A 52,552-nucleotide genomic window follows, 5' to 3' on the forward strand; every position below is an offset into this window, starting at 1 on the left:
GTGCCCCCCACCCCTAAGCCGTATTGTGACTACGGCCGGTGGTACCGGGTCAAGGCGGGAAAGCGTGCCTTGACACGGCACCGCCGGCCGTGTTGGGGCTTCGGATCGGGGTTGCGGGGGGTGTGGGTCTTTCGGGTTCTGTTTCGAGGCTGCCGGGCGAGGATTGCCGTTCCGGCAATTCGGCACTGCCGTGCCGGGTTGCGCGGTTGATGTCGCGCCGTGAGGGGACGCCGCGCCGTTGGAATCGGGGCCGCGCCGCTGGCGCCGGGCTCGCTTCGCCAAGCCCGGCCCGCCGGGTTGGCCCGCTCTGCCGAGCTCGCCTGCCGTGCTGAGCCCGCCGGGTCGGCCCCGCCGAGCCAGCCCCGCCAGCCCCGCCGGGTCGGCCCTGCCAAGCCCGCCCCGCCAGCCCCATTCACCTGGACCGTGACCCCGCCCTCCACTGTGGACACCGCCGCGCTGAAGGTCGCGGTGGCCTACCGGCGAACGGATCGTGGGGGCCGTTCCGCCGGCCCCGCCTGCGGGGCAGGTGGCCGTCAGTGCGCTGCCGTTCCTCACCGCCACGCGGCCGGTGAGCCCGGGTGGCCGGGCTCAGGGCAGCACGAGGCGGACGGCGAGCGCGGTGATCACCGCGCTCGACACGAGCGCCGTCACCAGCCGGCCCCGCGGGCCGGTCAGGACCCGCCCGAGCAACGCCCCGCCGCCGGCCAGGGCGGCTTGCCAGCTCGCCGACGCGGCGAACGCCGCGAGCACGAACACCACCTGGTCGAGCACGGGGACGGTGTCGCCGGCGCGGTCGCCGACCACCAGGGCGGTGAAGTAGACGACCGTGGCCGGGTTGACCAGCGTGATGCCGAGCAGGCTCACGTAGGCGCGGCCCGGCGCGAGCGGTGTCACCGGCCGGGGGACCGGCGCGCGGTGGGAGCGCACCGCACGCAGGGCGCCGTGGGCGGCGAGGACGATCAGCACGGCGGCCGAGGCCCACCGCAGCGGACCGGCGACCGGCGTGATGACGCCCGCGATCGCGGCCCCGCCGAGCACGGCGACCAGCGCGTACACCCCGTCGGCGGTCGCGACGCCGAGCGCCGCGGCGAGGCCGGTCCGGAGCGACGTGCGGGCGCTGAGGGCCACCAGGTACGTCCCCACGGCGCCGACCGGGATCGCGATGCCGTAGCCGGCGACCAGGCCGGCGAGCAGCGCGGCGCTCACGGCGCCGGGGTGATCGACCCCCGCGGACGGCCCGGCTGCTGCTGGACCGGCGCGGTGGTCGCGGCGACGGTCGGCAGGAGCGGGGTGCGATACGTGGTCATGCGCAGATCGTGACCGCCGCCAGGGGGGAGGGCAACCGGATTTCCAGCCGGTGGGCTCCGGGGAGCTGTGCTTGAATCGGCCCCGGGGAGGCACGCGAGCGAGAGAGGGCTTTCACGATGCGGGTCGACCTGAGCGGGAAGACGGCACTCGTCACCGGCTCCACCCAGGGCATCGGCGCGGCGATCGCGGCGGGCCTCGCCGCGGCGGGCGCGCGGGTCGCGATCAACGGCCGCAGCGAGACCGGCGTCCACAAGGCCATCGCGCGGCTGCGCGAAGACCTGCCGGACGCGGACTTCCTGCCGGCTCCCGGCGACGTGTCCGAGGAGGCCGGCGCGGCCCAGGTGGTCGAGGAGGTGCCGGACACCGACATCCTGGTCAACAACCTCGGCATCTTCGGCGCCCAGGAGCCCCTCGAAATCACCGACGCCGACTGGCGGCACTACTTCGAGGTCAACGTCCTGGCCGCGGTCCGGCTCACCCGCGCGTACCTGCCGGGCATGACCGACCGGGGATGGGGCCGGATCCAGTACATCGCCAGCGATTCCGCGATCGTCATCCCGGCCGAGATGATCCACTATGGAGTGTCGAAGACCGCGCTGCTCGGCGTGTCCCGCGGGTTCGCCAAGCACGCGGCCGGCACCGGCGTCACGGTCAACGCCGTGATCGCCGGGCCGACCCACACCGGCGGCGTGGAGGACTTCGTCTACGAACTGGTGGACAAGGACCTGCCGTGGGAACAGGCCCAGCGCGAATTCATGAAGCAGCACCGCCCGCAATCGCTGCTGCAGCGCCTGATCGAGCCCGAGGAGATCGCCCACCTGGTGGTGTACCTGAGTTCGCCGTTCGCGTCGGCGACCACGGGTGCCGCCGTGCGGGTGGACGGCGGGTACGTCGACGCGATCGTGCCCTGAGCCGTCACGGCGTGACCGGGATGTTCGTCAATCCCGAGCGGGCGTTCGTCACCGTGTTCGACGCGGACACCACGTTCGGGTTGGCCGCGCACTTCGACACCGAGCTGATCTTGATCGCGTAGGCGCCCACGCCGCCGAGGTCGGACTTGTTGCCGCGCCACACGTTCCCGCAGCCGTTGTCGAACGACGGGCTCGTGCTCGTGTTGTGGTTCTCGTAGCCGTTGGCGAACGTACCGGGCGGGGCGAACGTGCCCGTGTTGCCTTCGATCGTGTAGCCGATGCCCTTGACGTCGATCCAGGAGTCCGCCGAGTTCTGGCCGGTGATGCCGCGGCCGTCGAAGGTGTTGCCGCGGATGACACCGTTGAAGGTGCCTTCCTTGACGTCGATCGGCTCGGCGGCGATGAACGGGCCGATGTGGTTGTCCAGCACCTGGATCCGGTCGCCGCGGTCGACGCCGCCGGTGTTGCCGTGGCAGCCCCAGTTGGAGTTCGCCGAGCCGAGGTAGACGCCTTCGCCATAGCCGGGTTGGACCAGGCCGGTGTAGGTGATCGTGGAGTTCTTCAGCACGCTGTCGGCCGAGGAACGGCGGAAGTGCACGGCCTCTTCGTCGATGTGGTGGACGGTGACGCCGTCGATGGTGGTGTGCGGCGAGTTGTCCGCGACGATGCCCTTCTTCGAGTCCTGCACGGTGAACCCGCGCAGGGTCCAGTAGGGCGCGTTCGCGAGCCAGAGGCCGTAGCCGGAGTCCCAGCCGGCGGTCGGTACCGGGCAGTCGGGGGCGTCGCCCGAGGGGCCGTCGTTGATCAGGACGGCGTTCGCCGGGCCGGACAGCGTGATCGGCCGGGCCGCGGTGCCGGCCTTCGTGGTGACGAAGGAGCCGCGGTAGGTGCCGGCGGCGAGCCGGATCGCCTGGCCCGGGACGGCGTTCGCCAGCGCGGCCTGGAGCTGGGCGGCCGTGGCGACGTCGACGGTGTCACCCGCGGGCGGGGCCGTGGTGGTGGTCGTCGACGTCGGTGTCGTCGTCGTGGCCGAGGTGGTGGGGGTCGTGGTCACCTGGCCGCCGCCGCAGGGCGTGCCGTTGACGGTGCAGCCGGTGGGGAGGCCGGCGCCGCTGACGTTGAAGCCGAAGTTCTCGGTGCCGCCGGGCGGGACTGTGCCGTTGAAGCCGGCGTTGGTGAACCGGTAGTGCTGCCCGGCTTGCGTGCGGACGCTGCTCCACGAGCTGCTGACGGCCGAGCCGGCGGGCAGGTCGAACTCGACGGTCCAGCCGGTGGCGGTGGTGTCGCCGCGGTTGGTGATCGTGTAGCCACCGCCGTAGCCCCCGGTCCAGACCGACGTCCGCGCGAAGGTGGCCGACAGTGCGGCGCCGGCGGCCCGGGCGGACGGCGGCCCGCCGAGCGCGACGGTGACGGCGAGGACGGTGGAAACACTGGCGGCGCCGAGGAAAACGGCGCGGCGCGACGAGGGGTGTGGGAACACCGATGGCCTCCGGAACAGCGGAACTTGCGGAGGTGTGCGGCGGACACCCGGACGTTCCCTTTATAGGTCACCGGCCCGAGCGCAGTCAACAGGATGAACGATGGTCACGTACGTGAACGCTGGCGCCGTAACACTTTCCGGTGACGCCGAGCTGAAGAGACGTTCGACGGGGCATTCTCCCCGGTGAACCCCTTGGCGCACAGGGGAAAGCTCGGCGGAAGGAGAGCACGATGAACACCCGGATCGCTTCTTGGGCCATGGCCGCTGCACTCACGGTTTCCGCGGTCGTCGCCGCGGCCACGCCGGCTTCGGCGGACCCGGTGCCGGGCAGCTCGACCCAGTTCTACGCGTACTGCTCGGTCGACCTGATGGGGGTGCCGGTCGCCTGCACGCAGACCGACCAGGCGCACGCGTCGCACGTCTGCCAGTACGTGGCGACCCCGCTCGGCCTGGGACTGGACTGCATCCAGCGTTCGACGGCCTGACCGCCGGGCCGAAGGGACCTTCCTCCCGTCGCGGGCGGGGAAGGTCCCTTCGGCTTTGGTACCGGATCGGGACATTCCTGGGTCACACCTGTCGAACATCCCCGACGAACCGGCGATCTTCCCCGGACAGAGTGAGCGGGGTGCGCACCCGGCGCACCCGGCACCCGGAGGAGACCGATGGCCCGCACCCGCATCCCGCCCCTGGCCGCGGGGATCGCCGCCGCCGTGGCCGTGGCACTCGCCGCCGCCTGCTGGGTCGTCTTCCCGCCCGAGACCGCCGGCCGGGCCTTCGCCGCCCGTCCGGACGTCGACCTCCCGCTGCCGTGGCCCGCCGGGGGCCAGGCGAGCGTCGAAGTCCAGAACCTGGGCTCGCTCGGCAGCCGGGGTGAGCAGCGGCCGGTGCCGATCGCCAGCGTCACCAAGGTGATGACCGCCTACGTCGTGCTCAAGGACCACCCGCTCGGCCCCGGCGAGGCCGGTCCGGAGATCACCGTCGACGAGCAGGCCGAAGCCGAGTCGGCCTCGGCCGAGGAATCGAGCGCGCCGGTCCGTGCGGGACGCCGGTTGAGCGAGCGGGACCTGCTCGCCCTGATGCTCGTGCCGTCCGGGAACAACGTCGCCCGGCTGCTCGCCCGGTGGGACGCCGGCAGCCAGGAGGCCTTCGTCGCGAAGATGAACCGCGAGGCCGCCGCGCTGGGCATGACCAGCACCACCTACACCGGCGCCAGCGGCGTCGAGGACTCGACCACGAGCACCGCGACCGACCAGCTGCGGCTGGCCCGCGAGGCGATGAAGAACCCGGTGATCCGGGCCATCGTCGCCACGCCCAGCCTGCGGATCGACGGCGTGCCGGGCGCGGTCGTCAACACGAACACCCTGCTCGGCCGCGACGGCGTGATCGGGCTGAAGACCGGCTCGTCCACCGCGGCCGGAGGGGCGCTGATGTGGGCCGCGCGGGCCGGCAACGGTGCGCTGATCCTCGGCGTCGTCCTGCACCAGAACCCGGGCGGGTCGCCGGCCGCCGGGCTGCGGGCCGCCCTGGAGAACAGCGCGACGCTCATCGCCGCGGTCCAGCGCGAGCTCCCGGCGGCCACCCGATGACCGCGACGGCCGATCGGCCCTCCGCCACCCGTGCGGCGACGTGGCGGCGGGGCCGGGTCACCGCCGCCTTCGCCGTCCTGACCGCGCTGTTGCTGGTCGCGCACCCGCTGGTGCCCAACTGGGTGGGCAACGCCGGCAGCCTGCTGGAGACGTTCCTGCCCTGGACCGGCCTGCTCGTCGTGCCGCTGCTGGTCGCGGCCCTGGTCCGGCGCGCCCCGCTCGCTCTGGTCGCCCTCCTGCTGCCGGTGCTGGCCTGGGGCGGGTCCTTCGGCGGCCGGCTGTTCGACAAGCGCACGCCGGGCGGGGACCTCACGGTCGTCTCGCACAACGTCAACGACGAGAACCCCGACCCGGTGGGCACCGCTCGCGCCCTGGCCGCGGCGGGCGCGCAGGTGATCGCGCTCGAGGAGCTGAAGAAGTCCGAGGTGCCGAAGTACGAGGACGCCCTCGCGGCGGGCTACCCGTACCACTCGGTCCAGGGCACGGTCGGGGTCTGGAGCACCTTCCCGCTGCGCGACACGCAGCCGGTGGCGATCATGCCGTGGACCCGCGCGCTGCGGACCACAGTGGACACTCCGAAGGGCCCGGTGGCACTCTTCGTGGCCCACCTGCCTTCGGTGCGGGTCCGGCTCGACGCCGGCTTCACCGCGAACGGCCGCGACGAGGCGATGGGCCTGCTGGCGGACGCCGTCGCCGCGGAATCCGCGCCGCGGACGGTGCTCGTCGGCGATTTCAACGGCACGGCGGACGACCGGGCGCTCGCGCCGATCACCGCCCGGATGCAGGCCGCGCAGGAAGAAGCGGGCGACGGGTTCGGCTTCACCTGGCCGGCCGGTCTGCCGCTGGCGCGGATCGACCAGGTCTTCGTGTCGGGGGTGCGCCCGGTCGCGGCCTGGACGTTGCCCGCGACCGGCAGCGATCACCTGCCCGTCGCCGCCACGGTGGCGTTCTGACCCCCGGGACCGGGAGTCGTCGAAGGCGTGTGGTAAGCGCCCCGCGGGAGGCGCGAACATGCCGTTGAACACCGGGCGGTGCTGACGGGCGGTGAATTTCAAACGACGCTCCGCGCAGGTCGCGCCGTCGAATTCGTCGGCGGGCCGAGGTGAAGGGCGCGTGACTAGACCGTTACGCGACCCGGGGTTGACCCCGTGGGTGTTATCGCTAACACTAACTCCTCGTCGTCACCGGAACAGGTGACGCAGACCATGTCGGAGCGGACGGAAGGGGACGCCGGTGGCCGAACGACCCCGCTCCGGCGGCCCCGTCCGGGCGACCGCCGCCGGGACGCGGCAGCCCAGCCTGACCGACGTCGCGGGCGTGGCGGGCGTGTCCCACATGACCGTGTCCCGGGTGATCAACGGGACCGGCCCGGTGCGCCCCGAGACCCGGGCCCGGGTGCTCGCGGCCATCGAGGAACTGGGCTACCGGCCCAATTCGGCGGCCCGGGCGCTGGTCACCGGGCGGACCGGCACGCTCGGCGTCGTCGCGCTCGAGTCCAATCTGTACGGTCCGGCCAGCACGCTGTACGGCATCGAGAACGCCGCCCGGGAAGCCGGGTACGCGATCACCATCTCGAGTGTCAGCCGGCCGGGCCGGTCGTCGATCGCTGACGCGGTGGAGAACCTGCGCCGCCAGGCGGTCGAGGGCGTCATCGTGATCGCCCCGCACGTCAGCGCGGGCCGGGCGCTGGAAGCCGCGCCCGCGGACTTCCCGGTCGTCGCGGTCGGCGGCGGGGAGGCGGCACCGGTGCCGGTCATCTCCGTCGACCAGCGCGACGGTGCCCGCCGGGCCACCGAACACCTCCTGGCGCTGGGCCACCGCACGGTGTGGCACATCGCCGGGCCGGAGGACTGGCTGGAGGCCCGTGACCGCGAACTCGGCTGGCGGGAAACCCTGGAACGCCACGGCGTCGGGGCCCCGCGGGTGATCCGCGGCGACTGGAGCTCGCGTTCCGGGTACGAGGCGGGGCGATCCCTCGCCAAGGAAAAGGATCTGGACGCCGTCTTCGCCGGCAACGACCAGATGGCACTGGGCTTGCTGCGCGCGTTCGCCGAAGCGGGCATCTCGGTGCCGCGGGACGTGCGCGTGGCGGGCTTCGACGACGTCCCCGAGGCGGCGTACTTCACGCCGCCGCTGACGACGGTGCGCCAGGACTTCATCGAAGTCGGACGGCGTACGTTCGGCCTGCTGGCCGGGCGGATGGACGGAGGCGACCGGCACGCGCGCGCCCTGGTCGTCCCCGAGTTGATCGTGCGCGAGAGCACCGGACCGCGGTAGCGCGGCGGCCGGCGGGGACCTGGTGGTTCCCGAGGGATTGTTAGCGCTAACACGCACCAGAGATCTCCACCCGAGTAGTCCCCACCCAGGTTTTCCCACTGATCATCGTCGATCGAGGAGTGAACGTGCTGAAGAAGCGATGGGCCGCCGCGGCGGCCGCGGCGGCCGGACTCGTGCTGCTCACCGCCTGCGGAAGTGGCGGTTCGTCCGGCGGTTCGTCCGGCGGGGCCGTCACGCTCGGCTTCGCCCAGGTGGGCGCCGAGAGCGGCTGGCGGACGGCGAACACGAAGTCGATCCAGGAGTCGGCCAAGACCGCCGGGATCGAGCTGAAGTTCTCCGACGCGCAGCAGAAGCAGGAGAACCAGATCTCCGCGATCCGCTCGTACATCCAGCAGAAGGTCAAGGTCATCGCCTTCTCGCCGGTCGTCGAGTCCGGCTGGGACACCGTCCTGAAGGAAGCCAAGACCGCCAACATCCCGGTCATCCTCACCGACCGCGCGATCGACTCGCCGGACAAGTCGCTCTACAAGACCTTCCTCGGCTCCGACTTCGTCGCCGAGGGCAAGAAGGCGGGGGAGTGGCTGACCAAGGAGTACGGCAGCGCCACCGGCCAGGTGAACATCGTCGAGCTGCAGGGCACCACCGGCTCGGCCCCGGCGAACGACCGCAAGAAGGGCTTCGCGGACGTCATCGCGGCCGACCCGAAGTACAAGATCGTCGCCTCGCAGACCGGTGAGTTCACCCGCGCCAAGGGCAAGGAGGTCATGGAGGCCTTCCTGAAGTCCCAGCCCAAGATCGACGTCCTCTACGCCCACAACGACGACATGGCCCTCGGCGCCATCGAGGCCATCGAAGCCGCGGGCAAGGTCCCGGGCAAGGACATCAAGATCGTCTCCGTGGACGCGGTCAAGGACGGCATGCAGGCGCTGGCCGACGGCAAGATCAACCACATCGTCGAGTGCAACCCGCTGCTCGGCCCGCAGCTGATGGACCTGGTCAAGAAGGTCGCCGCCGGCGAGCAGGTGCCCGCCCGCATCGAGACCCAGGAAACCGAGTTCGACCAGGCGTCGGCCAAGGCCGCGCTGCCGCAGCGCCAGTACTGACACTCGCCCGCCGGTCGTGAGTGGTAAGGCGGGTTAGAACCCGCCTTACCACTCACGACCGGTGGGTCACTTCAGGCCGGTGGCTTCCGCGGCGGCGGGGTCGGAGTCGGCGAGGAAGGTCTTGCAGCGCTCGTGCTCCTCGGTCTCGCCGATCTTGCCGGCGGCCTTGCCCAGGACGGCGAGGGCGCGGAGGAACCCCTGGTTGGGGCGGTGCGACCAGGGCACCGGGCCGAAGCCCTTCCAGCCCGCGCGGCGCAGCTGGTCGAGGCCCCGGTGGTAGCCGGTGCGGGCGTACGCGTACGCGGCGACGGTCTCGCCCGCGTCGAAGGCCTTCTCGGCCAGCGAAGCCCACGCCTCGCTGTAGTCGGGGTGTTCGGCCGCGACGGTGGCCGGGTCGCTCCCGGCGTCGAGCGCGGCCTGGGCGGCGGTGTGCTCGGGCAGCAGCGTCGGCTCGGGGCCGAGCAGGTTGTGCGTCATGGGGTCATTGTGCCCCTACAGGAAGAGGCTCCCGAGCACCCCGGCTCCGGCCAGCACCAGGGCGGCGACGAGCACGCCCGCGACAACTCGTTTCGGCATCATGGCGCGACACCCTGCCAAGCCGGGGCCGCTCCGGGCAAGTCTGTGACCCCTACGGGTGAACCCTGGGCGCGAAGCGCCTCCGTTGAGGGTGGTGGTGGGGAAGAAGGTCGGGGGAACCCCGATTTTCGCGTCGTTTGCCACGGTCTTGGCCCACTCGTGACCATGACCGGCCATGATGTCCGGCATGGCCAAGGCAGTCGACGTCCCGGTGGACGTGATCCCGCGCAGCCCCGTCGCCAAGACGCGGCTGTTCTTCACGCGGCACTGGCACCGCGGCGCCCCCGGGCAGCCGACCCCGGACTGGGTGCTCCGGTTCTGCTACGGGATGTGGCTGGCGGCGTTCGCGTTCAAGCTGGTCGGCTCGTCGTGGGACATGTCGTGGCACTTCAGGTGGCTGCGCGACGACCTGGCGCCCCCGCACCTGATCAACACCGTCGGCACGGTGATCATCGTGGTGCTGGTGGCGATCCACAGCTACACGGGCCTGGGCTGCGACAAGCGGTCGCTGCGGCTGATGCAGATCGGCCTGCTGACGTTCCTGGTCGCGGCCCCGCTGGACGTGATCAACCACCGCGTCAACGGCCTCGACCTGACCGCGTGGAGCCCGTCCCACATGATGTTGTACCTGGGCACGGGCATCATGCAGGCGGGCGTGCTCCTGGCCTGGCTGAAGTTCGCGCCGCCGGGCCGCTTCCGCACCGGCGTGCTGCTGGCGCTGTGGGCGTTCTTCCTGGAGAACACGTTCTTCCCGAACGGCCAGCAGGAGTACGGCATCCTGGGGCTGCGCGCGTGGGAGCGCGGGGAGCCGGAGGCGGAGAAGTCGCTGCTGGACTTCGCGGCCAACCAGATCGGCCACCCGGTCGACCGGACGGCGGTGCTGCACTTCACGATGCCGATCCCGTCGTGGGTGTACCCGCTGTGGGGCATCGGCGTGATGGCGTTGATCCTGGTCGTGGCGCGCCGGACGCTGGGCTTCCGCTGGGCGGCCACTTCGGTGGCGCTGGCGTACGTGGCTTACCGCTCGGTGATGTGGCCGCTGTTGCTCGGGCTGGGTTTCCCGGTGTCGACGGTGCCGTTCTACCTGCTGTTCGTGGGCCTGGCGGTGGACGTGGCGTTCGCCATCGGTTCCGGATTGGTCCAGGCCGGCGCGGGGGCGCTGCTGGTGACGGCGTTCGGGTACGGGGCGTTCTGGCTGCAGTCGCAGTTCCGGCCGTGGGTGCTGGGTGACGCGCACACGGAGTCGGCCCCGCCGGCGGCGTACTGGACGGCGCTGGTGGTGCTGGGCGGGGTGTTCGCCCTCTGGGCCGGCGCGGAACCGCTGACCCGGAAGTGGGCGGCGCGGCGCTCGGTCGCCGAATCGGTCTGAACACGACGAAGGGGCCGCCACGCAACCGTGGCGGCCCCTTCGCGGGTGACTACTTGAGCTTCGTCCCCGCCGAGCCCAGCGCCTGGCACGCCTCGACGACGCGAGCCGCCATGCCGGCCTCCGCGGCCTTCAGGTACGAGCGGGGGTCGTACACCTTCTTGTTCCCGACCTCGCCGTCGATCTTCAGAACCCCGTCGTAGTTCTTGAAGAAGTGGTCGACGATCGGGCGGGTGAACGCGTACTGCGTGTCCGTGTCGACGTTCATCTTCACGACGCCGTAGGACACCGCCTCGCGGATCTCCTCCGGCAGCGAACCCGAACCACCGTGGAAGACCAGCTCGAACGGCTTCGAACCCGCCTCCAGGCCGAGCTTCTTCGCCGCCGCCTCCTGGCCGCCCTTCAGGACGTCCGGGCGGAGCTTGACGTTGCCCGGCTTGTACACGCCGTGGACGTTGCCGAACGTCGCCGCCAGCAGGTAGCGGCCCCGGTCGCCCGCGCCCAGGGCGTCGATCGTCTTGAGGAAGTCGCCTTCGGCCGTGTACAGCTTCTCGTTGATCTCCGCCTCGACGCCGTCCTCTTCGCCGCCGACGACGCCGATCTCGACCTCGAGGATGATCTTGGCCGCCGCCGTCTTGGCCAGCAGTTCCTGGGCGATCTCGAGGTTCTCGTCGAGGTCGATCGCCGAGCCGTCCCACATGTGGGACTGGAACAGCGGGTTCTGGCCGTTCTTGACGCGCTCGGCCGAGATCTCGATCAGCGGGCGGACGAAGCCGTCCAGCTTGTCCTTCGGGCAGTGGTCGGTGTGCAGCGCGACGTTCACGTCGTACTTGGCCGCGACGACCTGCGCGAACTCCGCCAGCGCGGTCGCGCCGGTCACCATGTCCTTGACCTTCTGGCCGGACGCGAACTCCGCGCCGCCGGTGGAGAACTGGATGATCCCGTCGCTCTCCGCCTCGGCGAACCCGCGGATGGCGGCGTTCACGGTCTCGGACGAGGTCACGTTGATGGCCGGGTAGGCGAACTCGTTCGCCTTGGCCCGGTCGAGCATCTCCGCGTAGACCTCGGGGGTGGCGATGGGCATCGTTACTCCTCCTTGGCACAGGGTGGTCCCGACCGCATCGTACGAGGTGGACCGCCACCGCACACCGGTCCCCGGGAAGAATCCAAGACAGCGCAGCTCCGCTGCTCCGTTGAGGGTGGCGGCGGGGGCATGGATGGACTTCTCCGCACGTCGGATCGGTTCAGAAGGAGCGCGTCCGGCCGCCGGGGAACCGGCGGCCGGACGGGGATCACACCAGCTCGGCGGCCAGCGCGCGGTACGCCGGCCACGGGTCCTCGTTGAGCACCTGGACGATGACCTGGTCCGCTCCCGCCTCGAGGTGGCCCGCCAGGCCGCGGGCGATCGTCGCCGCGTCGCCGTGCAATGCCAGCGCGTCGACCAGCCGGTCGCTGCCCTCGCCCTCGAGGTCTTCGTCCGTGAAGCCGAGTTTCCGCAGGTTGGCGACGTAGTTCGACAGCCCGAGGTAGTACTTCACCGTCTGACGGCCGATCGCGCGGGCCTCGGCGGCGTCGGTCGACAGGACGACCTTGTGCTCCGGGGCCAGCAGCGGACCCGCACCGAGGATTTCGCGCGCCGAGCGGGTGTGCTCCGGCGTCGTCAGGTACGGGTGCGCACCCGCCGTGCGCGTACCCGACAGCTCCACCACCTTCGGCCCGAGCGCCGCCAGCGCGCGTCCGGAAGCCGGGACGCCGGCCGCGTCGAGGCCGTCCAGGTAGTCGACCAGCGCCGCGTACGGCTTCTTGTACTCCTTCGTCGCTTCGCGGTGGCCCGCGCCGATGCCGAGGAGGAAGCGGTCCGGGTACTTGCCCGCGAGCCGCTCGTACACCTTTGCGATCGACGCGGGCTCGTCCTGCCAGATGTTCACGATGCCGGTCGCGATGACCAGCGAGTCCGTTGCTCCCAGGAGGTCGTCGACGGAGTCCAGGTCGCCGGCGCCGGGCGAACCGCCCAGCCAGATCGCGCCGTAGCCGAGCTTCTCCGCCTCCGCGGCGAACTTCGCGTCGACACCTCCGTGGTACCGCCAGATCCCGAGCTTGCCCAGTTCGATAGCCATAGAACACCCCAACGCACGAAGTACCGGATTTCCTCCCGGTTCCCACGAGCCGGGAAGACTAACGTCGGGAGCATGACCAAGCTGGGCAACACCGACCTCGACGTCTACGGCCTCAACCTGGGCGGGAACGTCTTCGGCTGGACGGCCGACGAACCGCAGTCGCACGCCGTGCTCGACGCCTACGCCGCCGCCGGCGGCGACTTCGTGGACACCGCCGACCTCTACGGCGGTGGCGGCCGCTCCGAGGAGATCTTCGGCCGCTGGCTGGCCGCGGGCGGCCGGCGTGACGACTTCGTCGTCGCCACGAAGGTCGGCGGGTGGCAGGAGCGGCCCGGCCTGTCGGCGAAGAACATCCAGGCCGCGGCCGAGGACTCGCTGCGGCGCCTGCAGCTCGACCACATCGACCTCTACTACGCCCACATCGACGACCGGGACACGCCGCTCGAAGAGACGCTGAGCGCGTTCGACACCCTGGTCCGCGCGGGCAAGGTCCGCTACCTCGGCGCGTCCAACTACACCGCCGAACGGCTCGCCGAGGCACTGTCCATTTCGGACCAGAACGGCTTCGCGCGGTACGCCGTGCTGCAGCCGCACTACAACCTCGTCGAGCGGGACTACGAGCGCGACCTCGCCCCGATCGTCGCGCGCGAGGGCCTGGCCACGCTGCCGTACTTCGCCCTCGCGAAGGGCTTCCTCACCGGCAAGTACCGCACGAAGAACGAGACCGGCGACAGCCCGCGCGCCGCCCGCGCCGCGTCCTATTTGGACGCCGATGGCGAGCGCGTGCTCGCCGCGCTGGACGAAGTCGCGCAGGCACACGGCGTTTCGGTCGCCACGGTGGCGCTCGCCTGGCTGCGGCAGCAGCCGACGGTCGCCGCGCCGATCGCCAGTGCCCGGACGCCCGAGCAGCTGACCGACCTCGTCGCGTCGGTTTCCCTCGAGCTGACCGACGCCGAAGTCACCGCCTTGAGCGAGGCCTAAGACCCTACTTCTGGGTAGCTTACTGCGGGTAAGTTGAGGTACGGTGCCCTCAAGTGACGTCTAGGAGGGCACCGTGGCCAACCCGTTTTCGCTGCTGAGCGGCACCAAGAAGGTCGACGGCAAGGTCGTGCTGATCACCGGCGCCGCTCGCGGCATCGGCGCCGGGCTGGCCGAACGGCTGGCGGCGCGCGGCGCCAAGGTCGCCCTCGTCGGCCTCGAAGCCGAGGAGCAGCAGAAGGTCGCCGACCGGATCGGGCCGAACGCCCACGCGTGGGAAGCCGACGTCACCAGCTGGGACGCCCTCGAGCAGGCGACCAAGGGCGTCGTCGAGCACTTCGGCGGGATCGACATCGTCATCGCCAACGCCGGGATCGCGACCGCGGGCTTCGTCCGCTCGGTCGACCGGGCCGCGTTCGAGAAGGTCATCGAGGTCGACCTCCTCGGCGTCTGGCGCACCTTCCGCGTCACGCTCCCGCACGTCATCGAGCGCAAGGGCTACCTGCTGGCGATCTCCAGCCTCGCCGCGATCACGCATGCGCCCGGCATGGCGAACTACGCCGCCGCGAAGGCCGGCGTCGAAGCCTTCTCGAACAGCCTGCGCGCCGAGGTCGCCCACCTGGGCGTCAAGGTCGGCGTCGCGCACCCGACGTGGATCCGCACCGACCTGGTCGAGAGCGCCGACGCGCACCCGGTGTTCGGCAAGCTCCGCGCGTCGATGCCCGGTCTGATCGGCAAGACGTACCCGCTGGACGTGGCCCTGGACGACCTCGAAGCCGGCATTCTCAAGCGCGCCCGGACCATCCACGTGCCGCGCTGGGTCGGCGGGCTGAAGCTGCTGCGCGCCTTCCTCCCGCCGGTCATCGAGATCGGCTCGCGCAGCCGGGTACCGTCGGCGGACAAGGCCGCGCTGGCCGACATCGAGGCCCGCGGCGCGTTCGAGTCGGCGGTCACCGGCCACGGCGGGCGGGCCGCCACCAAGGGGTGAAGATGTCCCGTCGCGACCAGATCAGGATGACCGAGGACGAGGTGCGCGCGTACCTCGCGGAGCAGAAGGTCATCAACGTCGCCAGCATCGGCCCGAACGGCCGCCCGCACCTCGCGCCGCTCTGGTACTTCCCGCACGAGGACGGCGTCGCGACCTGGACGTACGGCACGTCGCAGAAGGCGAAGAACCTCCGCCGCCTGCCGGAGGCGACCGTGCTGGTCGAGGACGGCGACAGCTACGAGAAGCTCCGCGGCGTCTCGTTCGAGGCCGACGTCGAGCTCGTCGAGGACGTCGACGAGGTCACCCGGATGGGGACGGCGCTGATGCAGCGCTACTCGGGAGCCAAGCCGGGCGACCCCGCACCGGCCGAACTGCAGGCCTTCATCGCAGGTCAGGCCGCGAAACGCATCGGGCTGGTCTTCCGGCCGACCAAGGTCGTGAGCTGGAACCACGGCAAGCTCGGCGGGACGTACTGATCGGTAGGCAGTACTTCCAAGTAACTGTTACCTGAGGTAACGTCATCTGGGCAGGATCCCCGACGCAGCGGAGGCCGACAGATGACCGAGCGGTTCAAGGTCGTGATCGTGGGCACCGGGTTCTCCGGGCTCGGCCAGGCGATCCAGCTCGAGAAGGCCGGCATCCGGGACTACGTGATCCTGGAGAAGGCCACCGAGGTGGGCGGCACCTGGCGCGACAACTCCTACCCCGGGTGCGCGTGCGACGTGCAGTCGCACATGTACTCGTTCTCGTACGAGCAGAACCCGGGCTGGTCGCGGTCGTTCTCGCCGCAGCCGGAAATCTTCGACTACCTCAAGGGGGTCGCGGACAAGTACCGGCTGCGCGAGAAGATCCGCTTCGGCGTCGAGCTGACCGGCGCGCACTGGGACGAGGGCGAACGCCGCTGGACGGCGACCACGAAGGACGGCCGCGAGTTCGTCGCGCAGTTCCTCGTCTCCGGCGTCGGCGGCCTGCACATCCCGCAGCTCCCCGAGCTGCCCGGGATCGCGAACTTCCAGGGTCAGACCTGGCACTCCGCGCGCTGGAACCACGACTACGACCTGCGCGGCAAGAAGGTCGCCGTGGTCGGCACCGGCGCCAGCGCCGTCCAGTTCGTGCCGAAGATCGCCCCGGACGTCGCCGAGCTGACGCTCTTCCAGCGGACGCCGCCGTGGATCATGCCCAAGCCCGACCACGCGATGCCGTCGTGGGCGCAGACGCTGTTCAAGCGCGTCCCGGGCACCCAGCGCCTCTACCGCAACGCGCTGTACTGGCTCCTCGAAGCGCGGGCCATCGGCTTCAACGGCCACCCGGCGATCATGAAGGCCGGCGAGCTGATCGCGAAGCGGAACATCGCGAAGGGCATCAAGGACCGCGCGCTGCGCAAGAAGGTCACGCCCGATTACACGATGGGCTGCAAGCGCGTCCTGATCTCCAACGACTACTACCCGGCGCTGGACCGGCCGAACGTCGAGGTGAACACCGACGGCATCCGCGAGGTCAAGGCGCACTCGATCGTCGACTCCGCGGGCGTCGAGCACGAGGTCGACGCGATCGTCTACGGCACCGGCTTCAAGGTGACCGACGCGCTGGAGTACCTCGACATCACCGGCGTCGACGGCCGCAACCTCGCCAAGGAGTGGGCGAGCGAGGGCATGCGGACGCACAAGGGCATTACCGTCTCCGGCTTCCCGAACCTGTTCTTCCTGCTGGGCCCGAACACCGCGCTCGGCCACAACTCCGTGGTGTTCATGATCGAGTCGCAGTCGCGGTACGTCGTCGACGCCATCAGGCTCGCCGATTCGCGCGGCGCCGCGGCGCTCGACGTCCGGCCGGGTGTGCAGGACGAGTTCCAGCGCGAAATCCAGGACCGGCTGGTCAAGGGCGTCTGGACGCAGGGCGGCTGCAAGAGCTGGTACCTCGACGCCCAGGGCGTCAACCGGACCATCTGGCCGGGCTTCACGTGGCGCTACTGGCTCCAGACCCGCAAGGTCGACCCGGCGGACTACGAGCTGTCCGGCCGGGCGTCATGACTTCGCAGGACGAGCAGCTCGTCCTGCAGGCCCGGAACGTCAAGTTCGGCTGGGCGGCGCTGCCGCTGCACTGGATCCCCGGCGAACCGCAGGCCACGCACACCATCAACGTGCTGCACCTGGCGCTGCCCGAGGGCGAGCGCTGGTTCGTCGAGGTGTTCAAGCAGGCGGTGCCGCTGATCCGCGACGAGCGGCTCAAGGAAGACGTCCTCGGCTTCATCGGCCAGGAGGCGGTGCACGCCGAGGCCCACGACGGCGCAGCCGCGCACCTCGAGGCGGCGGGTGTGCGGGTGCGGCCGTTCGTGGCGCAGATGGAGTGGCTGTTCCGGAAGCTGCTCGGCGACCGCGACCTGACCGGGAAGGCCGCCGAGGAGTGGCTGGTCGAGCGGCTCGGGATCATCGCCGCGATCGAGCACTACACGGCGTTCCTCGGCCAGTGGGTGCTCGACGCGCCCCTGGAGGACGCGGGCGCCGACCCGGTGATGCTGGACCTCCTGCGCTGGCACGGCGCCGAGGAGGTCGAGCACCGGTCGGTCGCGTTCGACCTGTTCATGCACCTCGACGGGCGCCACGGACGCCGGGTCCGCAGCATGGCCGCGGTGACGCCGGTGCTGGCCTGGGTCTTCGCCCGCGGCACGCGGTACCTGATGCGCAACGACCCGGCCCACCCCGGACGCGCGTCGCTGCGGGGGTACCGCCGGGCGGCCCGGCGCGGGTTGCTGCCGACCGGGCGTCAGCTGGTGCGGGAAATCCGGCCGTACTTCCGGAAGTCGTACCACCCGTCCGAGACCGGGAACACCGAGCAGGCGGTGGCCTACCTGGCGAGTTCCCCCGCGGCCCGGGCGGCGGAGTGACCCTCGGCCGGCCGACCCGGCTCGACGGCAGCGACCGCACCGATCGCCTGATGTCCACTTTGGTGGGTGTCGTGGACGTTTATCGCCGTTTGTCGCAATTCAGCGGCCGGCGGCGGCCACCCGTGACCACAGTGGACCGCGATCTTTCGCTGGTCGTCGAAACGGTCCGGCCCGAAGCCGAGGGGGTCGTGAGCCTGCGTCTCGCGAACGGCGTCCCGCTCCCGGGCTGGCGGCCGGGAGCGCACCTCGATCTCGTGCTGCCGTCCGGCCTGACCAGGCAGTATTCGCTCTGCGGGGACCCGGGCGACCGCTCGCACTACCGGATCGCCGTCCGGAAGATCGGCGTCGCCTCGGCCGAGGTCCACGCGCTGGTGCCCGGCACCCGCGTCACCGCGCGCGGCCCGCGGACGGCCTTCCCGTTCGTCGGCGCCGGGCCGTTCCGGTTCATCGCCGGCGGCATCGGGATCACGCCGATCCTGCCGATGGTCCGCCGCTGCATCGCGGTGGGCGCGGACTGGCGGCTGGTCTACACCGGCCGCAGCCGGGAGTCGATGCCGTTCCTCGGGGAGCTGCCGGACGACGACCGCGTCTGGATCCGCCCCGACACCGAGTACGGCATCCCGGCGTCCGGCGCCGAGCTCCTGGCCGGGCTCCCGGACGGCGCGTCGGTCTACTGCTGCGGCCCGGTGCCGATGATCACCGGTGTCCGCACCGACCTGGCGCTGACCGCGGCCAAGGCCGTCCACTTCGAACGGTTCGCCCCGCCGCCGATCGTCGCCGGCGAGCCGTTCCTGCTGACTTTGCGCAGGTCAGGCGCGGTCTTGGCGGTGCCGGGCGACCGGAGCGCCCTCGACGTCCTGCGCGAGGCGCGTCCCGGGACGCCGTACTCCTGCCGGCAGGGCTTCTGCGGGACGTGCGCGGTGCCGACGGCCGACGGCGGGTCCATGCGGATCTGCGTCGACCGCGGCACCACCGTGCTCGACCTATGACTCCTGGGGCAGCCAGGCGCCGATCACCGGCTTGAACTCGCGGACGGTCCGCTGCGCGACGACGCCTTCCAGGTGGTAGGGGTCCTGGTCGATCGTCTCCATGAGGTGCGCTTCGTCGTCGGCCTGGTACAGCGTGAGGCCGCCGGTGCCGTCCCCGAGCGGGCCGGCGACCGCGACGCGGCCCTCCGCGGCCAGCTTGCTCAGGAACTCGCGGTGGCGCGGCCGGACGTCCGGCATCTTCTCCTGGACGTAGGTGATTTCGACGAGGAACCAGGCCATGTGGATCTCCGGGGTCGGCGCGGGGTGGTCCGGTCCGACGCTACCCGTGTCACGGTTCTGTACCAGCATCCGATCTGTGGCACCGGCATCCGAACCCGATAGGCTGGGCGTGCGTCAGTACCTGTGTGAGCGCTGTGAATACCGTGAACCTGCTGACGCGGCACACCGTGCAAACCGGGGTCGAGAACAGGCAGGGGTTCATGCTCGAGGGCAATGCGGAACGCAGTGTCGAGGCGACCCTCGGCCACCTGCGGGTCATGGACGGTCCGGCCCCGGCGCAGACCGCCGCGCCACTGACCCTCGAAGACCTCTACCGCCAGCACCGCATGCGGCTGGTCCGGCTGGCGATTCTGCTGGTCGACGAGCCCGCGACGGCGGAAGACGTGGTCCAGGAGGCCTTCACCGGCCTGCACCGCAACTGGGGCCGGCTCCGGGACGCCGCGGCCGCGGTCGGCTACTTGCGCACCGCGGTCGTCAACGGGTCGCGCAGCGTGCTGCGCCGCCGCAAGACGGCCCGCGAGTACGTGCCCCCGCACGCGGTGAACGCGCGCTCCGCGGAGAGCCTCGCGATGCTCTCCAGCGAGCACCAGGCCGTGGTCAGCGCGCTGTCGAAGCTGCCGCCCCGCCAGCGCGAAGTGCTGGTGCTGCGGTACTACGGCGGGCTGAGCGAGGCCGAGATCTCTGAGGCCGCAGGTATCTCCAAGGGTACCGTTAAATCGACCGCCAGCCGGGCGCTCGAGGCACTCCAGAAGGCCATGCAAGCCCCACAGTGACCCGGGTGGACCATTCCGATCACTGAGTCGTATCACCATGCTTGGTCCAGACCAATATATGCTGGGGTGCGTGAGAGGCGCCGGAGATTTCGTGATCATGGGCGGCCGGGTCGCCGCCCCGGACCGTGTACTCGACGACGGCTGGGTCGCCGTCACCGACGGGCGGATCGCCGGCGTGGGTTCCGGGACCCCGCCGTCCGGCGAGCACGTGGACGTCGGAGGGGCACTGGTCGTGCCCGGGTTCATCGACACCCACTGCCACGGCGGGGGAGGTGCTTCGTTCACCTCCCTCGATCCCGACGAACTCCTGACGGCGGTGCGAGCGCACCGCCGTCACGGCACCACGACCATGCTGGCCAGCCTGGTTTCCGACCCGGTGGACATCCTGCGTGAGCAGGTCGCGGCGCTGCGTGAGCTCGTCCAGGACGGCGAGGTCGCGGGCATCCACCTGGAGGGGCCGTTCATCTCGAAGGCCCGCTGCGGGGCGCACGACCCCGAGACGCTGCTCGAACCGGACACCGGCACGGTCGAGAAGCTGCTGCGCGCGGGCCAGGGCGCGATCCGGATGGTCACCATCGCCCCCGAGCTGCACGGCGGCGTGAAGGCCGTCCGGCAGCTGGCCGAGTCCGGCGTCATCGCGGCCATCGGGCACACCGACGGCGTCGAGGAGCAGCTGCTGCCGGCGATCGACGCGGGCGCGACGGTGGCGACCCACCTGTTCAACGGCATGCGGCCGCTGCACCACCGCGAGCCCGGCCCGGTCGGCGCGCTGCTGGACGACGAGCGGATCACGATCGAGCTCATCTGCGACCTGGTCCACCTGCACCCGACGGTCGTCCGCCTGGCGGCGAAGCACGCGGGCCGCAACCGGACGGTCCTGATCACCGACGCGATGTCGGCCACGGACGCGGCGGACGGCCGCTACACGCTGGGCCGCCTCGAGGTCGACGTCCACGACGGCGTCGCCACCCTCGCGGACAACGGTTCGCTGGCCGGCAGCACCCTGACGATGGACACCGCCTTCCGCAATCTGGTCGGGGGTGCGAAACTCGGCATCCTCGACGCGGTGCACGCGACGTCGCAGCGGCCGGCCGAGCTGCTCGGCATCGCGGACCGGGCAGGCATGCTGTGCGCCGGTTACCAGGCCGACATCGTGGTCCTCGACCAGGACCTGCGGCCGGCGAAGGTGCTGCGGCGGGGAGAATGGGTCGCCGAGGTGGGAACGGCTACCTTGAGTACGTAGGTTTCTGCGAGCGGACGGGCGGAGATGAGCGAGCCGAAGGACCCCGAGCAGCTGCTGGCGGACGCCCTTCGCGCGCAAGCCGTCTTCGCGCCTTCCGCGGCCTCTCCGGCCTCTCCGACCTCTTCGGCCTCGCCGAAGGAGCCGGCCACCGACGCGGTCCCGACCAGCGACCTGCCGTCGGCGTACGGGCTGCTGTCGGGGGCGAGCGCGGACTCGCTGGAGCGCGAGCGCGCGGCACTGGACGCGGAAGCGCCGACGACGTTCGCCCCGCGGCCGCCGGAGCCGGTGCGGACGTCCGCGCAGCTGCCGGCGTACTGGATCTTGTTGCTGGCGGTGCTGCTGGGACTCGCCGCGGGGTCCGTGGTCGGCCTGCTGACCCTGGTCTGACCGGGTCTCAGTCACGACTCAGGGTGACCCTGTACCGTTTTCGAGGTGATTCTCGCCCAGAGCACGGTCAACACGATGTCGCTGCTGCCGTCATGGCTGGACCCGCAGCACCTGCTGAGCGGGCTGACGACACCGGTCATCGCGGTGCTGTGCCTGATCATCTTCATCGAGAGCAGCATCTTCCCGGTGCTGCCGGGTGACTCCCTGCTGTTCACGGCGGGCCTGTTCATCGCGAACGGCACCCTCGACGCGCCGTTGTGGCTGGTCTGCGTGCTGGTGACGGTCGCCGCGTTGCTCGGCAACGTGGTCGGCTACTACATCGGGTACTTCGTCGGGCCGAAGCTGTTCAACCGGCCGGATTCGAAGTTCTTCAAGCGCGAGTACGTCGACAAGACGCACGAGTTCCTGGAGAAGCACGGCCCGAAGGCCGTGGTGCTGGCCCGGTTCGTCCCCTTCGTCCGCACGTTCATCACCTGGATCGCGGGCATCGGCCGCATGGACCCGAAGCGCTACTTCACGTACACGGTGATCGGCGGCATCCTGTGGGCCGCGGGCATCACGATCCTCGGCTCGCTGCTGGGCAACATCGCGTTCATCAAGGACAACGTCGACGCGATCTTCGTGCTGATCGTGCTGGTGTCGGTGGTCCCGATCGGGCTGGAGTACCTGAAGTCGCGGCGCGAGAAGAAGGCGCTGGCCGAAGCCGACCCCGAGGTCACGCAGCGAATCCCGCGCATCAAGGACTGAGGTCGGCGACACCCGGGCTGTCGGTCGGCAGCCCCAGCGCTTCGGCCACGGCCAGGAGGCGCTTGTCGTAGGTGACGAAGGACGTGAGCTGCCTGCCGAACACCGCGTGTGCGGTGGCGAGGTGGATGGCGTCCAACGAGCGGAGGTCCGGCGACGGGTAGGCGGCGGCGGTCCGGCGCACCACTTCGTCGATCTCGTACTTGGCGACCCGTGCCAGCACCGCGGGAACGTCGGTGAGCAATGCGGGGTCGCTGCGCAGGAGAGCCCTCGATACTTCGACCTCGGCCAACGTCGAGGTGACAAGCATGGTGCCCTGCCGTTCGTCCAGCCAGTCGACCAGGGTCGCACTCTCCGCCTCGTGCCGGATCAGCTTCACCAGCGCGGCGGTGTCCAGGTAGATCATCAGTACCGTTCGTCGTCACGCAGCTCGCGAACCAGCTCCCCGGCTTCGAGGTCGGTCCGGACGGGTCCGTGCGGGCGCGGCATCGGCCCGGTCACCGAGGCCGGGTGCAGCTTTCCCGAAGCGATCAACGCCGAGACCGGACTCGGCTGCGCAGGAACGATACGGGCGATCACCGTGCCGCGTTCGGTGATCTCGACGTCCTCGCCGGCCTTGACCCTGGCCAGCACACCGGCGGTGTCCTGGTTCAGCTCACGCACAGCTACCTGGTTCATGAAACCAGTGTAGTACAGGATCGTAGTACAACCTAGGTCATCGAGAACATCGAGCCCGGGTTGAACAGGTTCTCCGGGTCGAGCGCCCGCTTGATCTCCTGGTGCACCCGCAGCCCCACCGGCCCGATCTCCCGTGCCAGCCACTCGCGCTTGATCTTGCCGACGCCGTGCTCACCCGTCACCGTCCCGCCCAGCGACAGGCCCACCTCGAGGATCTCGTCGAACGCCCGCTGCGCCCGCTCGAACTCCGAGGGGTCGTCCGGCTGGTACACGATCGTCGGGTGCATGTTGCCGTCGCCGGCGTGGCCGACCACCGCGATGCGCAGCCCCACCTCGGAGCTGATCTTCTCGCAGCCGCGGATCAACTCCGCGATGCGCGTCCGCGGCACGCACACGTCGTCGGTCAGCCACAGTCCGTACGTCTCCAGCGCCGTCAGGACCACCCGGCGAGCCTGGAGCAGCATCCGGCCTTCCTCGAGGTCCTCCGTCGTGTACGCCAGGTCCGCTCCGCAGTCGACGCAGATCTGCTCCAACGCCGCCAGTTCGCGGCGGGCCACCTCGCCGCCCGCGTCCGACTGGCCCAGCAGCAGGGCCTGGCAGTCCGACCCCGCGCCGAGGTCCGTCTTCAGGTACGCCTCCGACGCCTTGATCGACGACGCGTCCATGATCTCCAGTAGCGACGGCACGAGCCCTTCGCGCACCACCCGCGCCACGGCCTCCCCGGCCGCTTCGGTCGTGCTGAAGCCCGCCACCAGCGTGGCCGGGGCCTGGGGCAGGGGCTTGAGCTGGACCGTCGCCTGCGTGATCACGCCGAGCGTGCCCTCGCTGCCCACGAACAGCCGCGCCAGGTCGTAGCCCGCGACGCCCTTCACCGTGCGGCGGCCGGTCTTCAGCAGTGATCCGTCGGCCAGGACGACCTCCAGGCCGAGCACCGAGTCGGTCGTCACGCCGTACTTCACGCAGCAGAGGCCGCCCGCGTTGGTCGACAGGTTGCCGCCGATCGTGCACCAGTCGTAGCTCGACGGGTCCGGCGGGTAGAACAGCCCGTGCTTCTCCACGGCGTTGCGGAAGTCCAGGTTGACCACGCCCGGCTGGACGACCGCCAGCCGGTTGCCCGCGTCGATCTCGACGATCTCGTTCAGCTTGGTCAGCGACAGCGTGACGCAGCCGTCGATGGCGTTCGCGGCACCGGACAGCCCGCTGCCCGCCCCGCGCGGGACGATCGGCACCTTCGCCTCGGCACACGCCTTCACCACCGCCTGCACCTGCTCGGTGTTCGCGGGCAGCACCACGGCGAGCGGCGTGCCCGACGGCGCCAGCGGCATCATGTCGCGCGCGTAGGACGCGGTGACGTCGGAGTCGGTGAGCACGGCGCTCTTGCCGAGCAGGTCGCGGAGCCGGGTGACCAAAGCTTCGTTGCTCATGGCCTCATCGTAAGCCCGGACAGTCCGCACTGCGGAAATCTTCTTTCGAAACCAGCCGTAACGGAGCAGTCAGCGGACCAGCCCCAGCAGCTTGTCGACGTGCACGGTGAGCAGCACGCGCTGGTCGGTCACCATCGCCTCGCGGTACTCGGTCCAGTCCGGGTGCTCGCCCGCGGCGCGGCGATAGTAGTCGACCAGCGCTTCCACCGCGTCGTCGTCCGGCGCCGCGGCCGGGGCGGTGAGCGAGGCGCGGCCCTCGGCGACGACGTAGCTCCAGCCGTCCTCGCTGCCCACGTGAAACGTCACCCGCGGGTCGCGGCGCATGTTCTTCGTCTTCGCCCGGGTCTCGGTGATCGACGCGATGAACGTCGCGGACGCCGGGTCGTACAGGTAGGTGATGGTGGACAGCTGCGGCCGGCCGTCGCGGCGGATCGTCGCCAGGACGCCGTGGCGGCGGGCGGCGAGGAAGTCCTTCAACGCTGTGTCGTCGGTCATACCCCTCTCAACCCGCCGCGGCCGCCGTTGTTCCAAGGAGCAGCCCAGAGGAATCTTGCTTGCATACGACAACTAAAGTGTGTTCTGCCACAACACGAGGTACTCCGCTTGCATATCCGCTAGTGAAGGCACATCCTTGCCTGAGGCAACTAGTTGCAGCCGCCAACCAACGCCTTGAAGGATCAGTCATGGCAACGAACACCACCCGGCCCACGGCCGAGCTGGACCTCGCCGACCAGCTCGGGCACGAGCTCGTCCGCTTGGTCCGGCTGGTCAACAAGGCGAAGTCGCAGGTCTCCAAGCAGGGGCCGGACGGCATCGAACGGGCGGCGTACGCGATCCTCTTCACCCTCATCCACGAGGGCCCGCAGCGCACCAGCAAGCTCGCCGAGTCGCTCCACTCCGAGATCTCCACGATCAGCAGGCAGTCGAGCTCGCTCGTGCAGCACGGGCTGGTCGAGCGCCAGGCCGACCCGGAAGACGGGCGGGCCTGCCTGCTCGCGCCGACGAGCGAAGGCATGCGGGTGTTCGAAGAGAACCGCAAGCAGCGCAACCAGTGGCTGGCCGAGGTGCTCGGGGACTGGACGGACGGGGACATCCAGACCTTGAACCGCCTCTTCGGCCGGCTCAACACAGGTATCGAGAACCACTCTCCACAGCTGGCCGACGCCCACGCGTCCGCCGGTGCACCGGCCAAGGGGGCCAACGCATGAGTACCACCACCGTCGAACAACCCGTGGCGAAGGAACCACCACGGCTGAGCCACCGCCAGATCGTGACGATCCTGAGCGGCCTGATGTGCGGCATGTTCCTGGCCGCGCTCGACCAGACGATCGTGGGTACCTCGATCGTCAAGATCGCCAACGACCTGCACGGCTTCGACCTGCAGGCCTGGGCGACCACGGCGTACCTGATCACCTCGACGATCGTCACGCCGATCTACGGCAAGCTCTCCGACATCTACGGCCGCAAGCCGTTCTACCTGACCGCGATCGGCATCTTCGTCGCCGGTTCGCTCGCCTCGACGTTCGCGCAGTCGATGTACCAGCTGGCCGCGTTCCGCGCGGTGCAGGGCCTCGGCGCCGGCGGTCTGATGTCGCTGGCCATGACCATCCTCGGCGACATCGTGCCGCCGCGGGAGCGGGCCAAGTACCAGGGTTACATCCTGGCCGTGTTCGGCCTCTCCACCGTGCTCGGCCCGGTGCTGGGCGGCTTCTTCGCCGGCATCGACTCGCTGGCCGGCCTGCACGGCTGGCGCTGGGTCTTCCTGATCAACGTCCCGATCGGCGTCGTCGCGCTGTTCGTCGTGGCCAAGGTGCTGAACGTGCCGCACACGCCGCACAAGCACAAGATCGACTGGTGGGGCGCGCTGACGATGATCGTCGCGGTCGTGCCGTTCCTGATCGTCGCCGAACAGGGCCAGAAGTGGGGTTGGGGCGACCAGAAGGCCATCTTCTGCTACGTCATCGGCGGCGTCGGCGTGATCGCGTTCATCGTGGTCGAGCGGTGGATGAAGGACGCCGCGCTGATCCCGCTGCGGCTGTTCAAGAACTCGACGTTCACCGTGGCGATCATCGGCGGTGTCATCGTCGGTGTCGCGATGTTCGGCGCGATCACCATGATCCCGCAGTTCATGCAGGTCGTGCAGGGTTACACGCCCACCGAGTCGGGTCTGCTGATGCTGCCGCTGATGGCGGGCATCATGCTCAGCTCGATCGTGTCCGGCCGGCTCACCGGGAAGACCGGGCGCTACAAGATCTTCCCGATCATCGGAACCATCCTGATCGCCGGTGGCGCGTTCTTCTTCGCCCAGGTCAAGTACGACTCGGAGCTGTGGCACCCGCTGGTCGCGGCGGCCATCATCGGCCTCGGCCTCGGCCAGTGCATGCAGACGCTGATCATCGCGGTGCAGAACGCGGGCCCGCGCAGCGACATGGGCGTCTCGACCGCGTCGGCGACGTTCTTCCGCCAGATCGGTGGTACCGCCGGTGTCGCGATCTTCCTGACGGTCCTGTTCAACACCCTGCTGCCCAACATCACCAAGGCGTTCGGCGGGCAGCTGCCGGCCGGCGCCGGCGCGGGCATCGGCAGCCTGTCGGAGAACACCAGCGGCATCCAGAACCTGCCCGAGGCGATCCGGACGCCGGTGCTGATCGGCTTCACCGAGTCGATCACGACGGTGTTCTACATCGCGGGTGCGGTGGCCCTGCTGGCCACGGTCGTCCTCCTGTTCATGAAGGAGATCCCGCTGACCAACGCGGCCCCGGCCGCGGCGGCCGTGGAAGGCGGCGAGGCGCTGCTCGACGACCACGCCGACGAGCCCACCGAGATCGTCGAGCCGGTGCGTCCGGTCGACCGCGAGCCCGCGCTCGTGGGCGGCGGCAAGCACGCGCTGAGCACCAACGGGCACGGCGACTACCAGGCCGTTTCCGGTGCGCTGCCGATCACGAACTCCGTCGGGCAGGCCGAGCTCGACGCGCCGGTCGGCGCGGGCGGCGTGCCGGTGACCGGCCACGTCCGCCGTCAGGACGGCACCCACGTGGCGGGCGCCGCGCTGACCCTGATCGACCAGCGCGGCCGCCAGGTCGCGCGGGCCACCGGCGGCGCCGACGGCAGCTACTCGGTGCCCAGCCAGGGCCCGGGCGCGTACGTGCTCATCGTGTCCGCGCACGGCCACCAGCCGCAGGCCTCCAGCGTCGTGATCAGCAACGGGCCGGCGACGGTCGACGTCACGCTCACCGGGTCCGGCGAGCTGACCGGCACCGTGCGGGCGGCCACCACCGGCCAGCCCCTGCCGAACGTGACGGTGACGCTGACCGACGGCCGCGGCGAGGTGAACGGCGCGTTCATCACGACCGCGGACGGCACCTACGCCTTCGTCGGGGTCGGTGCCGGGGCGTACACCCTGGTCGCCAGCGGCGCGGGCTACCGGCCGTTCGCGGTGACGCTCACCGTGCCCGACAGCGGCGTGCTGCGCCACGACGTCGAGCTCGCCAGCTCGGTGCTGCTGTCCGGCACCGCGCGGACCGAGGGCGACCGGGTGGTCCCGGACGCGCGGATCACCGTGCTCGACGCCGAAGGCAACGTGGCCGCGGTCGCGCGGACCGACGGCGAAGGCCGGTACCTGGTCAGCGACCTGCCCGCGGGCGCGTACACCGTGGTCGCGAGCGGCTACCCGCCGGCGACCAGCCAGGTGGAGCTGACCGGCGGCGAAGCGGACCACGACGTCCGGCTGAGCTACGACCAGGCCCTCGACGACCTGGTCGACCGGTCATGAGCGGTTTGCGCGCGACCTTCCGCACGGCCGAGGGCTGGGCGGTGGAGCACGCGGTGCTCACCGTCACCGACCCGGCCGGGCGGCAGGTCGCCCGGCAGGCGGCCGACGTTCGCGGCGAGGTCGTCACCGACGCGCTCACGCCGGGTGTGTACACGGCGGTCGTCACGGCGGCCGGGTACACCCCGGTCGCCCGGACGGCCCAGATCGCCTCGGACGGCAGCGGCTCGCTCGGCGACGTCGTGCTGGCCCCGGTCGCCGAGGCGATCGAGCTGCCGCCCGCCGGGCCGTGGGTGATCGACCCGATGCACACGTCGGTGGTCGCGACCGCGCGGCACCTGGGCATCGCGAGCATCAAGGCGCGGTTCCCGGACGTGTCCGGCCGGATCGAGATCGGCCGCCCGGCCGAGCGGTCGTCGGTGCACGCCGAGATCAAGGCGGCGAGCATCGACACCGGCATCCGGATGCGCGACGACCACCTGCGCTCGCCGGACTTCCTCGACGTCGACGTGCACCCGGTGATCACGTTCACCAGCACGGGGCTGCGCCGGCGCGGCGCGGACTCGTGGACGCTGCTGGGCGAGCTGACGCTGCACGGCGAGCGCCGCGAGGTCGAGCTCGAGCTGACCTACGGCGGCTGGGGCCCGGACCCGTGGGGCGGCGTGCGCGTCGCGTTCCACGCCGAGACGACGCTGCACCGGAACGACTTCGCGATCAACTACAGCGCGATGGTCCGCGCCGGTGTGGCGGCGGTCGGCACGACGGTGAAGATCGAGCTGGACGTCGAAGCGGTGCAGGGCGAGACGCTGCCGCAGTTCTGAGCGCTCGGATCGGAGGCCCTCTCACCGCTGGGTGAGGGGGCCTTCACCGGTTGTAGCACCTGAATATTCCGGACAGCTCGATTCGACCGTTCGCAGTGGGGTGTTCACCTCGGCCACGTAGGCTCGCGGGGTGAACGTCGTGAGCATCGAGGCCGCGGGCGTCGGCGTGAGCTGGCTGGACACCGCCGGCCCGCTGCTCGTCTGGGTGATCGTGCTGAGCTTCGTGCTGGTCGAGTGCGCGCTGATCATCGGGCTGTTCCTGCCCGGTGACTCGCTCCTGTTCGGGGCGGGCGTGGTGCTGGCCCAGCACGGTTCGGACGCCAACGCGTGGCTCCTGTCGGGGGCCGCGCTGATCGTCGCGGTCCTGGGCAACCAGATCGGCTACTACATCGGCCGCACGAGCGGCACGAAGCTGATCGCGCGCCGCGACGGCAAGGTCTTGAACCGGCAGGCCCTCGACCGGGCGCAGCGGTTCCTGGACCGCCGGGGGTTCTTCGCGATCGTGGCGGCCCGCTGGATCCCGTGGATCCGCACGCTGGCCCCGCTGATCGCGGGCGCGGCCCGGATGGACCCGCGCCGGTTCATGGCGGCGACGGCCCTCGGCGGGCTGCTGTGGGTGCCGACGCTGGTCCTGCTGGGGTACTACGGCGCGGGGCTGCTGGACGCCCTGCCGTGGCTGAAGACGGCGGCCCTGTGGGCCAGCATCGCGTTCTTCGTGGTCGGGACGGGGTACGGCGTGCTGCGGTACCGCCAGGAGATGCGCCGCCCGGTGGACGAGCGGGACGACGCCCGGGCCTGAGCCTCAGAGCTCCGGGTCCGCCCAGACCTCCAGCTGGATGCCGTCGGGGTCGCGGAAGACGACGACCCGCGAGCCTTCGAACGTGCGCGACGGCGCGACCGGCACGTAGGACACGCCGAACTCCTGCAGCCGGCTCTCCCACTCCGCCAGCTCGGCCGCCGAATGCACCCGGAACGCCACGTGGTCCAGGCCGGTCCGGCGCTCGTCGAAGCCGCGGCGGCCGGTGTCCGCGTGCTGGACCAGGACCACCGAAAACTCGTCGCCGGCGGAGCGCAGCACGACCTTGCGCAGGCCCGTGTCCGGCTCTTCGCGCCGGGTGACCTCCTCGAGGTCGAGGACCCGCACGTACCACGGCACGCTGCGGTCCACGTCGGTCACGGTGAGCGCGAGGTGGTGCACGGACATGAGTTTGGCCATGGCTTCCGAAGCCGTCCTTTCTCGTGGCGGCTCCCCAGAGTTGCACAGCGTTCGGCAGCCGAAACCGAGGTGACCAAGTCCGCGTCCGATCGTGATCTCCCCGTCTCCGGCCGTCCCAGCAGCCGGACGCCGGTGACCGAAGGTCATTCGCGTTATCCGGAGCGTGTCCAGGTGGTCACCGACCGCCGCCGACGTCCAGGACCGCGCCCGTTGTGAACGACGATGCCGCCGAGAGCAGGAACAACACCGCTTCCGCGATTTCCGCCGGTTCGCCCGGCCGCCCCAGCGGGATCTGCGGGGCGAGCCGGTCGAGGCGGTCCGGGAGGCCGGCGGCGTCGTGCAGGCCGGTGCGGATCATGCCCGGCCGGACGGCGTTCACCCGGATCCCGTCCGCCGCGACCTCCTGGGCCAGGCCGAACGTCAGCGTGTCCACCGCGGCCTTCGACGCCGCGTAGTGCACCCACTCCCCGGCCGAGCCGGTGCGGGCCGCCGTCGAGGAGATGTTCACGATCGCGCCGCCCTCGCCGCCGTGGCGGGTCGACATCCGCCGGACCGCCTCGCGGCAGCAGAGGAACACCCCCGTCACGTTCACGTCGAGGGTGCGCCGGACGACGTCGACCGCGTAGTCCTCGAGCCGGCCCGGGGTGTTGCCGACGATCGCCGCGTTGTTGACCAGGCCGGTCACCGGGCCCAGCTCGGCCGCCGCGTCGAACAGCGCGCGGACGTCGCCCTCGTCGGAGACGTCCGCGCGAACCGCCAGCGCCTGCCGTCCCGAGGCACGCACCTGCGCGGCGACGGCTTCCGCGGGTTCGGCGTCGCCCGAGTAGTTCACGACGACGTCGTACCCGCGCGCGGCGGCCAGCGTGCCGATGGCCGCGCCGATGCCCCGGCTGCCGCCGGTGACGATGAGCGTCAAATCGCGAAGTTGGCCAGCGGCAGGTTCTCCAGAACCAGGTCCGCGCGGTCCCGCGTCTGCGAGATGAGGTCGGCGTTGCGCTGGTCGGAACCGAGCGCGCGCTGCCGGGCTTCGACCAGCGAACGGCCGTAGCGGCGGTGGCGCGACACGAGCCGCTCGATGCGCTCGGGCTCGTCCGGGGCGAGGAACCAGGCCTCGGTGAGCAGCGGCCGGATCGCGCTCCACGGGTCGTCCGGGAGCAGCAGGTAGTTGCCCTCGGTGATCACGAGCTGGACCTCCGGCGGGACCGCGACGGCCCCGGCGATGGGTTCCTCGATCTCGCGGCGGAACTCCGGCGCGTACACCGTTTCGCGGCCTTCGGCGAGGCGGCGGATCAGGTGGTAGTAGCCCGCGGCGTCGAACGTGTCCGGAGCGCCCTTGCGCTCGGTGCGGCCCAGCCGGCGCAGCTCGACCTGCGCGAGGTGGAAGCCGTCCATGCCGACCACGGCCGCGCGCGAGCCGAGCGCGTTGGCCAGCGCCCAGGCGAGCGTGGTCTTGCCGGACGCGGGCGAGCCGATGATGCCGAGCACGTTGCGCTGCCCGCGCACGGTCAGCCCCTCGGCCCGGGCCAGCAGGTCGTCGAACGCCGTCATGTCCTGTTCCTTCCTGCGATCGCGGTCGTCCACGACCGCGGTCCCACATGCCGCACCCGTTCGGCGGCCACCTCGTTGGCGAAGCGGATCCAGTCCGTCACCGTCGGTTCGCGCGCCACGGCCACGGCGAGCGCGCCGTGCCAGACGTCGCCCGCCCCTAGTGTGTCCCGCGCTTCCACGGCCGCAACAGGCACCTCACCCGAGCTGCCGTCCGCAGTGGACCAGCGCACCGGGCGCGGCCCCGCGGTGGTGATGACGGTGGGGACGCCGCGCTCGTGCAGGCCGGGCCCGGGCGCGGTGAAGTGCGCGGAGCAGGCGGCCACGTCGACCAGGGGCAGCAGGTCGTCGAGCACGGGTTTCCAGCTGCCGGCGTCCAGCACGACGGGGGCTCGCGTGCCCCGCGCGGCCGCCAGCGCGAGTTCGGGGTAGTGACCGTCCACGAGCACCACGTCCGCCTCCGGAAACGCCGCGTCGACGGGGAAGTCACGCCCGCCGGCGTTGCGGGAGACGACCGTGCGCTCGCCGTCGCGATCACGGACGGCGGCCGCGCTGACCGGCGGTGGGTCGGGCAGCTCCGGGGCCAGGTCGATCAGCCGGACGCCGTGGGTTTCGAGGTCGGCGCGGGCGAGCGCCGCCAGCGGGTGCGCACCGAGAACGGTCAGCAGGGTCGCTTCGGCGCCGAGCGCGGCCGCCGTCACCGCGGCGTTCGTCGCGGGCCCACCCGCGGCGACGTCCACCTGCAGCGACTGCACCTTCTCGCCCGGCGCCGGAAGCTCCTCGACCCGCTGGACCAGGTCCACCGTGCACAAGCCCGCCAGCAGCACCCTCACTGCAAGCCGGCCACGTGGGTCGCGGCGGCCGCCTCTTCGACTTCACCGTTCTCGTTGAGCCGCAACGCGCCGGTGAGCAGGCCGACGACCTGGTTCATCGAGTGCGTCTTCGGCGAGACGACCGCGACGCGCTTGCCGAGGCGGTGCACGTGGATGCGGTCGGCGATGTCGAACACGTGCGGCATGTTGTGGCTGATCAGCACCACCGGCAGGCCGCGGTCCCGGATCCGGCCGATCAGGTCGAGCACCTTGCCGGATTCGGCGACACCCAAAGCGGCGGTCGGCTCGTCCATGATCACGGCCTTGGTGCCGAACGCGGCCGCGCGGGCGACGGCGACCCCTTGGCGCTGGCCGCCGGAGAGCGTCTCGACGGGCTGGCTGATCGACTTGATGTTGATGCCCAGCTCGTCGAGGATCCGCTGCGCTTCCGACCGCATGGTGCCGGTGTCGAGCTTGCGGAACAGCCCGAGCGGGCCCTTGAGCCGCTTTTCCCGGCCCAGGAACATGTTCGACGCGATGTCGAGCGCCGGCGCGACCGCGAGGTCCTGGTACACCGTCTCGATGCCGTAGTGCCGGGCGTCCAACGGGGATTTGAAGTGGACGGTCCGTCCGTCCACTTTGATCTCACCCTCGTCCGGGATCACCGCGCCGGACAGGGCTTTGATGAGCGACGACTTCCCGGCGCCGTTGTCGCCGACCACCGCGAGCACCTCGCCGGGCAGCAGGTCGAAGTCGGCGCCGTCGATGGCGGTCACCCGGCCGTAGCGCTTGACCAGGCCGCGGGCCTGGAGGATCGGTTCGGTCATGACTGCTGCTGCCTCCGCGCGATCCGGTCCACCACGACGGCGGCGATGAGCAGGGCGCCGGTGGCGAGGTCCTGGTAGTTGCCGTCCACGTTCATCTGCGTCAGCCCGGACCGCAGCACGGCCACGACCAGCGCACCCATCAGCGTTCCGAGCACCGAGCCGCGGCCGCCGAAGAGGCTCGTCCCGCCGAGGACGACGGCGGTGATCGAGTCCAGGTTGCCGAGCTGGAACTGGTTCGGGTCGGCGTTCGGCGTCCGGCCGAGCGCCTGCCAGGCGGCGATGCCGAAGGTCAGCCCGGCCACGATGTAGACCGACAGCACCGTGCGGTTGACCTTGATGCCGGACAGCCGCGCGGACTCCGGCGCGTTGCCGACCGCGTAGACGTGCTTGCCCCACGCGGTTTTCGTCAGCGCGTACCAGACGCCGAGGTACATCAGCAGCGCCAGCGTCATGCCGTAGGTGATCGGGATGCCGCCGAAGAGGTAGCGCTTGGTGCCGAGCCACTGCAGCAGCCCGTCGGTCACCGGCACGGCCTGGCCGCCCGCGATCAGCTTCGACACCGCGGTGAGCATGGTGAACGTGCCGAGCGTGATGATGAACGCCGGCAGCTTGATCCGGGTCGCGAGCCCGCCGATGAAGATGCCGACGATGATCGTCAGGACGACGCCGGCGAGCAGCGCGACGAAGCCGTTCGTGCCGGCCGCGGCGAGCTTGGCCATGATCAGCGTCGCGACGACCATCGAGGCCGCGTTGGACAGGTCGATGCCCGCGATGAGGATGACGAGCGTCTGACCCAGCGCGAGCGTCCCGACGACCAGGGACTGCTGGACCACGGTGGACAGGTTGTCGAGGTCGAAGAACGTGTCCGTGGCCAGGGAGAACACCACGATCGCGACGACCAGCGCGAGCGCCGGGCCGACCGCGGGCGCGCGGAGGAGGAAGTCGCCGAGCGACTCACGTTCCCTTGTGGACACTGTCGCCGTGGTCATTTGTTGCCTCCCCAGCAGTTCTGCAGGCCCCAGGCGGAGTCGTGGCTTTCGATGCCGGGCAGGGGCTTGTCGGTGATCACGGCGGACCCGGTGTTCACGAACCCGGACGGCTTCTTGCCGGTCTTCGCGTATTCGACGGCGGCGAGCACCCCCTGCTCGGCCATCTTCTTCGGGAACTGCATGACGGTGGCGGCGAACTGGCCGTCCTTGACGTTCTCGACGCCTTCGCAGCCGCCGTCGATCGAGCCCATGACGATCTGCCCGGTGAGGCCACGCGCCTTCAGCGCCGCGTATGCGCCGCGGCCCATCGGCTCGTTCATCGAGTAGACGGCGTTGATGTCGGTGCTGCGCTGCAGCAGGTTCTCCATGCCCTGCTGGGCCAGGCTCTGGTCGCCGTTGGCCGCGGTGTGACCCTTGATCTCCGGCGAGCCGTCGGTCAGCCCGATGCCCTTGAGGAAACCGCCGTGGCGCTGGGTGTCGACCGTGCTGCCCGCCGTGCCGTCGACCATCAGCAGCTTGGGCGGGACGCCGGCCAGCGCGGCCTTGACGTAGGCGCCCTGCTGCTCGCCGGCCGCGAAGTTGTCGGTGGCGAAGGTGGCGTCGACGGCGTCGGCCGGTTCGGTGGCGGTGTCGAGCGCGATGACCAGGACCCCGGCGTCGCGGGCGTCCTTGATCGCCTTGAGCACGCCGGTGGACGAGCTGGGCGTGATCAGGATGGTGTTCGCGCCCTGCTGGCGGAGGTTCTCGATGGCCCGGACCTGGCCGTCGTTGTCACCGTCGAACTGGCCGGCGAGCGCGCTGAAGTCGGCGCCGTTGGCCTGCGCGGCCGCTCTGGCGGCGTTGCGGAGTTCCACGAAGTAGGGGTTGGTGTCGGTCTTGGTCACCAGGCCGACCTTCGCCTTACCGCTCCCGCCGGTGTTGGTGTTGCCACCCCAGTGGCGCTCGACCGTGCACCCGGTCGTCGCGGCGAGGACGGCGGCCAGCGTGAGCGCGGCGAGACTTCGCTGTCTCATGGGTTCCAGCCTTTGTTCGTGTCGAGGCTTGCCGATGGTCGGGAAGGTAGACAGACTGCTCCCTGCGCGCAAGCGTTTGCGCAAACGCTTGCCGGAAAGGATGGGTATGCCCCAGTCGAAGTCTTCGCGGCCGACCCAGCGGGACATCGCCGAGCTCGCGGGCGTCTCGATCACCACCGTCTCGCACGTGGTGAACGGGACGCGCGCGGTCGCCGAGGACACCAAGGCGGCGGTGCTGCGGGCGATCGAGACGACCGGCTACACCGGCGACGCCATCGCGCGTTCGCTGGTCACCGGCGGGACCCGGTCGATCGGGATGGCGATCTCCCTGGTGGCCAACCCGTACTTCGCGACGCTGATGCAGGCGATCGAGCGCGAGGCGTCGCTGCACGGCTACACCGTCCTGCTGGCGGACACCCACGACGCGGCGGACACGGAGCGTGACACCGTGCGGGCGCTGCGCTCCCGTCGCGTCGACGGCCTGCTCATCACCCCGGCCCCCGGCGACGGCCCGGTGATCGGCGAGCTGGTGTCCCTCGACGTGCCGACCGTGCTGATCGACCGGCTGGCCACCCGCACCGACGTCGACCAGGTCGGCTCGGAGAACATCCAGGCGACCTCGGCGCTCACCGCGCACCTCGCCACGCTCGGGCACCGGCGGATCGGGATGATCAGCGGCGTACCGGGGTTGTCGACGAGCGAGGAGCGCGTGCTCGGCTACCGGCTGGGGCTCGGCCGGTCCGGCCTGACCTGGTCATCCGACCTCGTGGCCTGCGGAAACTCTTCGCGCGAGGGCGGTGCGCTGGCGTTGAGCACGCTGCTGGCGCTGCCCGAACCGCCGACGGCGCTGGTGGTCGGGAACGACAGCATGATGGTCGGCGTGCTGCACGAAGCGCGGCGGCGCGGGCTGCGGATCGGGCGCGACCTGCCGGTGGTGGTCTACGACGACGTCGAGTGGGCCGACCTGGTCGACCCGCCGCTGACGACGATGGCGCAGCCGATCGAGGAGATCGGCCGGCAGGCGGTGCGGCTGCTGCTGGCCCGGATCAACGACCCGGCCCGCAAGGCCGAAACGGTGCGGCTGGCACCCACTCTGCGTCACCGCGAGTCGTGCGGGTGTCCACCGGTTCACTCACTTCAGTGAATCTGGGTTCCTGACACCTCCGCGCGGCCGTTCAGCGGATACGTTTCCGGCTGAGCGTCTGCGAGGGCTTATGACCGCACTTTCGCCGGACCTCCGGTTGTGGGACCCCCCGGTCACCTACCGGATCGGCGTCGCGATGGGGGTGCACGCGCACCCGAACTCGGGCGAGCTGCTGCGCGCGATCCGGGCGGCCGCGGCGCAGGCGGGGTGCGACGTCGTGCTGGCGGACACCGAAGACACGGTGGGCGAAGAGGCGGCGGTGGTGCGCGCCCTGCGCGCGGACCTGGTGGACGGCGTGCTCCTGGTGCCTTCGGCCGGCGACGAAGCGGTGGTCAACGGCCTGGTCCGGATGGGCGTGCCGACCGTGCTGGTCGACCGCGTGGCCGCCCGCAACGACGTCGACCAGGTCGGTACCGAGAACGTGCACGCGATGGCGTCGCTGGTCCGGCACCTGACCGACCGGCGGCACCGCAAGATCGGCCTGATTTCGGGCGACGAGGGCCTGGAGGTCAGCCGCGAGCGCATCCGCGGCTACCGGCTCGGCCTGGAGCAGGCGGGGTTGCGCTTCAACCGCGAGCTGGTGGAGAGCGGCTTCTCGAATCCGGGCGGAGCAACCCGCGCGACGGCCAAGCTCCTGGACGGCTGGCCCTCCCCGACGGCCCTGGTGGTGGCGGACGAGTCGATGCTGGTGGGCGTCCAGTACGAGGCCCACCGCCGCGGCATCCGCATCGGCTCGGAGCTGGCGGTGGTCGGCTACGGCGACATGGACTGGGCCCGCCGCGTGAGCCCGGCGGTGACGACCCTGGTCCAGCCGATCGCCGACCTCGGCCGCCGGGCGGTGCAGCTGCTGATGTCGAGGATGGCGGACCCGGACCGCCCCCCGGAGTCGGTGTGGCTGACTCCGAAATTCCTGCACGGCGCGTCCTGCGGGTGCTGATACTGGTGCGGTGATCCGCCTCGCGCACACCGCCGACCTGACCCCAGCCGCCCGCACCCTGGTCCACGACGTCTTCGAGAACGATTTCACCGACGCCGACTGGGAGAACTCCCTCGGCGGCACCCACGCCCTCGCCTTCGAAGGCACCGACCTGGTCGGCCACGCCTCGCTGGTCCAACGACGGCTCCTGCACGGCGGGCGGGTGCTCCGAGCCGGGTACGTCGAGGCCGTGGCGGTGCGCGCGGACCAGCGTCGGCGAGGGCACGCGAGCGCGTTGATGGCCGCGTTGGAACGCCTGCTGCCCGGGTACGACCTCGGTGCGCTGAGCGCCGCGGAGAAGGCCGTGCCGCTGTACGAAGGCCGAGGCTGGCAGCAGTGGCGTGGCCCCACCTCCGCCCTGACCCCGGACGGCATCCAGCGCACCGAAGACGAGGACGGCGGCGTGTACGTGTTCCCCGGCCGGGTGCCCCTAGACCTCGACGGCGAGCTAACCGCCGACTGGCGGGCCGGCGACGTCTGGTGACAGCGTCGCCGCGGCTTCGAGGAGCATCCACGCGCCCACCTGGACCGACATGTCGCGCTCCGGGGCGTTTTGCGGCAGCGGCCAAGACACCGGGCGGTCCCAGTACGCGCTGAACAACGGACCCTCCGGCGCGTCGAAAGCTCCCGACCAGCACGCCTCCGCCGACGTCAGGACCAGCGCCCGGGCCGTCGCCGCCTCCGGGCCGGGCAACGCGTGCGCCGCCAGCGCCAAGTACCGCGCCAGGATCGCCGCGAACAACCCGCCGTCGCCGCCGCCCTGGCCGCGGATGACTCCTCCCGGTGCGAGGTGCTCCGCCACCGCCCGCACGGTTCGGGCCGCATTGTCCACTTCGGACAACTCAAGGCAAGCGCCGAGGTAGACCCCTTGGCAGTACGTGTAGATGTGCTTCACCAGCTCGCCGGTGTCCGCTCGGATGCCGTCCCAGACCAAGCCGGACGCCGGATCGACCAAAGTGGACGTCAGCCAGGACGTCATCTCGCGGGCACGGACCACATTTCCCGATCGGGCGTGGAAGATCGCCGCCGGGCCGTTGGCCGGGGCGTTCTTGAAGTCGTCGCCGCGGCGCCACCAGATTCCGCCTCCGGCCGCCGACGTCCAGCCCGACAGCAGTTGCGTGTCGATCGCCGCCAACGCCGGGCCGACGTCGATGCCCAGTGACGAAACCCGTTGCAGGGCAAGGCCGAGCCAGGCGATGTCGTCGTAGTAGTCGTTGATCCACTTGCCGAAGTTGCGCAGCCGCACCGAACGCACGAAGGACCGGATCGAGGCCAAGCGCGCCGGCGAAGGCGCGCGCAGCTGGGCGTCGACCAGTGTGTCCAGCAGGTGGGCCTGCCACCAGTAGTTCCAGTGCCAGTGCACCCGCTGGTCCAGCGCCGCCGGCCAGCGGCTGCGGCCGAGGACCGTGCCGGGCAGCGCCCACACCCGGCGCAGGTGGCGGGAGGTCACCGCGTGTTCCGCGGCCGAGACGTCCATGTCGCCATCGTGCCTTGCCGATCGACATACCGCTCGGTATGTTCAGTGGTCATGACGACCGCCCACGTCACCTGCCCGCTGTGCGAAGCCACCTGCGGGCTCGAAGTGACGCTCGACGCGAACCAGCAGGTCACCCGCGTCCGAGGGGACGAGCAGGACGTCTTCTCCCGGGGATACATCTGCCCCAAGGGCGCGTCGCTCGGCGCGCTGCACCACGACCCCGACCGGCTGACCGCCCCGCTGCTCAAGCGCGACGGCGAGTTCGTCGAGGTCAGCTGGCAGGAGGCCTACGACGAGATCGCCCGCCGCCTCCCGCCGATCCTCGAGCAGCACGGCCGGGACGCCGTCGCCATCTACGCGGGCAACCCCGGCGTGCACAACATCGCGCTGACGCTCTACGGCCGCGTGCTCTACAAAGCCTTGGGCACCAAAAACTTCTACAGCGCCACCTCGGTCGACCAGCTGCCGAAGCACTACTCCGCCGGCACGATGTTCGGCGACCCGCTGGCCATCCCGGTGCCCGACCTCGACCGGACGCGGCACCTGCTGATCCTCGGCGCCAACCCGCTCGTCTCCAACGGCAGCCTGATGACCGCCCCGGACATCCGCGGTCGGCTGCGCGGGATCCGCGAGCGCGGCGGCAAGATCGTCGTCGTCGACCCGCGCCGCACGCGCACCGCCCAGTTCGCCGACGAGCACCACGCGATCCGGCCCGGCACCGACGCGCTGCTGCTGTTCGCGCTGGTCAACGTCCTGTTCGCGGAGAACCTCGCCGACCCCGGCCGGCTGGCCGAGCACCTCAACGGCCTCGACGACGTCCGCGAACTGGCGCAGCCGTTCACGCCGGAGGCCGTCGCGCCGCGCACCGGCATCGACGCCGAGGCGATCCGCCGGATGGCCCGGGAGCTGACCTCGGAGAACGCCGTGGTCTACGGCCGGATCGGCACCACGACCCAGGCGTTCGGCACCATCGCGAGCTGGCTGGTCGACGTCCTCAACGTGCTCACCGGCCACCTCGACGCCCCGGGCGGCGCGATGTTCCCGCTGGCCGCGTGCCAGCCCACCGGGAACCGGCGGCCGTTCGCCGTCGGGCGCTGGCGCAGCCGGGTGCGCGGCCTGCCCGAGGTCGTCGGCGAACTGCCGGTCGCCACGCTCGCGGACGAAATCGAAACCCCGGGCGAAGGCCAGGTCCGCGCCCTGATCACGGTCAGCGGCAACCCCTGCCTCAGCACGCCGAACGCCGGACGGCTGGCCGCGGCCCTCGAAAGCCTCGACTTCATGATCTCCGTCGACGTCTACCTCAACGAGACGTCCCGCCACGCCGACGTCGTCCTGCCCGGCCCGTCACCGCTCGAGCGCCCGCACTTCGACCTGGCCTTCTACCAGCTGTCCATCCGCAACATCGCCAACTGGACCCCCGCGACGCTGCCGTCGGCGCTGCCCCAGGAGTGGGAGACCATGCTGCGGCTCACCGGCATCGTCACCGGTCAGGGCCCGGAGGCCGACGTCGCCGCGCTGGACGACTTCGTCGCGGCCGACGTCGCCCGCCGCGCCGGGCTGGCGGTCACCGACGACCGGACCGGGCCCGCGCGCCTGGTCGACCTGATGCTGCGCGCGGGGCCGTACGACGTCACGCTCGCCGACCTCGAAGCCGCGCCGCACGGCGTGGACTTCGGGCCGCTGAAGCCGCGGATCCCGGAGGTCCTCTGCACCGCGTCCGGCCGGATCGAACTGGCGCCCGCGCCGATCGTCGCCGACGTTCCGCGGCTGGCGGAAGAACTCGCGAAAACCGCGGACGACCTGGTGCTGATCGGACGGCGGCACCTGAGTTCGAACAACTCGTGGATGCACAACCTGGCGCCCCTGGTCCGCGGCGGCAACCGCTGCACGGTCCAGGTCCACCCGGTCGACGCGCGCCGCCTCGGCCTCACCGACGGCGGCCTCGCCTCGGTGACGTCCCGCGCCGGAAAACTGCAGGTCCCGGTCGAGGTGACGGAGGACATCCGGCCGGGCGTGGTGAGCATCCCGCACGGCTGGGGCCACGACGCCGACGGCTCGCGGACGCGGGTGGCGCGCGCGAACCCCGGCGTGAACTCGAACGTCCTCACCGATGAGACAGTTCTGGACCGGCCGTCCGGAACGTCGGTCTTGAACGGCATCCCCGTCGAGGTCGCCCCCGCCTGACCCTTGACACCGCGGCGAGCCGTCGAGGATTCTGCGACCGGCATGTTTACGTGAACATCGGAGTTCGCATGGCTCGCCTTCGTCACTGCCTGCTCGCCCTCCTGCTCGTTCCCCTCTTCGCCGTCCCGCAGAGCGCGTCCGCGGCCACGACCAGCTTCCGCGGCGTCAACTGGGCGGACGCCCGCGACAACTACGTGGACGGCTGGGTGATCCCGACCGGCCTGACCGCCGGGGACAGCTACGACAGCGTCCGCGGCAAGGCCGACGGCATCATCACCGGCTTCCAGCAGAAGCTCGGCGCGAACACCGTGCGGCTGCCGATCAACCCGCAGAGCGTCGGTTCGGACTGGTGGGGGCGGTACAAGGGCGCCGCCGACTCGGCCCTGGCCCACGACATGAAGGTCATCTTCGGCTACTGGGAGGCGAACAAGGACGGCTTCGTCGACGACACGAACGCCTGGAACACCATGTGGGACAAGGTGACCGCCGACTACGGCGGCAACGGCAACGTGTACTTCGAGCCGATGAACGAGCCGTTCGGCTACAGCCTGAACGCCTGGGTGTCGCTCTGCTCGACCTGGCTGTCCCGGCACTCGGCCATCCCGCGCGGCCGGGTGCTGATCAGCGGCACCGGCTACAACGACAACGTGACCGGCGTCGGCGCGGCGAGCGCGTTGACCGGCACCCTGCTTTCGCTGCACTTCTACGGCTTCTGGGCCTCGGACACGACCCGCTCGGCGTGGACCACGAACCTCAGCAACCGGCTCGGGGCGTACTCGTCGCGGACGATCATCGACGAGGCCGGCGCCCCGATGACCACCGGGCTGGACTACTCCGCCGGCCACCAGGACGGCAACAACTTCACCGCGTACTTCGCCGCCACCACGGATCTGGCGCGGTCCCGGCAGATGGGCGTCGTCTACTGGCCCGGCCTGCGCTCCGGGGACACCTACTCGATCACGCGCCAGAGCGGCAGCGGCCTGGAGACGAACAACGCATCGGGCGTGGTGCAGCTGCGCTGGGGCTGGGGCCTGTAGGTCACCATGCGCGGCCGAGGTCGGCGTGCTGCCGGATCCAGGCGTGCATGACGATCCCGGCCGCGACCCCGGCGTTGATCGAGCGGGTCGTGCCGAATTGGGCGATCGACACGGTGAGGGCCGACGCCGCCTGCGCTTCCGCGGAGAGGCCCGGCCCTTCCTGGCCGAACAGGAGGACGCACTCGCGCGGGAGCTCGGCCGTCTCGACCGGCTGGGAACCCGGTGTGTTGTCCACCCCGACGACGGCCAGCCCCCTCTCCCCGGCGAAAGCCGCCAGCCCGGTGACGTCGTCGTGGTGTCGCAGGTGCTGGTAACGGTCGGTCACCATGGCGCCGCGCCGGTTCCAGCGGCGGCGGCCGACGATGTGCACTTCGGCCGCGGCGAAGGCGTTGGCCGTCCGGACCACGGTGCCGATGTTGTGGTCGTGCTGGAAGTTCTCGATCGCGACGTGGAACGGGTGCCGCCGGGTGTCCACATCGGACACGATGGCCTCGCGGCGCCAGTAGCGGTAGGCGTCGACGACGTTGCGGCGGTCGCCGTCCCGCAGCAGCTCGGGGTCGTACCGCTCGTCCGCGGGCCACGCACCCGGCCACGGGCCGACGCCGACCTCTTCGCGGCTCACCCACTCGGTGGGTCCGGGTGTGGAATTCACCCGGTGATTGTCGCTCAGCCCAGGTGGACCGGGCGCACGTGGGTTTCCTCGTCGTGGCGGTGGCGCCACCGGTGGTAGACGCCGACGTACGAGTACGCGACCAGCACGACCGCGATGATCCCGATCGCCGGCAGCCACGACTGCGGGAAGACCGTGCCGTAGAGGTAGTAGGCGTTGAACCCGCCGGGCAGGTCGCCGAGGCCCTGCTGGTGGCGGAAGTAGTTCTCCAGCGCGGTGAGCGGGCACGGCACCGGGGTCACGTTCACCAGCACGCCCCAGGCCGCGGCGAACATGTGGACGAAGATCAGCTTCGGCCAGCGCCAGGCGACGAAGCCGCCCAACCCGATGAGCGCCAAGGCCAGGATGTGCACCACGACGGTCACGTCGGCCAGGAACTTCGCCATCGCACCCCCTCCACCGATCCCCCTACCAGCGACTTTACTCCGCTACGCGGATCCGGCCGCCCTCAAGAGTGCCCCGGCGTGTGATTTTTAACCCAGCGGAGCAACCCATTCACCTGCGCGGTGACGGAGGGGTTACACCGGGTGGGAATTCCGGTGGCCGCTTGACGGGGTACCGCGTCGGCTCCTCGTGCGGGTACTGGTCGGGCGCACCGTCCGGTTTCGTCCGGTTCGGGTCGGCTGGGCGTTGCGGTTCCGGCGGCTCCTCCATGCCCCGACGGTACGCCCGAGCCCACCGCCCGGCAGCCGGATTTCACTCGACGCGATCGCTGACGGCCGGCTCCTCGTCGCCCGCGATGTGGACGTCGGTGACGTTGATGTTCACCTCGACGACCTGCAGGCCGGTCATCTGCTCGATGGCCGTCACCACGTTGCGGCGCACCGAGCGCGCCAGCTCCGCGATGGGCACGCCGTACTCGACGAGCACCTGCAGGTCGACCGCCGCCTGCTTCTCGCCGACCTCCACCGACACGCCCTGGCCGACGCTGGCCGACGCGCCCGGGATGCGGTCGCGGAGGGCGCCGAACGCGCGGGCCGCGCCGCCGCCGAGGTCGTGCACGCCGTGGACTTCGCGCGTCGCCAGGCCGGCGATCTTCTGGACCACCGTGTCCGCGATGGTCGTGGTGCCCTGCTTGGTGACGAGTGCGGTCTCGGTCATGGTTCCTCCCTGGATGTCCTGCGCGGCAAGGCTTTCCGCCTTGTTCGTAGCTAAGGACACAAAGGACTGGAGACCCTCACTGTGACGTGGGTCTCGCGAACGCCGCGCCGTCGAGGTCGGTGACTTCCAGGCGCAGCCGCGCGTCTTCCCACGCCGTGCCGGCCAGCACCTTGCGCACGGCTTCGGCCGCCCGGTCGAGCAGCGGCGGGATGGGCAGCCGGGTCGCGATCAGCCGGATCCGGACCACCTCCGGGCTCAGGTCCACCGCCAAGCCGTCCCGGCCCACCGGCAGCACCGGGGTCGCCGGGCGGAGGCCGGCCACGTCCGCGAGGGCGCCGACGATCTTCTCGACGGCTTCGTCGGCGGTCACCGGGTTTCCGGCTCGATGTCCAGAATGGACACCGACACCTCGGCGACGACCAGGCCGGTCTGCTCGGCCACGACCCGCGTCACCGCGCGCTGGACCGCGCGGCCCACCGCGGCCGCCTGGTCGGCCGCCGCCGTGACCAGGTCGAGGTGGACCGTCACCCGGCCGTCGGTGGTGCGGACCCGGACGCCGTCCGACGGCGCCGGGTCGAGCCCCTTCCAGCGCTGCCGGGCCGCGCGCGTCCACGCCGTCACCAGGCCGCGCAGGCCCGGTTCGAGGCGCACCACGCCCGGCGTCGTGATCGCCGCCCGCGCCGCCACACTGGCGATCACCGGATCGGCGATGACGTAGTCCACGCTCATTCCCCTGGCCCCCCGACCGTGTCTTCCCCGGCAGTGTCTTCCTCGAAGATGTCGTCCACGAGCAGGTCGAGCCGCACCAGCGTCAGGCCCACCCGGGCCGCGGCCGCCGCGGTCACCCGCTCCCGCACCTTCGCCAACGCTTCGCCGCCCGCGGCGTTCCGCAGGCTCACCGCGAGGGTGAGGTCCACCTCGACCCCGCCGGGGCCGGTCCGCACCCGGCAGCGCCGCGCCCGGACGCCGTCGACCGTGTCGGCCGCGTACCGCAGCACGGCCGCCACCGCCTGCTCGCTGACCTCGACGAACCCGGGCTCCGGGGTGGGCAGCGGCACCATCGAGCCGCGCCGCACCTCGGCCCGCACCGCCGACATGATCCGCCCGAACAGGTCCGGTGACGGCGTGTCCTCCTCGGCCAGCAGCTCGGACGTCGCTTCGCGCAACGCCAGCAGGCTCTCACGCGCGGCCGCGCAGTGCGGGCAGGTCAGCTCGTGCTCGTCGGCTGCCGCGTCCAGCCGTTCCCACACCTGCTCGACATCGCGTTCGCAGGGCAGTTCGTAGTCCGTCATCGCCATGGCTTCATCACCTCCGCCAGCTGGGCACGGGCGCGCGCGATCCGGCCGCGGACCGCAGTCGCGTTGACGCCGACGATTTCGCCGATCTCGTCGTAGGACCGGCCGTGCACTTCGCGCAGCAGCCAGCACGCCCGCTGTTCGGGCGTCAGCTGCGCCAGCGCCGCGTTCAAGGCGGCGAGCTGGCTGCTCACCTGCGCGGCCCGCTCCGGCTGCAGATCGGCCCGCGGCGACTCGGCGGTGTCGAGGTCGACGTCGGCCTGCGGCTTGCGCGAGCGGATCGTGTTGAGACAGCGGTTCGTGGTGGCCCGGTAGAGCCAGCCGACGAACGCGGCGTCCTCGGTGAGCTGGCTCAGCTTGCGCCAGGCGTTCAGGAACACCTCCTGCACGACGTCCTCGGCGTCGCCGCGGTGGGCGAGCATCTTGACGGCGAGCCGGAACATCGGCCCCTGGTAGCGCAGCACGAGCTGTTCGTACGCCCGGACGTCGCCGTCCCGCGCGCGGCCGACGAGGGTCACGTCGTCGAGCGGCGTAGTAGTCGTCGTCACGGCACCTCCTCGCAGGGAGGACACCGGCGGGCGGAAAACGTCACGCAGTGATTCTGGGTGACGGAGGTCACCGGGGCGACTCCGTGAGGTTCACGCGTCGCGGTGGTCCTTCCGGCGCAGGGTGCCCCGCCGGGGCGCCGCCGGAACGGGAGGTGCGCCATGTCGCTGGGCGACAAGATCAGCAACAAGGCCGAGAAGCTGGGCGGCAAGGCCAAGGAGGCCGCCGGCGACGCGACCGGCGACGAGCGGCTGCAGGCCGAAGGCCAGGCCGATCAGGCGAAGGCCGGGCTGAAGGACGCGGTCGAGAACGTCAAGGACGCCGCGAAGAAGCTGTTCGACAAGTGAGCGGGGCGGACCGGGGACCTGCGCGGTCCCCGGTCCGGCGGCACTCAGTCCAGGCCGAGGTCGTCCTTGCCGAGGATGTACCGGTACTCCAGGCCTTCCTTCTCGATGGCCTCGCGCGCGCCGGTGTCGCGGTCGACGACCGTCACCACGCCGACGACGTTCGCGCCCGCCTCGCGCAGCGCCTCGACCGCCGTCAGGACGCTGCCACCCGTCGTGGACGTGTCCTCGACCGCCAGCACGCGCTGGCCGCGGACCTCCATGCCCTCGATGCGGCGCTGCATGCCGTGTTCCTTGACCGCCTTGCGGACGACGAACGCGTCCAGCACGACACCGTCGGAAGCCGCCGAGTGCAGCATCGCCAGCGCGACCGGGTCGGCGCCGAGCGTCAGGCCGCCGGCCGCCACGTAGTCCCAGTCCGCCGTGAGCTGGCGCAGGAGCTTGCCGATCAGCGGCGCGGCCGCGTGGTGCAGCGTCGCCCGCCGGAGGTCGATGTAGTAGTCGGCTTCCTTGCCGGACGCCAGGGTCACTTTTCCGTGCACCACGGAAAGATCGGTGACCAGCCTGGCCAGTTCGAGTTTCGCCGCTTGATCCAACCCGGGGTTCGCCACGGCCGTGAGTCTTACACACGGCCGGGATCACTCACCGACGGATGTGGCGTCGACCGCACGCCCGCGCGTCGCGGCCCAGGCCGGGACCAGGATCGCCACGAGCGCGAGCACCACGGCGATGGCGAGCACCGTCAGGTAGATCGCCACCGGGCCGGACGGCAGCAGCGAGCCGGTCACCACCAGGCAGAACGGCACGATCGCGCCGGCCGCGACGAGCGTCCCGAGCAGCACCGCGATGGTCGCGATCAGGCCGCCTTCGACTCCCGCCATGCGCAGCACCTGACCGCGGGTGAAGCCGCTGAGCCGCTGCACCCCGAACTCGCGGCGCCGCCGCGCGGTGGCCGTCACCAGCGTGTTCACCACGGAAATCACCGTGTACGCGAGGATCATCCCGACGAGCAGGTAGTTGACCCAGGCGCCGACCTCGTTGCCCTTCGCGTGCGCCGCGATCAGCGTGCCGCGGTCGCCGACGAGCACCGGCAGCCCGGCGGTCGCCTCGCGCAGGCGTGCCGTCAGCACCGCCGGGTCGACGCCGGGAGCGGCCTGGACCAGCAGCTGCGGGGCGAGCCCGAGGGTCGTGTGCGGGGCCAGCAGGTTCGCGGGCAGCACGAGCCGTTCGAACCCGGGACGCTGGTCGACGACGGCGGTGACCCGCACGTCCGCCGGCGTACCGTCGCCGAGCCGCAGCGACAGCGTGTCGCCGACGCGGTGGCCGAGCGTCGACGGCACCTCGACGGCGTTCCCGGTCAGCTCGCTGACGCCCAGCGCGGGCCGGCCGTCGTCGTGCTGGCCCGAGTCGAACGGCTTCTCGACGAACACCGTGCTGGTGACGTACTCCGAAGCACTCGCGACCCCGGGGGTGGCGCGGACCCGGCCCAGCACGGACGGGTCGAGCCCGCCCGGGCCGGCCACGACGGCGTCCGCGCGCAGATCCTCGGTGTAGGCCTGGTTCGAAACGGCTTCCTGGGTGGTCTGCAGGTAGATGTTGGCGGTCGCGATGCCGACCGCGAGCATGATCGGGGTGACCGCGCCAGCCGCCCGCACCGCGCCGACCCGGGTGTTGCGCAGTGCGACCCGGCCGTTGACGCCGGTCAGCGCCTCCACCGGCCAGCGCAGCAGCGTCGCCATCAGCTTCGTCACGCCGGGGCTGATCGCCGCGAGCCCGAACGCCCACAGCATCACCGCCGGGCCGGCCGTGCTGGCCGCGACCGGGCCGGTCATCACCGCGACCGTGACGATGCCGAGTGCCGTCCCGCCGCCGAAGCACAGGATGGCGGTGATCAGCCGGATCGGCGTCAGCCAGCGGCGTTCGACGGCGGCTTCGGCGAGCGCCTCGGTCGGGCGGATCCGCGAAGCACGGCGTCCCGCCACGAAGGCCGCACCCACGACGGCCAGCAGCGACGCGCCCGCGGCGACCACCGCCGGCACCCAGCCCTGCTCGAACCGCAGCACGTCGGGGACGACGTGGTGGTCGGCGAGCTGACCGAACAGCCACTCCCCGAGCACCGGGCCGAGCGCCACCGCGCCGCCGACGGCGAGCAGCGCGACGACCAGCGCCTCGCCGAGCACCATCCGCCGCAGCTGGCGCGGAGTGGTGCCGACCGCGCGCAGCAGCGCGAGTTCCCGCTGCCGCTGCTGCGTCGACAGCGTCAGCGTGCCCGCCACGACGAACACCATGACCATCGCCGAGAGCCCGCCCGAGACGGCGGCCAGCACGATCAGGTTCTCCCCGCTCTTGCCCGTCTCGGGGAACTCGAAGGCACCGCGGTCGACGCCGGTCGCCACCACCCCGGCGTCCCCGACGGCCGCGGTCACGGCAGCGACGTCGCCGCCGAAGACGCCGATGGTGTCGAACCGGCCCGGGTGCCCGGACAGCCGTTCGGCGTCCGGAGCCGCGAAGAACACGGCCGCGTCCCGCATGGGCTGCGGGGCTTGCGCGATCCCGGAGATCCGGAACGGGCTGACCCTGCCGTGCGCGGCGATCGGCAGCGTGTCCCCGACGGCGAGCCCGAGCCCGGCATCGACGACGACCTCGCCCGGCTTCGGGGCGGCGCCCGTCAGCGTGTACGGCGTCAGCACGGCGGAATCCCACGCGTGCCCGAGAGCGCTCGCGGCGCCGATCTGCGCCGGGAAGCTGATCTCGCCGACGACGCCGGTGACGCCGGGAACCGCGCGCAGGCGGCCGGCCAGCGCCGCGTCGAGCCGGACGCGCTCGGGCAGGGTCGCGTTCTCGAACTTGTGCTTGTCGTCGGGTTCGAGGGTCGCCGGGTCGTCCTCGGGCAGCTCGATCGTCTGCTGCCCGCCGACCACGATCGGCGCCGCGGCCAGCCGCTGCACCGGCGTCTCGGACCGGATGCCGGTCTCCATCAGGCCACCGCACGCCGAGACGACCAGCGCGCCGAAGAACACGGCGACGAACGTCGCCAGGAAGCCGCCCTTGCGCAGGCGGAGGGTCCGCAGTGCGAGCTTGAACATCAGGCCGCCACCCGGCCCCAGGCCCCGAGGTGGGTCATCCGCTCGGCGACGGCTTCCGCGGTCGGCCGGGCCAGCCGCCCGGCGATCCGGCCGTCGGCCAGGAACACGACCTGGTCGGCGTAGGACGCGGCGACCGGGTCGTGCGTCACCATGATCACCGTCTGGCCCGACGACCGGACGGAGTCGCGCAGCAGGCCGAGCACCTCGGCGGCGGTGCGGGTGTCGAGCGCGCCGGTCGGCTCGTCGGCGAACAGCACGGCGGGGTTGGTGACCAGGGCCCGCGCGATCGCGACGCGCTGCTGCTGGCCGCCGGAGAGCTGCCCGGGTAGGTGCTTGCGGCGCCCGTCGAGCCCGACGTGCGCGAGGATCCGCGCCACCAGCCGCTTGTCCGGACGCTTGCCGGCCAGTTGCAGCGGCAGCACGACGTTCTGCTCGACCGTCAGCGCCGGGAGCAGGTTGAACGCCTGGAAGACGAAGCCGACGCGGTCGCGCCGCAGCTTCGTCAGGTAGGTCTCGTTCTTCCCGTCGAGGTCCTGGCCGTCGAGCACGACCCGGCCGGACGTCGGCCGGTCGAGGCCGGCCGCGCAGTGCAGGAAGGTGCTCTTGCCCGAGCCGGACGGGCCCATCACCGCGGTGAACCCGCCGCGCGGGAAGGAGATCGAGACCCCGTCCAGCGCGACCACACCGTCGCCGTACTCCTTGCGCACGGCCTCGAGCCGGACCGCGTCGGCTGCCTCGTGCCACCCAGTTGTCATGGGGAAAACGCTATTGAGCGCACCCCCGGACCACCCTGGTGCGCGCGTGCGTCTTGCGGGTAGGGACAGCCCTACTCAGGTGCGGCCGCGGCCCCCGCTGATCCGGCGCAGCACCGCGCGCGGCAGCAGGCCGCCGATCGCGACGACGGCCTTGTACTGCAGGCTCGGCACGGAGATCACCTTGCCGCGGCGCAGGTCCTTGAGCGCCTCGCCGACCACCTGTTCGACACCCAGCCAGGCGATTTTCGGGCCGGCTTTCCCGATCCCGGCCCGTTCGTGGAACTCGGTGGCCGTGAAGCCGGGGCACAGCGCCATCATCCGGATGCCCTCGGGCAGCGACGCGGCGATGCCTTCGCTGAACGACGTGACCCAGTTCTTGCTGGCCGTGTACGTCGAACCGCGGCCGCTGAAGAAGCCTGCCACGCTGCTGACCTGGATGATTTCGCCGTGGCCGCGTTCGATCATGCCGGGCAGCACGGCCCGGGTGAGCCGCAGGACCGCGGTGACGTTCACGTCGAGCTGGCGCTGCAGCGCGTCCGGCGGGATGGTCCAGAAGTCGCCGTTCAGCCCGAAGCCGGCGTTGTTCACCAGGAGGTCGACCGGCCCGGCGGCGAGCCGCTCCTCGACCGCCGTCCGGCCGTCCACTTCGGACAGATCGGCGGGCAGCACCTCGACGGCCACGCCGTGCGTTTCCCGCAGCTCAGCGGCGTACGCCTCCAGCCGCGCGGCATCGCGGGCGACGAGCACCAGGTCGTATTTCTGGGCGGCGAGCGTGCGCGCGAACTGAGCCCCGATGCCCGCGGTCGCTCCGGTTATGAGAGCGGTGTTCATCCGGGGCTTCGCCCCGGGCCGGGGGCTCCGCCACCCGGACCCCCGATAAAGAAAACAGTGGTGGTCATGTGGGTGAACATACTCGCTGGTCACGGGTGGACGTGCGTTCGATTCGGCGGGGAAGTATCGTCCGCCGCATGGGTAAGCACAGCAGGCGCAAAAGCGGCTATCTGCCCAAAGTCGCCGCGGGCGCGGCGCCCGTCGCGCTGCTCTTCGCCGCCCCCGCCGCGGCGCTGGCGAGCCCGGCCGAGGTGACCCTGCCGATCGACCACCGCGACGACAGCACGTTCCGCCGCGACGTCGCGACCTCGGGCGAGGACGGCACGTCGGTGGTCCGCGAAACCCTGACCGCGACCCGCCACGACTTCCTCGCGAAGGAGATCGCCGGTGCGGTGCTCACCAACGACCTCACCGAGTCCGCGATCACCCGCCGCGAAGAACGGCAGACGGACACGACGGCCGCGTCGCAGGAGGCCGAGTCGCTCGCCCGCGCCGGCCGGCACACCCTGCGCCTGGGCGACGTCCGCGCGGTCACGGCGAACAACCAGCGGCTCGGCCAAGGCGCGTCCCGGAACCTGGCGCTGGCGCCCCTCGGCGGCGGCGCCGAGCACCGGATCGGCCTCGGCGAAGGCACGAGCCACGGCATCTGGCCCGCCGACGGCGTAGACGTCCTGAGCCAGAACGCCGAACAGCTGGACACGGGCCTGTACGGCACCTTCGCGGGCGACCTCCAGGGAGCGCTGTCGGCCCGCAGGTCATCGGGCCAAGCCGTCGACGTGGGCCGCTTCGGAGCGGTCGGCGCGACGTCCGAGCAGCACGCCACCGGCCAGATCACCGGCGTCCTGGACGTGGGCCAGAGCCACGAAGCGGGTGGCCAGCTGGGCCCGGCGTGGGGCCTGGTGAAGACGAGCCAGTCCCTCGGCCCGGCCGGCCCGGCGGGGTCGATCCGCGGCGACCTCGGCGTGGACCACGTGGTCCACGCCGAAGGCGGCACGACGTCGGTGCGCGGCACCCTGGACCGGTCGGTGACGCTCAGCGCGCTCGACCGGCCGGTGCTCGGCTTCTAGCTCTCGCTCGGCTTCGGTTCGACGTCCGCCGGCGGCTGCTGGGCCGGCGTCCCCGCCGCCGGGGTGCCCGGAGCCGGGGCCTGGGCCGTCGCCGGGGCCTGGGCCGTGGCCTCGGACGGGACCGGGGCGCTCGCCTGGTGGCGGCCCGCGTCGTAGTCCTCGTCGAACGGGTCGACGATGTCCGCGATCTCGCCGAGGTCGCGCAGCAGGCGTTCCAGCCGCGACGGCCCGGCCGTCGGGACCACGCTGGCCAGCACCCACTCGTTCTCCAGCCAGGCCACGCCGACGTCGCCGCCCAGCTGGTCGGCCGCGTCCACCAACTCCTGCGTGATCACCACGCGGGCGCCGTCCGCGTCGTCCGCGAAGGCGTAGCGGGCACCGATCGGGCCGAGCATCTCGGGCATGTCCGCGCGCTGGAACGGGACGCTGGACAGCCACATCTCGATCGGGATGCGGTGCTTCTTGTTGCAGCGCACCGCGACGACGACCGCGGGGATCTGGCCCTCGGTCTCGATGTCGAAGATGAACACCGGGCGGCGGCCGTCGGAAGTGAAGGTGGAGCCCGCGACGACGTTCACGGCCGCGTCCGCGCCGAAGTAGCCGATCGCGCCGTTCGACCACTGCTGCGGCAGGCGCTCGTCCTCCTCGACGAACTGCCAGCCGCGCAACTGTGCCCAGCGCATTCGCTCGCGGTTGCGCGAGCCCTCCTTCGCCCGGTCGGCCGCGAGCAGCCCCAGCCCCGCCACCAGGGCGACGGCCGCGATGACGAACCAGATCCACGCCGGAATACCCACGTCGGCCAGGGTATCGCCTCCTTACGCCGGAGGGATGATCGCCGGTACCCGTGTCGCCGGGCCCATTCGGAGCATTTTGCCCGGTCGCGGGTCGACAAATCGCCAACTCGCCATTGTGGACGCCCCCACCGTCGTGAGTGGTAAGGCGGGTTCTAACCCGCC

At 71.3% G+C, this 52,552-nt stretch carries 58 protein-coding genes; 28 read left to right on the forward strand and 30 right to left on the reverse strand.

The window, feature by feature from the left end; genetic code table 11:
* Nucleotides 1-588 precede the first annotated feature (588 nt).
* Nucleotides 589-1,206: a LysE/ArgO family amino acid transporter gene (locus ACWEF6_RS30530; RefSeq protein WP_449686101.1), complete on the reverse strand. Its 618-nt coding sequence runs from the start codon at nucleotides 1,204-1,206 to the stop codon at nucleotides 589-591.
* 218 nt (nucleotides 1,207-1,424) lie between these two features.
* Between ACWEF6_RS30530 and ACWEF6_RS30535 the strand changes: the two genes are divergently transcribed.
* Nucleotides 1,425-2,219 carry an SDR family NAD(P)-dependent oxidoreductase gene (locus ACWEF6_RS30535; protein ID WP_449686102.1) on the forward strand — a complete coding sequence of 265 codons (795 nt, stop codon included), beginning with the start codon at nucleotides 1,425-1,427 and terminating at the stop codon, nucleotides 2,217-2,219.
* A 4-nt stretch (nucleotides 2,220-2,223) separates the two neighbouring features.
* Here the strand turns inward: ACWEF6_RS30535 and ACWEF6_RS30540 are convergent, their stop codons facing one another.
* Nucleotides 2,224-3,699: a cellulose binding domain-containing protein gene (locus ACWEF6_RS30540; RefSeq protein WP_449686103.1), complete on the reverse strand. Its 1,476-nt coding sequence runs from the start codon at nucleotides 3,697-3,699 to the stop codon at nucleotides 2,224-2,226.
* Nucleotides 3,700-3,929: 230 nt separating this feature from the next.
* On the opposite strand from ACWEF6_RS30540, the gene ACWEF6_RS30545 reads away from it, so the two are divergent.
* The 5 genes from ACWEF6_RS30545 (at nucleotide 3,930) to ACWEF6_RS30565 (ending at nucleotide 8,665) form a co-directional block, all read left to right on the forward strand.
* A complete protein-coding gene (locus ACWEF6_RS30545) occupies nucleotides 3,930-4,184 on the forward strand; it encodes a hypothetical protein (RefSeq protein WP_449686104.1) in 255 nt (84 codons plus the stop codon).
* A gap of 177 nt (nucleotides 4,185-4,361) precedes the next feature.
* Entirely contained in the window at nucleotides 4,362-5,285 is a 924-nt protein-coding gene (locus tag ACWEF6_RS30550; protein WP_449686105.1) for a D-alanyl-D-alanine carboxypeptidase family protein, read from the forward strand.
* Nucleotides 5,282-6,238 (forward strand): endonuclease/exonuclease/phosphatase family protein, encoded by a 957-nt coding sequence (locus tag ACWEF6_RS30555; RefSeq protein WP_449686106.1) that lies wholly within the window; start codon nucleotides 5,282-5,284, stop codon nucleotides 6,236-6,238. Before ACWEF6_RS30550 ends, ACWEF6_RS30555 begins: the two co-directional genes overlap by 4 nt.
* Nucleotides 6,239-6,518: 280 nt before the next feature.
* On the forward strand, nucleotides 6,519-7,562 hold the full coding sequence (locus ACWEF6_RS30560; RefSeq protein ID WP_449686107.1) for a LacI family DNA-binding transcriptional regulator: 1,044 nt from the start codon (nucleotides 6,519-6,521) through the stop codon (nucleotides 7,560-7,562).
* Between the two features lie 119 nt (nucleotides 7,563-7,681).
* Entirely contained in the window at nucleotides 7,682-8,665 is a 984-nt protein-coding gene (locus ACWEF6_RS30565) for an ABC transporter substrate-binding protein (RefSeq protein WP_086850145.1), read from the forward strand.
* 66 nt (nucleotides 8,666-8,731) lie between these two features.
* On the opposite strand, the gene ACWEF6_RS30570 is transcribed toward ACWEF6_RS30565, so the two are convergent.
* A complete protein-coding gene (locus ACWEF6_RS30570) occupies nucleotides 8,732-9,142 on the reverse strand; it encodes a DUF3151 domain-containing protein (protein WP_310969528.1) in 411 nt (136 codons plus the stop codon).
* Between the two features lie 286 nt (nucleotides 9,143-9,428).
* Between ACWEF6_RS30570 and ACWEF6_RS30575 the strand changes: the two genes are divergently transcribed.
* The gene (locus tag ACWEF6_RS30575) at nucleotides 9,429-10,610 is read left to right on the forward strand and encodes a hypothetical protein (protein ID WP_449686108.1); all 1,182 of its coding nucleotides are present in this window, start codon (nucleotides 9,429-9,431) and stop codon (nucleotides 10,608-10,610) included.
* A gap of 49 nt (nucleotides 10,611-10,659) precedes the next feature.
* On the opposite strand, the gene fbaA is transcribed toward ACWEF6_RS30575, so the two are convergent.
* Entirely contained in the window at nucleotides 10,660-11,691 is a 1,032-nt protein-coding gene (gene fbaA / locus ACWEF6_RS30580) for a class II fructose-bisphosphate aldolase (protein ID WP_449686109.1), read from the reverse strand.
* Between the two features lie 208 nt (nucleotides 11,692-11,899).
* Nucleotides 11,900-12,724, reverse strand: a complete 825-nt coding sequence (locus tag ACWEF6_RS30585) for an LLM class F420-dependent oxidoreductase (RefSeq protein WP_449686110.1) — start codon at nucleotides 12,722-12,724, stop codon at nucleotides 11,900-11,902.
* 72 nt (nucleotides 12,725-12,796) lie between these two features.
* Here ACWEF6_RS30585 and ACWEF6_RS30590 point away from each other — a divergent pair, with 72 nt between their 5' ends.
* The 6 genes from ACWEF6_RS30590 to ACWEF6_RS30615 all read left to right on the forward strand — a co-directional run bounded on the left by ACWEF6_RS30590 (nucleotide 12,797) and on the right by ACWEF6_RS30615 (nucleotide 18,563).
* Complete coding sequence (locus ACWEF6_RS30590) at nucleotides 12,797-13,705, forward strand: aldo/keto reductase (RefSeq protein ID WP_449686111.1); 909 nt, start codon at nucleotides 12,797-12,799, stop codon at nucleotides 13,703-13,705.
* Nucleotides 13,706-13,778: 73 nt separating this feature from the next.
* Nucleotides 13,779-14,690 (forward strand): SDR family oxidoreductase, encoded by a 912-nt coding sequence (locus tag ACWEF6_RS30595; RefSeq protein ID WP_378203758.1) that lies wholly within the window; start codon nucleotides 13,779-13,781, stop codon nucleotides 14,688-14,690.
* A 2-nt stretch (nucleotides 14,691-14,692) separates the two neighbouring features.
* The gene (locus tag ACWEF6_RS30600) at nucleotides 14,693-15,166 is read left to right on the forward strand and encodes a pyridoxamine 5'-phosphate oxidase family protein (RefSeq protein WP_449686112.1); all 474 of its coding nucleotides are present in this window, start codon (nucleotides 14,693-14,695) and stop codon (nucleotides 15,164-15,166) included.
* 81 nt (nucleotides 15,167-15,247) lie between these two features.
* Complete coding sequence (locus ACWEF6_RS30605; protein ID WP_449686113.1) at nucleotides 15,248-16,720, forward strand: flavin-containing monooxygenase; 1,473 nt, start codon at nucleotides 15,248-15,250, stop codon at nucleotides 16,718-16,720.
* The gene (locus ACWEF6_RS30610; protein WP_449686114.1) at nucleotides 16,717-17,574 is read left to right on the forward strand and encodes a metal-dependent hydrolase; all 858 of its coding nucleotides are present in this window, start codon (nucleotides 16,717-16,719) and stop codon (nucleotides 17,572-17,574) included. The genes ACWEF6_RS30605 and ACWEF6_RS30610 overlap by 4 nt, the downstream gene beginning before the upstream one ends.
* A 50-nt stretch (nucleotides 17,575-17,624) precedes the next feature.
* Nucleotides 17,625-18,563 (forward strand): PDR/VanB family oxidoreductase, encoded by a 939-nt coding sequence (locus tag ACWEF6_RS30615; RefSeq protein WP_449686146.1) that lies wholly within the window; start codon nucleotides 17,625-17,627, stop codon nucleotides 18,561-18,563.
* Here the strand turns inward: ACWEF6_RS30615 and ACWEF6_RS30620 are convergent.
* A complete protein-coding gene (locus ACWEF6_RS30620) occupies nucleotides 18,558-18,842 on the reverse strand; it encodes a YciI family protein (protein ID WP_449686115.1) in 285 nt (94 codons plus the stop codon). The two genes, ACWEF6_RS30615 and ACWEF6_RS30620, sit on opposite strands and share 6 nt — an antisense overlap.
* 200 nt (nucleotides 18,843-19,042) lie before the next feature.
* Here ACWEF6_RS30620 and ACWEF6_RS30625 point away from each other — a divergent pair, with 200 nt between their 5' ends.
* The 4 genes from ACWEF6_RS30625 (at nucleotide 19,043) to ACWEF6_RS30640 (ending at nucleotide 21,992) form a co-directional block, all read left to right on the forward strand.
* Entirely contained in the window at nucleotides 19,043-19,615 is a 573-nt protein-coding gene (locus ACWEF6_RS30625; RefSeq protein WP_163046624.1) for an RNA polymerase sigma factor, read from the forward strand.
* A 91-nt stretch (nucleotides 19,616-19,706) separates the two neighbouring features.
* Complete coding sequence (nagA, locus tag ACWEF6_RS30630; protein WP_449686147.1) at nucleotides 19,707-20,858, forward strand: N-acetylglucosamine-6-phosphate deacetylase; 1,152 nt, start codon at nucleotides 19,707-19,709, stop codon at nucleotides 20,856-20,858.
* 24 nt (nucleotides 20,859-20,882) lie between these two features.
* On the forward strand, nucleotides 20,883-21,245 hold the full coding sequence (locus tag ACWEF6_RS30635) for a hypothetical protein (RefSeq protein ID WP_449686116.1): 363 nt from the start codon (nucleotides 20,883-20,885) through the stop codon (nucleotides 21,243-21,245).
* Nucleotides 21,246-21,290: 45 nt separating this feature from the next.
* Complete coding sequence (locus ACWEF6_RS30640) at nucleotides 21,291-21,992, forward strand: DedA family protein (protein ID WP_449686117.1); 702 nt, start codon at nucleotides 21,291-21,293, stop codon at nucleotides 21,990-21,992.
* Here the strand turns inward: ACWEF6_RS30640 and ACWEF6_RS30645 are convergent.
* The 4 genes from ACWEF6_RS30645 to ACWEF6_RS30660 form a co-directional block, all read right to left on the reverse strand.
* Nucleotides 21,982-22,395 carry a type II toxin-antitoxin system VapC family toxin gene (locus ACWEF6_RS30645; protein WP_449686118.1) on the reverse strand — a complete coding sequence of 138 codons (414 nt, stop codon included), beginning with the start codon at nucleotides 22,393-22,395 and terminating at the stop codon, nucleotides 21,982-21,984. The two genes, ACWEF6_RS30640 and ACWEF6_RS30645, sit on opposite strands and share 11 nt — an antisense overlap.
* The gene (locus ACWEF6_RS30650) at nucleotides 22,395-22,667 is read right to left on the reverse strand and encodes a type II toxin-antitoxin system Phd/YefM family antitoxin (RefSeq protein ID WP_449677254.1); all 273 of its coding nucleotides are present in this window, start codon (nucleotides 22,665-22,667) and stop codon (nucleotides 22,395-22,397) included. The genes ACWEF6_RS30645 and ACWEF6_RS30650 overlap by 1 nt, the downstream gene beginning before the upstream one ends.
* A 32-nt stretch (nucleotides 22,668-22,699) precedes the next feature.
* Entirely contained in the window at nucleotides 22,700-24,091 is a 1,392-nt protein-coding gene (locus ACWEF6_RS30655) for an FAD-binding oxidoreductase (protein ID WP_310969543.1), read from the reverse strand.
* Nucleotides 24,092-24,160: 69 nt separating this feature from the next.
* Complete coding sequence (locus tag ACWEF6_RS30660) at nucleotides 24,161-24,586, reverse strand: PPOX class F420-dependent oxidoreductase (protein ID WP_449686119.1); 426 nt, start codon at nucleotides 24,584-24,586, stop codon at nucleotides 24,161-24,163.
* 188 nt (nucleotides 24,587-24,774) lie between these two features.
* On the opposite strand from ACWEF6_RS30660, the gene ACWEF6_RS30665 reads away from it, so the two are divergent.
* The 4 genes from ACWEF6_RS30665 to ACWEF6_RS30680 all read left to right on the forward strand — a co-directional run bounded on the left by ACWEF6_RS30665 (nucleotide 24,775) and on the right by ACWEF6_RS30680 (nucleotide 29,480).
* Nucleotides 24,775-25,299, forward strand: coding sequence for a MarR family winged helix-turn-helix transcriptional regulator (locus ACWEF6_RS30665; RefSeq protein ID WP_449686120.1), 525 nt, complete (start codon nucleotides 24,775-24,777; stop codon nucleotides 25,297-25,299).
* Entirely contained in the window at nucleotides 25,296-27,863 is a 2,568-nt protein-coding gene (locus ACWEF6_RS30670; protein WP_449686121.1) for an MFS transporter, read from the forward strand. The genes ACWEF6_RS30665 and ACWEF6_RS30670 overlap by 4 nt, the downstream gene beginning before the upstream one ends.
* Nucleotides 27,860-28,681, forward strand: a complete 822-nt coding sequence (locus ACWEF6_RS30675) for a YceI family protein (protein WP_449686122.1) — start codon at nucleotides 27,860-27,862, stop codon at nucleotides 28,679-28,681. The genes ACWEF6_RS30670 and ACWEF6_RS30675 overlap by 4 nt, the downstream gene beginning before the upstream one ends.
* Nucleotides 28,682-28,811: 130 nt before the next feature.
* Nucleotides 28,812-29,480 carry a DedA family protein gene (locus ACWEF6_RS30680; RefSeq protein WP_449686123.1) on the forward strand — a complete coding sequence of 223 codons (669 nt, stop codon included), beginning with the start codon at nucleotides 28,812-28,814 and terminating at the stop codon, nucleotides 29,478-29,480.
* A gap of 3 nt (nucleotides 29,481-29,483) precedes the next feature.
* Here the strand turns inward: ACWEF6_RS30680 and ACWEF6_RS30685 are convergent, their stop codons facing one another.
* From ACWEF6_RS30685 to ACWEF6_RS30715, 7 genes are all read right to left on the reverse strand, one after another.
* Nucleotides 29,484-29,897: a VOC family protein gene (locus ACWEF6_RS30685; RefSeq protein WP_449686124.1), complete on the reverse strand. Its 414-nt coding sequence runs from the start codon at nucleotides 29,895-29,897 to the stop codon at nucleotides 29,484-29,486.
* A 175-nt stretch (nucleotides 29,898-30,072) separates the two neighbouring features.
* On the reverse strand, nucleotides 30,073-30,813 hold the full coding sequence (locus tag ACWEF6_RS30690; RefSeq protein WP_449686125.1) for an SDR family oxidoreductase: 741 nt from the start codon (nucleotides 30,811-30,813) through the stop codon (nucleotides 30,073-30,075).
* Entirely contained in the window at nucleotides 30,810-31,445 is a 636-nt protein-coding gene (locus tag ACWEF6_RS30695; RefSeq protein ID WP_013230842.1) for a nucleoside/nucleotide kinase family protein, read from the reverse strand. The genes ACWEF6_RS30690 and ACWEF6_RS30695 overlap by 4 nt, the downstream gene beginning before the upstream one ends.
* A complete protein-coding gene (locus ACWEF6_RS30700; RefSeq protein WP_449686148.1) occupies nucleotides 31,442-32,269 on the reverse strand; it encodes a PfkB family carbohydrate kinase in 828 nt (275 codons plus the stop codon). The genes ACWEF6_RS30695 and ACWEF6_RS30700 overlap by 4 nt, the downstream gene beginning before the upstream one ends.
* A gap of 2 nt (nucleotides 32,270-32,271) precedes the next feature.
* The gene (locus tag ACWEF6_RS30705) at nucleotides 32,272-33,081 is read right to left on the reverse strand and encodes an ATP-binding cassette domain-containing protein (RefSeq protein WP_449677248.1); all 810 of its coding nucleotides are present in this window, start codon (nucleotides 33,079-33,081) and stop codon (nucleotides 32,272-32,274) included.
* Nucleotides 33,078-34,070: an ABC transporter permease gene (locus ACWEF6_RS30710; protein WP_449677247.1), complete on the reverse strand. Its 993-nt coding sequence runs from the start codon at nucleotides 34,068-34,070 to the stop codon at nucleotides 33,078-33,080. The genes ACWEF6_RS30705 and ACWEF6_RS30710 overlap by 4 nt, the downstream gene beginning before the upstream one ends.
* Nucleotides 34,067-35,083 carry a substrate-binding domain-containing protein gene (locus ACWEF6_RS30715; protein ID WP_449686126.1) on the reverse strand — a complete coding sequence of 339 codons (1,017 nt, stop codon included), beginning with the start codon at nucleotides 35,081-35,083 and terminating at the stop codon, nucleotides 34,067-34,069. The genes ACWEF6_RS30710 and ACWEF6_RS30715 overlap by 4 nt, the downstream gene beginning before the upstream one ends.
* A 106-nt stretch (nucleotides 35,084-35,189) precedes the next feature.
* On the opposite strand from ACWEF6_RS30715, the gene ACWEF6_RS30720 reads away from it, so the two are divergent.
* From ACWEF6_RS30720 to ACWEF6_RS30730, 3 genes are all read left to right on the forward strand, one after another.
* Nucleotides 35,190-36,227 carry a LacI family DNA-binding transcriptional regulator gene (locus ACWEF6_RS30720; protein ID WP_449686127.1) on the forward strand — a complete coding sequence of 346 codons (1,038 nt, stop codon included), beginning with the start codon at nucleotides 35,190-35,192 and terminating at the stop codon, nucleotides 36,225-36,227.
* A 70-nt stretch (nucleotides 36,228-36,297) separates the two neighbouring features.
* Nucleotides 36,298-37,164 (forward strand): LacI family DNA-binding transcriptional regulator, encoded by an 867-nt coding sequence (locus ACWEF6_RS30725; protein WP_449686128.1) that lies wholly within the window; start codon nucleotides 36,298-36,300, stop codon nucleotides 37,162-37,164.
* Nucleotides 37,165-37,174: 10 nt separating this feature from the next.
* Complete coding sequence (locus ACWEF6_RS30730) at nucleotides 37,175-37,687, forward strand: GNAT family N-acetyltransferase (protein WP_449686129.1); 513 nt, start codon at nucleotides 37,175-37,177, stop codon at nucleotides 37,685-37,687.
* Here ACWEF6_RS30730 and ACWEF6_RS30735 read toward each other — a convergent pair.
* Nucleotides 37,652-38,680, reverse strand: a complete 1,029-nt coding sequence (locus ACWEF6_RS30735) for a glycoside hydrolase family 76 protein (RefSeq protein WP_449686130.1) — start codon at nucleotides 38,678-38,680, stop codon at nucleotides 37,652-37,654. The two genes, ACWEF6_RS30730 and ACWEF6_RS30735, sit on opposite strands and share 36 nt — an antisense overlap.
* Nucleotides 38,681-38,731: 51 nt before the next feature.
* Here ACWEF6_RS30735 and ACWEF6_RS30740 point away from each other — a divergent pair, with 51 nt between their 5' ends.
* Together ACWEF6_RS30740 and ACWEF6_RS30745 are read left to right on the forward strand one after the other, a co-directional pair.
* On the forward strand, nucleotides 38,732-40,864 hold the full coding sequence (locus ACWEF6_RS30740) for a molybdopterin-dependent oxidoreductase (protein ID WP_449686131.1): 2,133 nt from the start codon (nucleotides 38,732-38,734) through the stop codon (nucleotides 40,862-40,864).
* A gap of 68 nt (nucleotides 40,865-40,932) precedes the next feature.
* Nucleotides 40,933-41,901, forward strand: a complete 969-nt coding sequence (locus ACWEF6_RS30745; protein ID WP_449686132.1) for a cellulase family glycosylhydrolase — start codon at nucleotides 40,933-40,935, stop codon at nucleotides 41,899-41,901.
* Between the two features lies 1 nt (nucleotide 41,902).
* On the opposite strand, the gene ACWEF6_RS30750 is transcribed toward ACWEF6_RS30745, so the two are convergent.
* The 7 genes from ACWEF6_RS30750 to ACWEF6_RS30780 form a co-directional block, all read right to left on the reverse strand.
* Nucleotides 41,903-42,553, reverse strand: a complete 651-nt coding sequence (locus ACWEF6_RS30750) for a TrmH family RNA methyltransferase (RefSeq protein ID WP_449686133.1) — start codon at nucleotides 42,551-42,553, stop codon at nucleotides 41,903-41,905.
* A 14-nt stretch (nucleotides 42,554-42,567) separates the two neighbouring features.
* On the reverse strand, nucleotides 42,568-42,957 hold the full coding sequence (locus ACWEF6_RS30755; RefSeq protein ID WP_449686134.1) for a DUF2784 domain-containing protein: 390 nt from the start codon (nucleotides 42,955-42,957) through the stop codon (nucleotides 42,568-42,570).
* Nucleotides 42,958-43,267: 310 nt separating this feature from the next.
* Nucleotides 43,268-43,672, reverse strand: a complete 405-nt coding sequence (locus tag ACWEF6_RS30760; RefSeq protein WP_449686135.1) for an Asp23/Gls24 family envelope stress response protein — start codon at nucleotides 43,670-43,672, stop codon at nucleotides 43,268-43,270.
* Nucleotides 43,673-43,748: 76 nt separating this feature from the next.
* Nucleotides 43,749-44,042: a hypothetical protein gene (locus ACWEF6_RS30765; RefSeq protein ID WP_449686136.1), complete on the reverse strand. Its 294-nt coding sequence runs from the start codon at nucleotides 44,040-44,042 to the stop codon at nucleotides 43,749-43,751.
* Entirely contained in the window at nucleotides 44,039-44,401 is a 363-nt protein-coding gene (locus tag ACWEF6_RS30770; protein WP_449686137.1) for an Asp23/Gls24 family envelope stress response protein, read from the reverse strand. Before ACWEF6_RS30770 ends, ACWEF6_RS30765 begins: the two co-directional genes overlap by 4 nt.
* A complete protein-coding gene (locus ACWEF6_RS30775; protein ID WP_449686138.1) occupies nucleotides 44,398-44,970 on the reverse strand; it encodes an Asp23/Gls24 family envelope stress response protein in 573 nt (190 codons plus the stop codon). The genes ACWEF6_RS30770 and ACWEF6_RS30775 overlap by 4 nt, the downstream gene beginning before the upstream one ends.
* On the reverse strand, nucleotides 44,961-45,515 hold the full coding sequence (locus tag ACWEF6_RS30780; protein WP_449686139.1) for an RNA polymerase sigma factor: 555 nt from the start codon (nucleotides 45,513-45,515) through the stop codon (nucleotides 44,961-44,963). Before ACWEF6_RS30780 ends, ACWEF6_RS30775 begins: the two co-directional genes overlap by 10 nt.
* 159 nt (nucleotides 45,516-45,674) lie before the next feature.
* On the opposite strand from ACWEF6_RS30780, the gene ACWEF6_RS30785 reads away from it, so the two are divergent.
* Nucleotides 45,675-45,860, forward strand: coding sequence for a CsbD family protein (locus tag ACWEF6_RS30785; protein WP_449686140.1), 186 nt, complete (start codon nucleotides 45,675-45,677; stop codon nucleotides 45,858-45,860).
* 44 nt (nucleotides 45,861-45,904) lie between these two features.
* Here ACWEF6_RS30785 and pyrE read toward each other — a convergent pair whose 3' ends face one another.
* The 4 genes from pyrE to ACWEF6_RS30805 form a co-directional block, all read right to left on the reverse strand.
* On the reverse strand, nucleotides 45,905-46,468 hold the full coding sequence (pyrE, locus tag ACWEF6_RS30790) for an orotate phosphoribosyltransferase (protein ID WP_285457324.1): 564 nt from the start codon (nucleotides 46,466-46,468) through the stop codon (nucleotides 45,905-45,907).
* A 27-nt stretch (nucleotides 46,469-46,495) separates the two neighbouring features.
* Complete coding sequence (locus ACWEF6_RS30795; protein WP_449686141.1) at nucleotides 46,496-48,943, reverse strand: ABC transporter permease; 2,448 nt, start codon at nucleotides 48,941-48,943, stop codon at nucleotides 46,496-46,498.
* Entirely contained in the window at nucleotides 48,943-49,698 is a 756-nt protein-coding gene (locus ACWEF6_RS30800) for an ABC transporter ATP-binding protein (protein WP_449686142.1), read from the reverse strand. Before ACWEF6_RS30800 ends, ACWEF6_RS30795 begins: the two co-directional genes overlap by 1 nt.
* Before the next feature lie 75 nt (nucleotides 49,699-49,773).
* Nucleotides 49,774-50,529 carry an SDR family NAD(P)-dependent oxidoreductase gene (locus ACWEF6_RS30805; RefSeq protein ID WP_449686143.1) on the reverse strand — a complete coding sequence of 252 codons (756 nt, stop codon included), beginning with the start codon at nucleotides 50,527-50,529 and terminating at the stop codon, nucleotides 49,774-49,776.
* Between the two features lie 137 nt (nucleotides 50,530-50,666).
* Here ACWEF6_RS30805 and ACWEF6_RS30810 point away from each other — a divergent pair, with 137 nt between their 5' ends.
* The gene (locus ACWEF6_RS30810; RefSeq protein WP_449686144.1) at nucleotides 50,667-51,596 is read left to right on the forward strand and encodes a hypothetical protein; all 930 of its coding nucleotides are present in this window, start codon (nucleotides 50,667-50,669) and stop codon (nucleotides 51,594-51,596) included.
* Here the strand turns inward: ACWEF6_RS30810 and ACWEF6_RS30815 are convergent.
* Nucleotides 51,593-52,390, reverse strand: a complete 798-nt coding sequence (locus ACWEF6_RS30815) for a hypothetical protein (RefSeq protein ID WP_449686145.1) — start codon at nucleotides 52,388-52,390, stop codon at nucleotides 51,593-51,595. The two genes, ACWEF6_RS30810 and ACWEF6_RS30815, sit on opposite strands and share 4 nt — an antisense overlap.
* Nucleotides 52,391-52,552 lie beyond the last annotated feature (162 nt).

Source organism: Amycolatopsis sp. NPDC004772 (assembly GCF_053601215.1).

What these genes read in the sequence shown, in the direction of transcription:
- ACWEF6_RS30550 (WP_449686105.1), top strand. Translation starts at nt 4,362, where the DNA reads ATGGCCCGCACCCGCATCCCGCCCCTGGCCGCGGGGATCGCCGCCGCC.
- ACWEF6_RS30720 (WP_449686127.1), top strand. Translation starts at nt 35,190, where the DNA reads ATGCCCCAGTCGAAGTCTTCGCGGCCGACCCAGCGGGACATCGCCGAG.
- ACWEF6_RS30570 (WP_310969528.1), bottom strand. Translation starts at nt 9,142, where the DNA reads ATGACGCACAACCTGCTCGGCCCCGAGCCGACGCTGCTGCCCGAGCAC.
- ACWEF6_RS30620 (WP_449686115.1), bottom strand. Translation starts at nt 18,842, where the DNA reads ATGGCCTGGTTCCTCGTCGAAATCACCTACGTCCAGGAGAAGATGCCG.
- ACWEF6_RS30670 (WP_449686121.1), top strand. Translation starts at nt 25,296, where the DNA reads ATGAGTACCACCACCGTCGAACAACCCGTGGCGAAGGAACCACCACGG.
- ACWEF6_RS30655 (WP_310969543.1), bottom strand. Translation starts at nt 24,091, where the DNA reads ATGAGCAACGAAGCTTTGGTCACCCGGCTCCGCGACCTGCTCGGCAAG.
- ACWEF6_RS30660 (WP_449686119.1), bottom strand. Translation starts at nt 24,586, where the DNA reads ATGACCGACGACACAGCGTTGAAGGACTTCCTCGCCGCCCGCCGCCAC.
- ACWEF6_RS30590 (WP_449686111.1), top strand. Translation starts at nt 12,797, where the DNA reads ATGACCAAGCTGGGCAACACCGACCTCGACGTCTACGGCCTCAACCTG.
- ACWEF6_RS30645 (WP_449686118.1), bottom strand. Translation starts at nt 22,395, where the DNA reads ATGATCTACCTGGACACCGCCGCGCTGGTGAAGCTGATCCGGCACGAG.
- ACWEF6_RS30770 (WP_449686137.1), bottom strand. Translation starts at nt 44,401, where the DNA reads ATGAGCGTGGACTACGTCATCGCCGATCCGGTGATCGCCAGTGTGGCG.
- ACWEF6_RS30725 (WP_449686128.1), top strand. Translation starts at nt 36,298, where the DNA reads ATGACCGCACTTTCGCCGGACCTCCGGTTGTGGGACCCCCCGGTCACC.
- ACWEF6_RS30800 (WP_449686142.1), bottom strand. Translation starts at nt 49,698, where the DNA reads ATGACAACTGGGTGGCACGAGGCAGCCGACGCGGTCCGGCTCGAGGCC.
- ACWEF6_RS30610 (WP_449686114.1), top strand. Translation starts at nt 16,717, where the DNA reads ATGACTTCGCAGGACGAGCAGCTCGTCCTGCAGGCCCGGAACGTCAAG.
- ACWEF6_RS30685 (WP_449686124.1), bottom strand. Translation starts at nt 29,897, where the DNA reads ATGGCCAAACTCATGTCCGTGCACCACCTCGCGCTCACCGTGACCGAC.
- ACWEF6_RS30795 (WP_449686141.1), bottom strand. Translation starts at nt 48,943, where the DNA reads ATGTTCAAGCTCGCACTGCGGACCCTCCGCCTGCGCAAGGGCGGCTTC.
- ACWEF6_RS30705 (WP_449677248.1), bottom strand. Translation starts at nt 33,081, where the DNA reads ATGACCGAACCGATCCTCCAGGCCCGCGGCCTGGTCAAGCGCTACGGC.
- ACWEF6_RS30535 (WP_449686102.1), top strand. Translation starts at nt 1,425, where the DNA reads ATGCGGGTCGACCTGAGCGGGAAGACGGCACTCGTCACCGGCTCCACC.
- ACWEF6_RS30650 (WP_449677254.1), bottom strand. Translation starts at nt 22,667, where the DNA reads ATGAACCAGGTAGCTGTGCGTGAGCTGAACCAGGACACCGCCGGTGTG.
- ACWEF6_RS30710 (WP_449677247.1), bottom strand. Translation starts at nt 34,070, where the DNA reads ATGACCACGGCGACAGTGTCCACAAGGGAACGTGAGTCGCTCGGCGAC.
- ACWEF6_RS30545 (WP_449686104.1), top strand. Translation starts at nt 3,930, where the DNA reads ATGAACACCCGGATCGCTTCTTGGGCCATGGCCGCTGCACTCACGGTT.
- ACWEF6_RS30615 (WP_449686146.1), top strand. Translation starts at nt 17,625, where the DNA reads ATGTCCACTTTGGTGGGTGTCGTGGACGTTTATCGCCGTTTGTCGCAA.
- ACWEF6_RS30585 (WP_449686110.1), bottom strand. Translation starts at nt 12,724, where the DNA reads ATGGCTATCGAACTGGGCAAGCTCGGGATCTGGCGGTACCACGGAGGT.
- ACWEF6_RS30755 (WP_449686134.1), bottom strand. Translation starts at nt 42,957, where the DNA reads ATGGCGAAGTTCCTGGCCGACGTGACCGTCGTGGTGCACATCCTGGCC.
- ACWEF6_RS30695 (WP_013230842.1), bottom strand. Translation starts at nt 31,445, where the DNA reads ATGACGGCGTTCGACGACCTGCTGGCCCGGGCCGAGGGGCTGACCGTG.
- ACWEF6_RS30715 (WP_449686126.1), bottom strand. Translation starts at nt 35,083, where the DNA reads ATGAGACAGCGAAGTCTCGCCGCGCTCACGCTGGCCGCCGTCCTCGCC.
- ACWEF6_RS30735 (WP_449686130.1), bottom strand. Translation starts at nt 38,680, where the DNA reads ATGGACGTCTCGGCCGCGGAACACGCGGTGACCTCCCGCCACCTGCGC.
- ACWEF6_RS30575 (WP_449686108.1), top strand. Translation starts at nt 9,429, where the DNA reads ATGGCCAAGGCAGTCGACGTCCCGGTGGACGTGATCCCGCGCAGCCCC.
- ACWEF6_RS30600 (WP_449686112.1), top strand. Translation starts at nt 14,693, where the DNA reads ATGTCCCGTCGCGACCAGATCAGGATGACCGAGGACGAGGTGCGCGCG.
- ACWEF6_RS30775 (WP_449686138.1), bottom strand. Translation starts at nt 44,970, where the DNA reads ATGGCGATGACGGACTACGAACTGCCCTGCGAACGCGATGTCGAGCAG.
- ACWEF6_RS30555 (WP_449686106.1), top strand. Translation starts at nt 5,282, where the DNA reads ATGACCGCGACGGCCGATCGGCCCTCCGCCACCCGTGCGGCGACGTGG.
- ACWEF6_RS30785 (WP_449686140.1), top strand. Translation starts at nt 45,675, where the DNA reads ATGTCGCTGGGCGACAAGATCAGCAACAAGGCCGAGAAGCTGGGCGGC.
- ACWEF6_RS30605 (WP_449686113.1), top strand. Translation starts at nt 15,248, where the DNA reads ATGACCGAGCGGTTCAAGGTCGTGATCGTGGGCACCGGGTTCTCCGGG.
- ACWEF6_RS30760 (WP_449686135.1), bottom strand. Translation starts at nt 43,672, where the DNA reads ATGACCGAGACCGCACTCGTCACCAAGCAGGGCACCACGACCATCGCG.
- ACWEF6_RS30745 (WP_449686132.1), top strand. Translation starts at nt 40,933, where the DNA reads ATGGCTCGCCTTCGTCACTGCCTGCTCGCCCTCCTGCTCGTTCCCCTC.
- ACWEF6_RS30665 (WP_449686120.1), top strand. Translation starts at nt 24,775, where the DNA reads ATGGCAACGAACACCACCCGGCCCACGGCCGAGCTGGACCTCGCCGAC.
- ACWEF6_RS30675 (WP_449686122.1), top strand. Translation starts at nt 27,860, where the DNA reads ATGAGCGGTTTGCGCGCGACCTTCCGCACGGCCGAGGGCTGGGCGGTG.
- ACWEF6_RS30625 (WP_163046624.1), top strand. Translation starts at nt 19,043, where the DNA reads ATGCTCGAGGGCAATGCGGAACGCAGTGTCGAGGCGACCCTCGGCCAC.
- fbaA (WP_449686109.1), bottom strand. Translation starts at nt 11,691, where the DNA reads ATGCCCATCGCCACCCCCGAGGTCTACGCGGAGATGCTCGACCGGGCC.
- ACWEF6_RS30635 (WP_449686116.1), top strand. Translation starts at nt 20,883, where the DNA reads ATGAGCGAGCCGAAGGACCCCGAGCAGCTGCTGGCGGACGCCCTTCGC.
- ACWEF6_RS30805 (WP_449686143.1), bottom strand. Translation starts at nt 50,529, where the DNA reads ATGAACACCGCTCTCATAACCGGAGCGACCGCGGGCATCGGGGCTCAG.
- ACWEF6_RS30740 (WP_449686131.1), top strand. Translation starts at nt 38,732, where the DNA reads ATGACGACCGCCCACGTCACCTGCCCGCTGTGCGAAGCCACCTGCGGG.
- ACWEF6_RS30810 (WP_449686144.1), top strand. Translation starts at nt 50,667, where the DNA reads ATGGGTAAGCACAGCAGGCGCAAAAGCGGCTATCTGCCCAAAGTCGCC.